Source organism: Pseudomonas sp. BNK-30 (assembly GCF_047456185.1).
In the GTDB taxonomy this organism is placed as follows: Bacteria; Pseudomonadota; Gammaproteobacteria; order Pseudomonadales; family Pseudomonadaceae; genus Aquipseudomonas; species Aquipseudomonas putida_E.
This window is the reverse complement of the sequence record NZ_CP179904.1, coordinates 5276033-5333472: the sequence shown is the minus strand read 5'-3', so window position 1 is coordinate 5333472 and position 57440 is coordinate 5276033. Positions and strand designations below refer to the sequence as shown.

General features: G+C 61.6%; 51 protein-coding genes, 1 tRNA gene, 2 pseudogenes and 1 riboswitch (1 of these 55 cut by a window edge). Of the genes and pseudogenes, 13 read left to right on the top strand and 41 right to left on the bottom strand.

Annotated elements, in window-relative coordinates; all coding sequences use genetic code 11:
- Positions 1–37: 37 nt before the first annotated feature.
- From ACMGGN_RS24750 to ACMGGN_RS24740, 3 genes are all read left to right on the top strand, one after another.
- Positions 38–124 (top strand) — tRNA-Leu (locus ACMGGN_RS24750).
- 184 nt (positions 125–308) lie between these two features.
- On the top strand, positions 309–1322 hold the full coding sequence (locus ACMGGN_RS24745; protein WP_012316468.1) for an extracellular solute-binding protein: 1014 nt from the start codon (positions 309–311) through the stop codon (positions 1320–1322).
- The gene (locus ACMGGN_RS24740) at positions 1322–2887 is read left to right on the top strand and encodes an ABC transporter permease (protein WP_414156343.1); all 1566 of its coding nucleotides are present in this window, start codon (positions 1322–1324) and stop codon (positions 2885–2887) included. Before ACMGGN_RS24745 ends, ACMGGN_RS24740 begins: the two co-directional genes overlap by 1 nt.
- 50 nt (positions 2888–2937) lie before the next feature.
- On the opposite strand, the gene ACMGGN_RS24735 is transcribed toward ACMGGN_RS24740, so the two are convergent.
- From ACMGGN_RS24735 to ACMGGN_RS24660, 16 genes and pseudogenes are all read right to left on the bottom strand, one after another.
- On the bottom strand, positions 2938–3303 hold the full coding sequence (locus ACMGGN_RS24735; protein ID WP_125924570.1) for a hypothetical protein: 366 nt from the start codon (positions 3301–3303) through the stop codon (positions 2938–2940).
- Between the two features lie 14 nt (positions 3304–3317).
- Positions 3318–4277, bottom strand: coding sequence for a hypothetical protein (locus tag ACMGGN_RS24730; RefSeq protein WP_414156342.1), 960 nt, complete (start codon positions 4275–4277; stop codon positions 3318–3320).
- 9 nt (positions 4278–4286) lie between these two features.
- Positions 4287–4777: pseudogene (locus ACMGGN_RS24725) on the bottom strand (Hcp family type VI secretion system effector).
- Positions 4778–5151: 374 nt separating this feature from the next.
- Positions 5152–5856, bottom strand: a complete 705-nt coding sequence (locus tag ACMGGN_RS24720) for a methyl-accepting chemotaxis protein (protein WP_371316840.1) — start codon at positions 5854–5856, stop codon at positions 5152–5154.
- Between the two features lie 201 nt (positions 5857–6057).
- Positions 6058–6270: pseudogene (locus tag ACMGGN_RS24715) on the bottom strand (methyl-accepting chemotaxis protein); the annotation flags it as partial.
- A gap of 1005 nt (positions 6271–7275) precedes the next feature.
- Positions 7276–8568, bottom strand: coding sequence for an adenylosuccinate synthase (locus ACMGGN_RS24710; protein ID WP_012316474.1), 1293 nt, complete (start codon positions 8566–8568; stop codon positions 7276–7278).
- 56 nt (positions 8569–8624) lie between these two features.
- A complete protein-coding gene (locus ACMGGN_RS24705; protein ID WP_012316475.1) occupies positions 8625–9812 on the bottom strand; it encodes an ATP phosphoribosyltransferase regulatory subunit in 1188 nt (395 codons plus the stop codon).
- 290 nt (positions 9813–10102) lie between these two features.
- Positions 10103–10972, bottom strand: a complete 870-nt coding sequence (gene hflC / locus ACMGGN_RS24700; protein WP_046788095.1) for a protease modulator HflC — start codon at positions 10970–10972, stop codon at positions 10103–10105.
- Positions 10972–12153, bottom strand: coding sequence for an FtsH protease activity modulator HflK (gene hflK / locus ACMGGN_RS24695; RefSeq protein WP_046788096.1), 1182 nt, complete (start codon positions 12151–12153; stop codon positions 10972–10974). The genes hflC and hflK overlap by 1 nt, the downstream gene beginning before the upstream one ends.
- A 96-nt stretch (positions 12154–12249) precedes the next feature.
- On the bottom strand, positions 12250–13551 hold the full coding sequence (gene hflX, locus ACMGGN_RS24690) for a ribosome rescue GTPase HflX (RefSeq protein WP_012316478.1): 1302 nt from the start codon (positions 13549–13551) through the stop codon (positions 12250–12252).
- 12 nt (positions 13552–13563) lie between these two features.
- Positions 13564–13824, bottom strand: coding sequence for an RNA chaperone Hfq (gene hfq / locus ACMGGN_RS24685; protein WP_003258160.1), 261 nt, complete (start codon positions 13822–13824; stop codon positions 13564–13566).
- A 94-nt stretch (positions 13825–13918) separates the two neighbouring features.
- Entirely contained in the window at positions 13919–14890 is a 972-nt protein-coding gene (gene miaA / locus ACMGGN_RS24680; protein ID WP_414156341.1) for a tRNA (adenosine(37)-N6)-dimethylallyltransferase MiaA, read from the bottom strand.
- 1 nt (position 14891) lies between these two features.
- The gene (mutL, locus tag ACMGGN_RS24675; protein ID WP_125924567.1) at positions 14892–16793 is read right to left on the bottom strand and encodes a DNA mismatch repair endonuclease MutL; all 1902 of its coding nucleotides are present in this window, start codon (positions 16791–16793) and stop codon (positions 14892–14894) included.
- Positions 16790–18223 carry an N-acetylmuramoyl-L-alanine amidase gene (locus tag ACMGGN_RS24670; protein WP_046788099.1) on the bottom strand — a complete coding sequence of 478 codons (1434 nt, stop codon included), beginning with the start codon at positions 18221–18223 and terminating at the stop codon, positions 16790–16792. Before ACMGGN_RS24670 ends, mutL begins: the two co-directional genes overlap by 4 nt.
- Before the next feature lie 11 nt (positions 18224–18234).
- Positions 18235–18699, bottom strand: a complete 465-nt coding sequence (tsaE, locus tag ACMGGN_RS24665; protein ID WP_371316839.1) for a tRNA (adenosine(37)-N6)-threonylcarbamoyltransferase complex ATPase subunit type 1 TsaE — start codon at positions 18697–18699, stop codon at positions 18235–18237.
- Positions 18696–19556, bottom strand: a complete 861-nt coding sequence (locus tag ACMGGN_RS24660; RefSeq protein WP_046788101.1) for an NAD(P)H-hydrate dehydratase — start codon at positions 19554–19556, stop codon at positions 18696–18698. Before ACMGGN_RS24660 ends, tsaE begins: the two co-directional genes overlap by 4 nt.
- A 65-nt stretch (positions 19557–19621) precedes the next feature.
- Between ACMGGN_RS24660 and queG the strand changes: the two genes are divergently transcribed.
- Positions 19622–20686, top strand: a complete 1065-nt coding sequence (gene queG, locus ACMGGN_RS24655; RefSeq protein WP_115273761.1) for a tRNA epoxyqueuosine(34) reductase QueG — start codon at positions 19622–19624, stop codon at positions 20684–20686.
- 28 nt (positions 20687–20714) lie between these two features.
- Here queG and ACMGGN_RS24650 read toward each other — a convergent pair whose 3' ends face one another.
- Both ACMGGN_RS24650 and orn read right to left on the bottom strand, forming a co-directional pair.
- Positions 20715–21326 (bottom strand): trimeric intracellular cation channel family protein, encoded by a 612-nt coding sequence (locus ACMGGN_RS24650; protein ID WP_003249516.1) that lies wholly within the window; start codon positions 21324–21326, stop codon positions 20715–20717.
- Between the two features lie 93 nt (positions 21327–21419).
- The gene (gene orn / locus ACMGGN_RS24645) at positions 21420–21962 is read right to left on the bottom strand and encodes an oligoribonuclease (RefSeq protein ID WP_046788103.1); all 543 of its coding nucleotides are present in this window, start codon (positions 21960–21962) and stop codon (positions 21420–21422) included.
- A 160-nt stretch (positions 21963–22122) separates the two neighbouring features.
- On the opposite strand from orn, the gene rsgA reads away from it, so the two are divergent.
- Positions 22123–23154, top strand: a complete 1032-nt coding sequence (gene rsgA / locus ACMGGN_RS24640; protein ID WP_046788104.1) for a small ribosomal subunit biogenesis GTPase RsgA — start codon at positions 22123–22125, stop codon at positions 23152–23154.
- 114 nt (positions 23155–23268) lie between these two features.
- Positions 23269–23748, top strand: coding sequence for a molecular chaperone Tir (locus ACMGGN_RS24635; RefSeq protein ID WP_115273760.1), 480 nt, complete (start codon positions 23269–23271; stop codon positions 23746–23748).
- Between the two features lie 29 nt (positions 23749–23777).
- Here the strand turns inward: ACMGGN_RS24635 and motB are convergent, their stop codons facing one another.
- Positions 23778–24797, bottom strand: a complete 1020-nt coding sequence (gene motB, locus ACMGGN_RS24630; protein WP_115273759.1) for a flagellar motor protein MotB — start codon at positions 24795–24797, stop codon at positions 23778–23780.
- A 3-nt stretch (positions 24798–24800) separates the two neighbouring features.
- Entirely contained in the window at positions 24801–25652 is an 852-nt protein-coding gene (motA, locus tag ACMGGN_RS24625) for a flagellar motor stator protein MotA (RefSeq protein WP_046788106.1), read from the bottom strand.
- A 130-nt stretch (positions 25653–25782) separates the two neighbouring features.
- Between motA and ACMGGN_RS24620 the strand changes: the two genes are divergently transcribed.
- Genes ACMGGN_RS24620 through asd form a run of 3 tightly spaced genes read left to right on the top strand, consistent with a single transcriptional unit; the run spans position 25783 to position 29045 of the window.
- Entirely contained in the window at positions 25783–27318 is a 1536-nt protein-coding gene (locus tag ACMGGN_RS24620; protein ID WP_323613990.1) for an HDOD domain-containing protein, read from the top strand.
- A 44-nt stretch (positions 27319–27362) separates the two neighbouring features.
- On the top strand, positions 27363–28172 hold the full coding sequence (locus ACMGGN_RS24615) for a rhodanese-like domain-containing protein (protein ID WP_046788108.1): 810 nt from the start codon (positions 27363–27365) through the stop codon (positions 28170–28172).
- Between the two features lie 9 nt (positions 28173–28181).
- Positions 28182–29045, top strand: a complete 864-nt coding sequence (asd, locus tag ACMGGN_RS24610) for an archaetidylserine decarboxylase (protein WP_046788109.1) — start codon at positions 28182–28184, stop codon at positions 29043–29045.
- Positions 29046–29115: 70 nt separating this feature from the next.
- On the opposite strand, the gene serB is transcribed toward asd, so the two are convergent.
- Complete coding sequence (gene serB / locus ACMGGN_RS24605; RefSeq protein WP_046788110.1) at positions 29116–30330, bottom strand: phosphoserine phosphatase SerB; 1215 nt, start codon at positions 30328–30330, stop codon at positions 29116–29118.
- Between the two features lie 134 nt (positions 30331–30464).
- On the opposite strand from serB, the gene ACMGGN_RS24600 reads away from it, so the two are divergent.
- Complete coding sequence (locus ACMGGN_RS24600) at positions 30465–31931, top strand: AhpA/YtjB family protein (protein WP_115273757.1); 1467 nt, start codon at positions 30465–30467, stop codon at positions 31929–31931.
- A gap of 73 nt (positions 31932–32004) precedes the next feature.
- Here the strand turns inward: ACMGGN_RS24600 and ACMGGN_RS24595 are convergent, their stop codons facing one another.
- The 9 genes from ACMGGN_RS24595 to ACMGGN_RS24555 form a co-directional block, all read right to left on the bottom strand.
- Positions 32005–32715 (bottom strand): membrane integrity-associated transporter subunit PqiC, encoded by a 711-nt coding sequence (locus ACMGGN_RS24595; RefSeq protein WP_046788112.1) that lies wholly within the window; start codon positions 32713–32715, stop codon positions 32005–32007.
- A gap of 175 nt (positions 32716–32890) precedes the next feature.
- Positions 32891–35149, bottom strand: coding sequence for a DNA topoisomerase IV subunit A (gene parC, locus ACMGGN_RS24590; RefSeq protein ID WP_046788113.1), 2259 nt, complete (start codon positions 35147–35149; stop codon positions 32891–32893).
- Between the two features lie 10 nt (positions 35150–35159).
- On the bottom strand, positions 35160–35678 hold the full coding sequence (locus tag ACMGGN_RS24585; RefSeq protein WP_046788114.1) for a TIGR02281 family clan AA aspartic protease: 519 nt from the start codon (positions 35676–35678) through the stop codon (positions 35160–35162).
- Positions 35675–36661 carry an esterase-like activity of phytase family protein gene (locus ACMGGN_RS24580; protein WP_414156340.1) on the bottom strand — a complete coding sequence of 329 codons (987 nt, stop codon included), beginning with the start codon at positions 36659–36661 and terminating at the stop codon, positions 35675–35677. Before ACMGGN_RS24580 ends, ACMGGN_RS24585 begins: the two co-directional genes overlap by 4 nt.
- Positions 36658–38562 carry a DNA topoisomerase IV subunit B gene (gene parE / locus ACMGGN_RS24575; protein ID WP_012316499.1) on the bottom strand — a complete coding sequence of 635 codons (1905 nt, stop codon included), beginning with the start codon at positions 38560–38562 and terminating at the stop codon, positions 36658–36660. Before parE ends, ACMGGN_RS24580 begins: the two co-directional genes overlap by 4 nt.
- A gap of 35 nt (positions 38563–38597) precedes the next feature.
- Positions 38598–39206 carry a YqiA/YcfP family alpha/beta fold hydrolase gene (locus ACMGGN_RS24570; RefSeq protein ID WP_046788117.1) on the bottom strand — a complete coding sequence of 203 codons (609 nt, stop codon included), beginning with the start codon at positions 39204–39206 and terminating at the stop codon, positions 38598–38600.
- Positions 39207–39339: 133 nt separating this feature from the next.
- Positions 39340–40143, bottom strand: a complete 804-nt coding sequence (gene cpdA / locus ACMGGN_RS24565) for a 3',5'-cyclic-AMP phosphodiesterase (RefSeq protein WP_196997109.1) — start codon at positions 40141–40143, stop codon at positions 39340–39342.
- An 84-nt stretch (positions 40144–40227) separates the two neighbouring features.
- Complete coding sequence (locus ACMGGN_RS24560) at positions 40228–40680, bottom strand: DUF1249 domain-containing protein (RefSeq protein ID WP_042111790.1); 453 nt, start codon at positions 40678–40680, stop codon at positions 40228–40230.
- The gene (locus ACMGGN_RS24555; RefSeq protein ID WP_012316503.1) at positions 40671–41288 is read right to left on the bottom strand and encodes an NUDIX domain-containing protein; all 618 of its coding nucleotides are present in this window, start codon (positions 41286–41288) and stop codon (positions 40671–40673) included. The genes ACMGGN_RS24560 and ACMGGN_RS24555 overlap by 10 nt, the downstream gene beginning before the upstream one ends.
- Before the next feature lie 185 nt (positions 41289–41473).
- Here ACMGGN_RS24555 and ACMGGN_RS24550 point away from each other — a divergent pair, with 185 nt between their 5' ends.
- Positions 41474–42220 (top strand): RsiV family protein, encoded by a 747-nt coding sequence (locus tag ACMGGN_RS24550; RefSeq protein WP_115273752.1) that lies wholly within the window; start codon positions 41474–41476, stop codon positions 42218–42220.
- On the opposite strand, the gene cytX is transcribed toward ACMGGN_RS24550, so the two are convergent.
- Both cytX and thiC read right to left on the bottom strand, forming a co-directional pair.
- Complete coding sequence (gene cytX, locus ACMGGN_RS24545; RefSeq protein ID WP_414156339.1) at positions 42189–43472, bottom strand: putative hydroxymethylpyrimidine transporter CytX; 1284 nt, start codon at positions 43470–43472, stop codon at positions 42189–42191. The two genes, ACMGGN_RS24550 and cytX, sit on opposite strands and share 32 nt — an antisense overlap.
- Before the next feature lie 93 nt (positions 43473–43565).
- Complete coding sequence (gene thiC / locus ACMGGN_RS24540) at positions 43566–45452, bottom strand: phosphomethylpyrimidine synthase ThiC (RefSeq protein ID WP_046788121.1); 1887 nt, start codon at positions 45450–45452, stop codon at positions 43566–43568.
- Between the two features lie 156 nt (positions 45453–45608).
- A riboswitch (TPP riboswitch) is annotated at positions 45609–45715 on the bottom strand.
- A 161-nt stretch (positions 45716–45876) separates the two neighbouring features.
- Between thiC and ACMGGN_RS24535 the strand changes: the two genes are divergently transcribed.
- Positions 45877–47310 (top strand): TolC family outer membrane protein, encoded by a 1434-nt coding sequence (locus ACMGGN_RS24535; protein ID WP_115273751.1) that lies wholly within the window; start codon positions 45877–45879, stop codon positions 47308–47310.
- Positions 47311–47653: 343 nt separating this feature from the next.
- Here ACMGGN_RS24535 and ACMGGN_RS24530 read toward each other — a convergent pair whose 3' ends face one another.
- Positions 47654–48205 (bottom strand): single-stranded DNA-binding protein, encoded by a 552-nt coding sequence (locus ACMGGN_RS24530; RefSeq protein ID WP_012316509.1) that lies wholly within the window; start codon positions 48203–48205, stop codon positions 47654–47656.
- A gap of 9 nt (positions 48206–48214) precedes the next feature.
- Positions 48215–49609, bottom strand: coding sequence for an MFS transporter (locus tag ACMGGN_RS24525; protein ID WP_414156338.1), 1395 nt, complete (start codon positions 49607–49609; stop codon positions 48215–48217).
- 129 nt (positions 49610–49738) lie between these two features.
- Between ACMGGN_RS24525 and uvrA the strand changes: the two genes are divergently transcribed.
- Positions 49739–52573, top strand: coding sequence for an excinuclease ABC subunit UvrA (uvrA, locus tag ACMGGN_RS24520; RefSeq protein WP_251962409.1), 2835 nt, complete (start codon positions 49739–49741; stop codon positions 52571–52573).
- A gap of 69 nt (positions 52574–52642) precedes the next feature.
- Here uvrA and bfr read toward each other — a convergent pair whose 3' ends face one another.
- The 7 genes from bfr to rpsM all read right to left on the bottom strand — a co-directional run.
- A complete protein-coding gene (gene bfr, locus ACMGGN_RS24515; RefSeq protein WP_012316512.1) occupies positions 52643–53107 on the bottom strand; it encodes a bacterioferritin in 465 nt (154 codons plus the stop codon).
- A gap of 164 nt (positions 53108–53271) precedes the next feature.
- A complete protein-coding gene (locus ACMGGN_RS24510) occupies positions 53272–54711 on the bottom strand; it encodes a catalase (RefSeq protein WP_204919008.1) in 1440 nt (479 codons plus the stop codon).
- A gap of 172 nt (positions 54712–54883) precedes the next feature.
- Positions 54884–55270, bottom strand: coding sequence for a 50S ribosomal protein L17 (rplQ, locus tag ACMGGN_RS24505; RefSeq protein WP_003255451.1), 387 nt, complete (start codon positions 55268–55270; stop codon positions 54884–54886).
- Positions 55271–55312: 42 nt separating this feature from the next.
- A complete protein-coding gene (locus ACMGGN_RS24500) occupies positions 55313–56314 on the bottom strand; it encodes a DNA-directed RNA polymerase subunit alpha (RefSeq protein ID WP_003255452.1) in 1002 nt (333 codons plus the stop codon).
- Between the two features lie 22 nt (positions 56315–56336).
- Positions 56337–56957: a 30S ribosomal protein S4 gene (gene rpsD / locus ACMGGN_RS24495; protein ID WP_012316514.1), complete on the bottom strand. Its 621-nt coding sequence runs from the start codon at positions 56955–56957 to the stop codon at positions 56337–56339.
- Positions 56958–56972: 15 nt separating this feature from the next.
- The gene (gene rpsK / locus ACMGGN_RS24490; RefSeq protein ID WP_003255454.1) at positions 56973–57362 is read right to left on the bottom strand and encodes a 30S ribosomal protein S11; all 390 of its coding nucleotides are present in this window, start codon (positions 57360–57362) and stop codon (positions 56973–56975) included.
- 18 nt (positions 57363–57380) lie between these two features.
- A protein-coding gene (rpsM, locus tag ACMGGN_RS24485) for a 30S ribosomal protein S13 (protein WP_012316515.1) crosses the window boundary here: on the bottom strand, positions 57381–57440 show its final stretch. 297 nt of this gene lie beyond the right edge of the window; 60 of the gene's 357 nt are visible here — the last part of the coding sequence; the start codon falls outside the window, past its right edge — the gene reads right to left on this strand; it ends in the stop codon at positions 57381–57383.

Here is a 57440-nt window from a genome sequence, read left to right as displayed (position 1 = left end):
GAACGATAGTCGCCTTCATCAGACGATGTAAAGCTTTGCCCAGGTGGCGGAATTGGTAGACGCGCTGGTTTCAGGTATCAGTGACTTAACGGTCGTGGAAGTTCGAGTCTTCTCCTGGGCACCATTCAAAAAACCCACTAGCTTGCTAGTGGGTTTTTTCTTGCCTGCGATTTTTGTGTCACCCTTCCCTGCAGGGCCAGCCATCCGACGATGGGCTAACCATGAATTTCTCGTCACACGGCCACTTGAGAAACGATTTCGTTTACCATTGTTTCCAAATATGTAGCCGTAAGCGAGGAAGTACCCGCATGACGATCCGTCCGCAACCGCTGATGCGCACCCTGGCCGCCGCTGTCCTTAGCCTGGTGATGGGCGCTCCGGCCGCCATGGCAGACGACCCGGTCACTCTGACCATGTACAACGGTCAACACAAGGAAATCGGCGAAGCCATCGCCAAGGCCTACGAGGCCAAGACCGGCATCCATATCAATATCCGCAAAGGCAGCAGCAATCAGCTGGCCAGCCAGATCATCGAGGAAGGCGACCGCTCGCCGGCCGACATCATCTACACCGAAGAATCGCCACCACTGAACAACCTGGGCGAACTGGGCTTGCTGGCGAAGATCGACGACGCCACGCTGAACATGCTGCCCAAGGAATACGTTGCCGCCAACGGTTCCTGGATGGGCGTGACCGCCCGCACCCGCGTGGTGGTGTTCAACCCGAAGAAGATCGATGAGAAAGACTTGCCGCAATCGGTAATGGATTTCGCCAACCCCGAGTGGGACGGCAAGGTCGGTTTCGTACCGACCAGCGGTGCATTCCAGGAACAGGCCGTGGCCATCCTCAAGATGCACGGGCGTGACGCTGCCGAAGAGTGGCTGACCGGCCTGAAAGCCTTCGGCAAGACCTACACCAACAACATGGTCGCACTCAAGGCCGTGGAAAAAGGCGAAGTCGCCGCCGTGCTGGTGAACAACTACTACTGGTACGCCCTGGAGCGCGAGCGCGGCAAGCTCGATTCGAAGCTGTATTACCTGGCCGACGGCGATGCCGGCGGCCTGGTGACCATCTCCGGCGCCGCAGCGGTCAAGGCCAGCAAGCACCCGAAAGAAGCGCAGGCCCTGCTCAACTGGATGGCCAGCGAAGAAGGTCAGCGTGTGATCACCCAGACCACCGCTGAATACCCGCTGCACAAAGGCATGGTCTCCGACCGTGGCCTGAAGCCGTTCGAAGACCTGCGCCCGCCGAAAATCTCGCCGGCCGACCTGGGCAATGCCGAGGAAGCGCTGGAGCTTGAACGCGAGGTCGGCCTGCTCTGATGACCGCCGCCCTGTCCGAGCCGGTGCCGGTACGCTTCGTACCGCGCCGCAAGCGCCCCTCCATCTGGGTGGTGCTGCCTGTACTGTTTCTGGTGGCGATGAGCTTGCTGCCATTGCTGTACGTCGCGATGAAAGCCTGGGAAGCCGGCTGGCGAGAAGCCTTGCACCTGCTCTGGCGCCCGTTCGTCTGGGGCCTGATGCGCAACACCCTGATGCTGATGGTCGGGGTGACGCTGACGTGCATGGTGGTTGGCCTGGCGCTGGCGTGGCTGCTCGAACGCAGCAACCTGCCGGGCCGTCGGCTGTGGGGCGTAGTGCTATGCCTGCCATTCGCCGTACCTTCGTTCGTCAGCAGCTTTACCTGGGTGTCGCTGAGCTCGGACTTCGAGGGGCTGGGCGGAGCTATCCTGGTCATGGCCCTGTCCAAGTACCCGCTGATATTCCTGCCGGTGGCCGCCACCCTGCGCAACCTCGACACTTCGCTTGAGGAGTCGGCGCGTACGCTGGGCTGCAGCCGCTGGGGCGTTTTCACCAAGGTCACCCTGCCGCTGCTGTGGCCGTCGATGCTCGGCGGCGCATTGCTGATCGCCCTGCACATGCTGGTGGAGTTTGGCGCGTTGTCGATCCTGGGCCTGCAGACCTTCACCACGGCGATCTACCAACAGTTCGAGCTGGAGTTCAGCAACGCCAACGCCGCCATGCTCTCGGCGGTACTGCTGGCACTGTGCCTGGTGATGCTCTGGCTGGAACTGAAGGTGCGCGGCAAGGCCCGCCACGTACGCATCGGTCAGGGCGTGGCACGCCGCGCGCAGCCGGTACGCCTGGGTAGCTGGGCGCCGCTGGCGCAGCTGTTCTGCCTGGGCCTGGCGATACTGGGCAGCGGTATTCCGCTGGCCATGCTCGGTTACTGGCTGAGCGTGGGGTCTTCGGCCGCTTTCCCGGTGGCGGAGATTTCTAAGGCGCTGCTGACCTCCCTGTCGGTGTCACTGGGCGGCGCCGGTTTCTGCGTGCTGCTGGCGTTGCCGGTGAGCTTCCTGGTGGTGCGCTACAAAGGCCGCCTGGCGCTCTGGGCCGAGCGCCTGCCCTACCTGCTGCATGCCCTTCCCGGCCTGGTGATCGCCCTGACGCTGGTAGTGTTTTCCCTGCACTACGTGCCGGCGCTGTACCAGACCACTGCATTGCTGCTGCTGGCCTATGCGCTGTTGTTCCTGCCTTTGGCGCAGGCCCCTGTGCGCACCGCGTTGAACAAGGCATCGCCAACCCTGGAAGAAGCGGCCCGCACCCTGGGTGCCAGCAGTTTCGCGGCGTTCTGCCGGGTGACCTTGCCGATCATCTTCCCGGCATTGGCGGCCGCCTTCGCACTGGTGTTCCTCGATGCCATGAAGGAGCTGACTGCCACCCTGCTGCTCAGCCCGACGGGCATGACCACCTTGGCCACCGAGGTCTGGGCGCATACCGCCAACGTCGAGTTCGCAGCGGCGGCGCCTTATGCGGCGTTGTTGATTGTGGTTTCGGGGTTGCCGGTGTATCTGCTGACTACGCGGATGTATTTGAACAAGGCCTAAGAATTTGCCCAGGCTGCCATGCGGCCTGGGCTAGCGTTACACGAATCGATCTAAAGTAATAAAAAACGGAACCCCACAAGAGCGCTTAATAGCACAAATAGTAATAAGTGCAATCCAACCAGCACACGCTTTAGTCGACGAGGAAAGCCTCTTACTTCATCCAAGTCAACGAGCCCTCTGCGCGCATACATCTTTGGCATCATCAGTATCATGGAAATCGAACCTGTACGCATGAGCTTTCCAACTAAACCGGCACTGGAAAAAACCCTTCTATAATCACGAACAATACGACTATTTGGCATCATTGCCTCGAACGATTCGACGTAATAATGCGCCACATAAACAATAGCCAGCATGCTAAATATCATAGGCCCCATGATCAACAGCCCAATCAACCCAGGATGAATAGAAGTCACCTTAGAGCCCCTTCCTAAATCATCTCCCCAATAACTTCACCTGTTTTGCCACCTACTTCACCACCTAACATACCGCCTGTAACTCCCCCAGCAACTGCACAAGCAAGGGCACCTGCGCCCCCTGTCGGCACCCCTAGAATAACGCTGCAAATCATGCCACCCATAAAACCTCCGGCATAACTACCAGCGCTAGCTCCACTTACCGCCCCTATTAGAGTTGAAGATTCAACATATTTTGCTTTCCTGCAGTCTTCTTCACGCCCCAATGTGCACGCTTTATGAATTGACAAGCTCGTGGCGGCCACATCCAATGCAATACCAATATACGTACCTTTCTTGATAAAACTCGCCGCCTTGCTCACCCCTGTAATTTTATCAGCGTATTTAGAGATTTCGCCGGAACTCAAATAGCTCTTGGTAGAAATCTCCAGCATCCGCTTAATAGACCCTTGCTTGCGCAGCCCTGAACCAAAAGCAGCCAATTTATTAAGCTGATCTTCCAGCCTCATGAAAAGCACTGTGCGCTTGGCATAAAATTCATCACGAGCCCTAATCGTTCCAGCACCCAAATACTCACGATGCAAAAGTTCTATTTGCCCCAAAGTACCTTTGATCCCCTCCAGATGCTTGGCCCAGCCATCACTGATTGCACCAGCCCCCATGGAAGCATGCGCCAGCAAACTCTGAAGCATTTCGAAGTTTTCCAAGAGGTACCCATCGACACCTCCACCGTTGAACTCAATATCGCGGTGAATACTGGCCGCCTTGCCCATCAGAAATGCTTCATGGCTCGTACAGGAAGGCGTACCAGGATCGCCGACAATCACAAGCTCGCCGGCGAAAACCACGCTATTCACAATATGCGCATTCAACACATCAAATTTGGCCCGCTGATTGGCCGACATCGGCGTATCGGCCTTCAGCGACTCATATGACTGCGCATGCGAATTGATGAAGCTGCGTGCCTCGGACATGGTCGCCCCTCACGCATACTTTTTGTTGTTGATACGGTCCCATCCACCCGTCACGTTTCCACCGGCACTGCCGTCGAGGCGCTTCTGCCGCGTGTAGGTGGTTTTGATCCGCCCGTAGTTGAGCTGTACGACCTCCATCGGCACACCGGAACTGGCGCTCTGGGCGTAGTCAGCGATGATCACTTCTTCGAGCACGACTTCGTAGTACTTGAGCTTGTCGGTACCGGCGCGACACACCACCAGCTTCACTTCCTTCAGGTGCTGGCCCGCACAACTGGCTTCAAGAAGCTTGCAGCTGGCACTGTCCAGAGGTATTTGGTGAAGGTGAAATTGGTGAGGGTGGTGCGCCCTGAAGATGCGCCACCCGCAGAACTTGCGGTGGCAGACGTGCTTTGGCTGGCACCGAATTTGTAGCCGACGATTTCGATCCAGTTGGCGTATTGCTGGTCCAGCGCTTCGCCAGTGATTTCCGCGATGTGGATATAGGCGTCGAAAGCCATGTGTACCTCTCCCTGGTAACGATTGGTCTGAAAACGACGGTGCTCGGACAGCGTCGATCTGACGTTGTTCCTCAAGAGGCGAAGCAGGGCATGCCGCCAGGCTTGAGGCCCAGTTGACACTAGCCGTACCTAACTGCAGACGCAATAGAACGCAGACGTTGGAGGTCAAATTAGGAAATAGCCTACAAATTTGACGATAAAGGCGCTTGATCGGGCTGAACGATGTTCAGTGGTTGATGAGAGGAACGTATCAGGGGGCGCAGGTGCTCGCCTCGACATCTCCAGCGTTTATGAAACCTAGCGCCGCGCGGGCGGCGCTCGGTCCCAAAGGCGCACAAAAAAACCAAAGGCGAACAACCCGAGCCCACCTCGACTCAAGCCCTGAACTGCCCCAGGCTCGCCCGCAGCTGCGCCGCCAAGTCATCCAGCACCTTGCTGCTTGCTGTGGTCTGCATCACCACTTCTGCCGAACGCTCTGCCTGGGCATGAATATTCTCAACCCGTCCACGCACCGCCTGGGCGCCATGTGCCTGCTGTTCTGCCGCCCGAGTCGCCAGGCCGATCGCCGCATGCACCTGCTCCACCGCCGCCTGCACCGACTGCTGCCGGCGCTCGTTGTCGCGCAGCACTCGCAGGCCTTCGCTGGCCTTGAGGCCGGCCTGGCCGATGGTTGTCACGGCCTCCTTGGCGCCCTTCTGCAGCGCCGCGATATGCGCCTGGATGTCGCCGGTAGAGCTTTGCGTCTTGCTCGCCAATGCCCTCACCTCATCGGCCACCACCGCAAACCCGCGCCCGGTCTCACCGGCTCTTGCGGCTTCAATGGCTGCGTTGAGCGCCAGCAGGTTGGTCTGCTCGGCGATACCGTGGATCACGGTCAGCACCACTTCGATCTGCTCGCTCTGCTTGGCCAGCCGCTCGATTACCTGCGAGCCGGTTTCGACCTGACCTGCCAGGTTCTCGATCATGCCGGCAAGTTGCGTCGAAGCGCGGCTGTTCTCATCGGTCGCCTGGCGGATATCAACCACCTGCTGCAGCGCCGCCTGCATGGCCTGGCTTTCAGCCTGAGCCTCATCAGCCATGCTCGACAGATCGCGCAAGCTGGCGGCCACTTCGTCGCGTTGCAGCGCTGCGGCAGCATCGGCGCCTGCGTTGCGCTGCGTCATGCTGCCGATCTCGATCCCTGTACGCTGTGCCACCTCGCCCGCCTCGCGGACAATGGGCTGCAACTTGTCGACGAAGCGATTGACCGCCGAGGCCATGTCGCCTATCTCGTCGCGACTGTCGAGGTTGACGCGCTTGGTCAGGTCACCTTCGCCTGCAGCCAAATCGTTGAGCGCAGTAATCAGCAGGCGCAGCTTGCTGAGCACGCGGCGACCTAGCACCAGGGCCACTACCAGCAACACGCCAACCCCCACCACCACAAGGCCCAGCCCGATGCGCCAACGCAGCTCTGCCGCAGCGTCGCGCACGGTTTGTGCGGTATTGGCCTGCATCGCTGTAGCACTGCCCTGTGCGGTTTCCAGGCGCTCGCGCAAGGCCTTGCCACTGTCAGCTGCGGCAGCACCGAGGCTGTCGCCCACCAGTTGTTCACCGCTGGTGATCAAGGCAGCGAAGCGCTGGTCCAGGGCTTTGAGTTCCTGATCGACACCGGCAGTCGATACCCCCATCAGCACCTTGCCGATTTCCGCGCCGTTGGGGCTGATCGAGGCCTCGACGAAGTACACCGAAGGGTCGCGGCGAGCGGCATCCAGTACCTTGTCCAATGCCCGTTCACCCTGGCCCTTTTCCATCAAGGCCTGGTTGATCGGGTTCTGCCGGTTCAGGTAGCGGGTCAGGTGCTGACCCTGGGCGTCGTCATAGATCACGAACAGTACGTTGGGGTTGCGCTGGGCCCGACGTGCGAAATCGGACAGCACTGGCACATCGTTGTCCCAGATAGCCCGCGGCGCGACCGATGCCAGCAGTTGGGCCATGTCGTTGGCCGAGTCCTTGAGGTTCTTTTCCAGCGTGGTGCGCAGTTGCTGCTGCTCGCTTTGCAGGCGCTCGGACAGCCCGGCGCTAAGGCGCTGTCGTGTACTGCTGGAGAGGCTGTCCAGACCGGCGCGTACGTCCTGCCCAGCTTGTTCAAGTTCGCTGGCGAGCTTACGGCTATCGCTGCCCAGGCGCTCGCCCAGGTCGGCTTCAAGGGCGGTGACAGTGCTTCGGGTCAGCGCAACGGCAACCACTACCTGCACCAAAAGAGCGATACCAAGGGCAACAAACACAGGCCGCAAGAGGCGGCTTCGTAACAGTGAGAGGATGGCAGACACGGTGAAACCCTCGTGCTTTCTGGCGCCACTATTTTGATGGCATCTACAGAAACTTCTTACAGCAAGGGTTGTGCCGAACACAGCAGGGATAAACGCCAAGGTTAAGCAGTGCCATTGTCAGCACCGAGCAGATGCAAAAACGCCGCGCTCCCTTTCAAGAGCGCGGCGTCAGATCAGCCAGGTGGCAGATCAGGCGAACGGATGACGCAGCACGATGGTCTCGTTGCGGTCCGGGCCGGTGGAGATGATATCGATCGGTGCGCCGGTCAGCTCCTCGATGCGCTTGATGTAAGCGCGGGCAGCCGCTGGCAGCTCTTCCAGGGTCTTGGCACCCAGGGTCGACTCGCTCCAGCCTGGCATCTCTTCATACACCGGCTCCAGGCCGATGTAGCTGTCAGCGTCGGACGGTGCGTCGATGACCGCGCCGTTCTCGTTCTTGTAGCCGACACAGATGTTGATGGTTTCCAGGCCGTCCAGTACGTCCAGCTTGGTCAGGCAGATGCCCGAGATGCTGTTCACGTCGATGGCGCGACGCAGAATGACGGCATCGAACCAACCGCAACGACGGGCACGGCCGGTGGTCGAACCGAACTCGTGGCCACGCTTGGCCAGGGTGGCGCCCGTCTCGTCGAACAGTTCGGTCGGGAACGGACCGGAACCGACGCGAGTGGTGTAGGCCTTGGTGATGCCGAGGATGTAGTCCAGGTACATCGGGCCAACGCCAGAACCGGTGGAGATACCGCCAGCAGTGGTGTTGGAGCTGGTGACGTACGGGTAGGTACCGTGGTCGATGTCCAGCAGCGAGCCCTGGGCACCTTCGAACATGATGTCCTTGCCAGCGCGACGCAGGTTGTGCAGTTCGGCGGTGACATCGAGCATCATCGGCTTGAGCTGCTCGGCGTAAGCCATGCACTCGTCCAGGGTCTGCTGGAAGTCGATGGCCGGCTCTTTGTAGTAGTTCACCAGCTGGAAGTTGTGATAATCCAGCAGCTCACCCAGCTTGGCGGCGAAACGCTCACGGTGGAACAGGTCGCCAACGCGCAGGCCGCGACGGGCAACCTTGTCTTCGTAGGCTGGGCCGATACCACGGCCGGTGGTGCCGATCTTGGCTTCGCCACGGGCTTTCTCGCGGGCCTGGTCCAGGGCCACGTGGTACGACAGGATCAGCGGAGCAGCCGGGCTGATGCGCAGGCGCTCGCGCACTGGTACGCCCTTCTCTTCCAGCTTGGTGATTTCACGCATCAGGGCATCGGGCGCAACGACCACGCCGTTGCCGATCAGGCACTGCACGCCTTCGCGCAGGATGCCGGACGGGATCAGGTGCAAAACGGTTTTTTCACCGTTGATCACCAGCGTGTGGCCCGCGTTGTGGCCACCCTGGTAGCGCACTACGGCGGCAGCATGTTCGGTCAGCAGATCGACGATCTTGCCTTTGCCCTCATCACCCCACTGGGTGCCCAGGACGACGACATTCTTACCCATTACATTGGTCCTCATTCACGCAAACTTGGTTGCCGGCCTACTGCCGACGCAGAAACTCAATGGGTCAGCGGCAGAACCTGCCAGCGCCCGTCTTGCTGAATCAATTGCCGATCACAATCCGCCTCGAGAGCAGCACTCAACGGCTGGCCAGGCAGAGCCTGGACCACACGCTGGCCCTCGTTGCGCAACTGGCAGACCTGCTGCCAGAGGGCCGCGTCACCGCTGTCGGGCATCCAGATGCCGCCAGCTGGCAATACGACCTCCGCTCGCCCCAGTGTGACCAGGGTCTTCAAATCCGTGGAGAAACCGGTGGCCGGGCGTGCCCGACCGAAATCTGCGCCGATGTCGTCGTAGCGCCCGCCCTGGGCGATCGATTGGCCTTCACCAGGCACGAACACGGCGAACACCACACCTGTGTGGTAGTTGTAACCACGCAACTCGCCAAGGTCGAAGTACAGCGGCAGCTCCGGATAGCGCGACGCCAGGCGATCAGCGATCGCCAACAGGTCGTCAAGCGCCGCCAGCACGCTGGCCGGGGCACGACCCAGGCGCACACGCGCTTCGGCCAGCACTTCGCGGCCACCGCACAGCTCGACCAGAGCGCGCAGCATGTTGCCCAGGTCCTTCGGCAAGTCGGCAGTCAGTGCCTGCACTTCATCGACCGACTTGCGCTGCAGGGCATCGAACAGCTGCTGTTCGACTGCGCCGGACAAACCGGCGGCGCGCGCCAGGCCACGGTAGATACCGACATGACCGAGGTCCATGTGCACATCCGCGACGTCGGTCAGCTGCAGCGTGGCGAGCATCAGGCTGATGACTTCGACATCACTGGTAGGGCTGGCATCGCCGTACAGCTCGGCACCGAGCTGGATCGGACTGCGCGAGGTGGACAGCGCACGCGGCTGGGCGTGCAGCACACTGCCGGCATAGCACAGACGGCTCGGGCCTTCGCGGCGCAAGGTGTGGGCGTCGATGCGCGCCACCTGCGGGGTAAAGTCGGCACGGAAGCCCATCAGGCGACCGGACTGCGGGTCCACCACCTTGAAGGTACGCTGATCCAGGTCCTGGCCGGCGCCGGTTAGCAGCGACTCCAGGTACTCGATATGCGGGGTGACGACCAGTTCGTAGCCCCAACTCTGGAACAGGTCCAACACCTGACGACGCGCGATCTCGATACGCGCAGCCTCAGGTGGCAGTACTTCCTCGATGCCATCTGGCAGTAGCCAGCGGTCTACCGTTGCCATTACGCCATTTCCCCTCTGGTCCGGGCGGCTTGCCTGCAGGCGAGCCGTCAGTGAAGCAGGCATTGGCGCACAGCAGCAGGCAGCACTGATCCCAGCGCCGCCACCGTACCCAATACCCTCGAATTGCCTTGCGAACTGACCAAACCGTCAACTGGCGCTTTGCCAATCAACCTTGCAGACGCAAAAAAGCCGGGAAATTTCCCGGCTGCCTCATCATACACCCCTTTTTAATCAGGATGCACCCCGCCTGGTGTTTTAGCTGCCAGGCGGGGCATTTCCCGATCAGAGCATCAGGGCCTGCTCTTGTCCAGGAAGCGGAAGAACTCGTTCTTCGGATCCAGGACCAGGACATCGCTCTTGCTGGAGAAGCTCTCGCGGTATGCCTGAAGGCTACGGTAGAACGCATAGAACTCAGCGTCCTGGGTGTAAGCCTTGGCATAGATGGCGGCCGACTGGGCATCACCATCACCGCGGGTTTCTTCCGCTTCACGATAGGCTTCGGCCAGCAGTACGCGGCGCTGACGGTCGGCATCCGCACGGATACCCTCTGCCAGCTCGTTACCCTTGGCACGATGCTCGCGGGCTTCGCGCTCACGCTCGGTGCTCATACGGTCGAACACACTGCGGTTGACTTCCTTCGGCAGGTCGATGGCCTTGACGCGCACATCCACCACCTCGATACCCAGCTCCTTACTGGCCATGCGATTCAGTGATGCCGTGATGTCAGCCATCAGCGCGTCACGTTCACCGGAAACCACTTCGTGCAGGGTACGCTTACCGAACTGGTCACGCAGGCCGCTTTCCAGGCGACGAGACAGACGTTCATCGGCGATCTGCTTGAGGCCGGAAGTCGCGGTATAGAAACGCTCGGCATCCTGAACGCGCCACTTGGCGTAGGCGTCGACCATCACCGCTTTTTTCTCCAGGGTCAGGAACCGCTGGGTCGGGGCGTCGAGGGTCATCAGGCGGGCGTCGAACCTGCGCACCTGGTTCACATAAGGAATCTTCACATGCAGGCCAGGCTGGACATCCGCCTGGACCACACGGCCGAATTGCAGCAGTACCGCACGTTCGGTCTGGGCCACGATGTAGAAGCTGTTCCAGGCCACGACGGCCAGCACCACAGCTGCGATCAGGGCGATCAGCGATTTATTGCTCATCAGCGGCTCTCCCTAGTGCGCATCTGCTGCTGTTGCTGTTGCAGGTCCTGCGCCGCACGTGCGGCAGCATCATTGGCCGACGGCGACACACTGGCAGCCGGCGCGGACGTGTTGCGGCCGCCTTCGACCATCTTGTCCAGCGGCAGGTAGAGCAGGTTGTTCTGCCCGTCCTTGGTTGCCACCATGACCTTGCTGGTATTGCTGTAAACCTTTTGCATGGTCTCCAGATACAGACGCTGACGGGTCACGTCCGGTGCCTTACGGTACTCGGCGAGCAGCTTGGTGAAGCGGTCCGCCTCACCCTTGGCGCGGGCGATGACTTCGTCGCGGTAACCGTTGGCGTCCTCGATGATGCGCTGGGCCTGACCACGGGCTTCCGGCACCACGCCATTGGCGTAGGATTCGGCCTGGTTACGGGCACGCTGCTCGTCTTCGCGGGCACGGATCACGTCGTCGAAGGCTTCCTGCACTTCACGCGGGGCTGCCGCGCTCTGTACGTTGACCTGGGTAACCGTGATACCGGTACGGTAGTTGTCGAGGAAGCGCTGCAGGCGTTCGCGGATATCCACGGCCATCTGTTCACGACCCTCGGTCAACACCTGGTCCATCGAGGTGGAACCCACCACGTGGCGCAGGGCGCTTTCGGTGGCATGCTGCAGGCTGACCTCGGGCTGGTCGACGTTGAGCACGAAGTCCTGCAGGTTGGTGATCTTGTACTGGACGGTCAGTGGCACCTCGACGATGTTCTCGTCTTCGGTGAGCATCTGGCCCTGCTTGGTATAGGCACGCTCGCGCGTGACGTTTTCCATGTACTTGCGATCGATCGGCGGGAAGTAGATGTTCAGGCCGGGACCGACCGTTTCATAGTACTTGCCGAAGCGCAGCACAACGGCCTGCTCCTGCTCGTCGACCACGTACACGGCGCTGTACAGCCAGATGGCAGCCAGTACCGCCAGGCCGATGCCCAGCAGGCCGTAGCCACCGCCCTTGCCGACATTGCGGTCACCGCCGCCACGTTTCTTGCCGCTGCCGAACATGCCGTTAAGGCTGTCCTGCAGTTTGCGGAAGGCCTCGTCCAGATCCGGCGGGCCTTTTTTATCGCCACCACCGCCACCACCACCGCGGCGGCCGCCCCAGGGATCCTGATTGTTCGAGTTGCCACCCGGCTCGTTCCAAGCCATAGCGCTCTCCATCTGATAAAGCAAAGACGCGCCCACGGCGCGCCGTCCAATGCTACAGAATGCCTGCCACTGCTGCCCGACGACCTCGGCGGGCATTTATTGCAAAGTGTGTTGCTCGACAAACACTTGCGGCTCCATGCCTTCGCGGCTGACCAGGCGATTCAACTCGACCCTGGGCAATCGCACACTCAGCAGGCTGCGCCCTTCTTCGTCATGCTCTTCACTCTGCACCGCACCCAAGTCAAAGAATTGCGCGCGCAAGCGGGCAAAACGCTGCTCCAGGCACAGGGTACCGACAAAAAGATCATCCCCCAGCAACTCGGCAATGGCCTGACCAACCAACTCCAAGCCACGGCCATCTCGAGCCGATACCCAGACCCGCTCCGGCTTGCCATCGGCATTGCGCTGGATCTGCGGCTCGACATCTTCAAGCAGGTCGAGTTTGTTATAGACCTCGAGGATCGGCAAGCCTTCGGCACCGATCTCGCCCAATACTGCCAGCACCTGCTCGATCTGCTCCATGCGCTCAGGCTCATGGGCGTCGATCACATGCAGCAGCAGGTCGGAGTTGCTCGACTCTTCGAGCGTAGCCCGAAATGCCTCGACCAGCTTGTGCGGAAGGTGGCGAATGAAGCCCACGGTGTCAGCCAGCACGATAGGCCCAAGGTCGTCGAGCTGGAGCCGGCGCAGGGTCGGGTCGAGGGTGGCGAACAATTGGTCGGCGGCGTACACGTCGGATTCGGTCAGCGCGTTGAACAACGTGGACTTGCCAGCGTTGGTGTAACCCACCAGCGATACCGACGGGATATCCGCGCGGCGACGACCTCGGCGAGCCTGCTCACGCTGGCTGCGAACCTTTTCCAGGCGCGACTTGATCTGCCGCAGGCGCACCCGCAACAGGCGCCGGTCGGTTTCCAGCTGGGTTTCACCCGGGCCGCGCATACCGATACCACCCTTCTGACGCTCGAGGTGGGTCCAGCCGCGCACCAGCCGCGTGCTCATGTGCTCGAGCTGGGCCAGTTCGACCTGCAGCTTGCCTTCATGGGTACGCGCCCGTTGGGCGAAGATGTCGAGAATCAGCCCGGTACGGTCAAGCACGCGACACTCGAAGACTCGTTCGAGGTTGCGCTCCTGACTGGGCGTGAGGGTGTGATTGAAAATCACCAGGTCAACCTGTTCGGCTTTGACCAGGTCGCGCAATTCCTCGACCTTGCCGCTGCCAATCAGGTATTTGGCGGTAGGCTGATGCCTTGCCACTGTGACCAGCGAGACGATGTCGGCTCCGGCCGACAATGCCAGTTCCTGAAACTCCTGCGGGTCTTCGCGCGCCTCAGGGTTCTGACCTTCCAAGTGAACGAGCAGCGCCCGCTCACCACCACCGTGGCGCTCAAAGAACAATGCAGGCTCCTATCAGGCGTTGCCTGGTTCGCTGTCGCCGTGTTCGGAATCGGACGGGCTTGGCAGGCGAACCGGACGGGCTGGAACCACGGTCGAAATCGCGTGTTTGTAGACCATCTGGCTGACGGTGTTCTTCAGCAGCACCACGAACTGGTCGAACGATTCGATCGAGCCCTGCAGCTTGATCCCGTTGACCAGATAGATCGAAACCGGGACCTTTTCTTTTCTCAAGGTGTTCAAGTAAGGGTCTTGTAGCGAATGCCCTTTTGACATATGCCGCACTCCTGTAAGGATAAATAGTAGAAAATCAAAAAAATCGATAAGTTAGGCCGCCCCTTCGGAAGAATAGACGGCAATCAGCAGGGACTCAGCTCAATATGGAGATGGCCCCAAGGTATTTCAAGGTGCGGGACAGATTGTCGCAGGCCAGGCTGTCGAGCCAGTGCACGTCGGACCAACCGCGCAACCAGGTGAACTGACGCTTGGCCAGCTGGCGAGTAGCAATGATACCGCGTTCGCGCATCTCATTCTCAGTCAGCTTGCCGTCGAGGTAGTCCCAGACCTGCCGATATCCCACTGCCCGTATAGACGGCAGCCCGGCGTGCAAGTCACTTCTGGCTCGCAGCGATCGGACCTCGTCGACGAAGCCCTGTTCCAGCATCTGCGAAAATCGTAACGCAATTCGCTGATGCAGAATGTGACGATCTGTAGGAGCAATCGCCAAACTCGCGACAGTATAGGGCAAATGCCCGCCAGCGCCTGCGTCTGCGCCGCTACTTTCCGCGAATTGACGCTGGCGATGGGCTGTCATGCTCTCGCCACTCACCTGATAGACCTCCAACGCACGGATCAGGCGCTGCGGGTCGTTGGGGTGGATGCGTGCGGCCGACTCCGGGTCCACTTCGGCAAGCTGGCGGTGCAACTCGGTCAAGCCCAGCGCCTGCGCCTGGGCCTCGAGCGCGGCACGCACCGCAGCGTCGGCCGGCGGCATGTCCGCCAGGCCATCGATCAATGCCTTGTAGTAGAGCATGGTGCCACCGACCAGCAGCGGGACTTTGCCGCGCGCGGTGATTTCGGCCATGGCCTGAAGGGCATCGGTGCGAAACTGCGCAGCCGAGTAGCTCTCGGCAGGGTCGCGAATATCGATAAGACGATGTGGATGGGCAGCCAATACCTCCTTGGAGGGTTTGGCGCTGCCGATGTCCATGCCGCGGTAGACGAGGGCCGAGTCGACGCTGATCAGCTCGCAGGGCAGGACCTTGGTCAGCTCGATGGCAAGGTCGGTCTTGCCGGCCGCCGTCGGGCCCATGAGGAATATTGCTGGGGGCTTGCCGCTCATGTCATCGACCGCGCAGGAAAAGTTTGTCCAGGTCGTCCAGGCCCATCTGGGTCCAGGTCGGTCGGCCATGGTTGCACTGGCCGCTACGCTCGGTGTTTTCCATGTCGCGCAACAGGGCGTTCATTTCAGGAATCGCCAGGCGCCGGTTGGCACGCACGGCGCCGTGACAGGCCATGGTACCGAGCAGTTCGTTGAGGTGCGCCTGAATGCGATCGCTGGTGCCGTACTCCATAAGGTCGGCAAGCACGTCCTGGACCAGGCGGTTGGCCTCGGCCTGCTTGAGCAGGGCAGGAATCTGGCGGATCGCCAGCGTCTCGGGGCCCAGGCGCTGCAACTCAAAGCCCAGGCGCTGGAACCACTGGGCATGCTCCTCGGCGCAATCGGCCTCGCGCTGGCTCAGCGCCAGTGACTCGGGCACCAGCAGCGGCTGGCCACTCAGGCCCTCGCTGGCCATCGCCACCTTGAGCCGTTCATACATGATCCGCTCGTGGGCTGCATGCATGTCGACCAGCACCAGGCCGGCAGCATTCTCGGCGAGAATGTAGATGCCTTTGAGCTGGGCCAGAGCGTACCCCAAGGGCGGGATGTCGCCCTGGCTCTGCGGCAACGTCGCAGGCCCGGCAGCGTCATCGTTCAGCGGCTTGTAGAACTCGCGGTAGACCGCCTGGGCCTCGGCAGCGGGCAACGGCTGTGATGGCCGGGGGGTGTACTGGTACTGGTAACCTGCGCCACTGCCGCCGTTGGAAATCGAATGCTGGGGCACCTGGGGCTGTTCGAGCACCGGCGAGGCCAGGCGCATCTCGCCTTGCGGGCCGAATTCGCCCGCCTGTTGCCCCGTCGGGCGGACGACCTCGGCAGCGGCGGCAGGCGCCGACGCCAGATGGTCTTCCGGGCGCACGTCGGCCAAGGCACGGTGCAGCGTGCCGTAGAGAAAATCGTGAACCGAACGCCCCTCACGGAAACGCACTTCGTGCTTGGTCGGGTGCACGTTGACGTCGACGCCGTTGGGCTCAAGCTCAAGGAACAGCACGAACGTCGGGTGACGGCCATTGAACAGCACATCACGGTAAGCCTGGCGCACCGCATGGGCTACCAGCTTGTCGCGCACCGCACGGCCGTTGACGAAGAAGTACTGAAGGTCTGCTTGGCTACGCGAGAAAGTCGGCAGGCCGACCCAGCCCCACAGACGCAGGCCGTTACGCTCGACATCGATCGGCAGCGCCTGCTCCATGAACCCTCCGCCACAAATGGCGCCGACCCGCCGCGCACGGGCCGTTTCGTCATGAGCCTCGTGCAGGCTGAGGATGCTCTTGCCGTTGTGCCGCAGGTGGAAGGCCACATCGAAGCGGGCCAGGGCCAGGCGCCGGATGACTTCCTGCAGGTGATCGAATTCGGTCTTCTCGGCCTTGAGAAACTTGCGACGGGCCGGGGTATTGAAGAACAGGTCACGCACTTCCACCGAGGTGCCGACAGGGTGTGCGGCAGGCTGCACACGCGGAGTCATGTCGCGACCTTCGGTCTCGACCTGCCAGGCTTCGCTTGCACTGGCGGTGCGCGACGTCAGGGTCAGGCGCGCCACCGAGCTGATGGAGGCCAGGGCCTCGCCACGAAAGCCCAGGCTCAGCACACCTTCGAGGTCTTCCAGCTCACGGATCTTGCTGGTGGCGTGCCGGGCCAGAGCCAATGGCAGGTCGTCAGCGGAAATACCGCTGCCGTCGTCACGTACCCGCAACAACTTGACGCCGCCCTGCTCCACTTCGACATCGATGCGTCGGGCACCGGAATCCAGACTGTTCTCCAGCAACTCCTTGGCCACCGAAGCCGGGCGTTCGACCACCTCACCGGCGGCAATCTGGTTGGCCAGCCGCGGGCTGAGCAGCTGGATGCGCGAACCCCCACTCATTGCTGCGAGGCCAGGGTCGTAGAGGGAATATTGAGGTGCTGGCCGACCTTCAGCTCATCGCTCTTGAGGCTGTTGGTGTTGCGCAGGCTAGCCACGCTGACCTGGTAGCGCACGGCAAGCATCGCCAGGGTCTCGCCCGGACGTACCGTGTGCTCACGTGGCCCCTGCGCGATCTTGCCGCTGTCGCGCATCCAGGCGATGTAGGTACCAGGCGGCGGGTTCTGCTGGAAGTACTGGCGCACACCGGTATGGATCGAGCGGGCCAGTGCCTGCTGATGGCTGCGCGTGGCCAGCTTGGCGGCTTCGTTGTTGTTGGAGATGAACCCGGTTTCGACCAGGATCGACGGAATGTCCGGCGACTTCAGCACCATGAAACCTGCTTGCTCGACACGCTGCTTGTGCAGCGAGGTGATGCGCCCCATGTTGCCCAGCACTTTTTGCCCGACGTTGAGGCTGGAACTGAGCGTCGCGGTCATCGACAGGTCGAGCAGCACGCCTGCAAGCATGCGGTCTTTGTCGTCGAGGCTGACGTTACCAGCGCCACCGATCAGGTCGGAGCGGTTTTCCGCATCGGCGAGCCAGCGGGCGGTCTCGGACGTGGCGCCACGGTCCGACAGGGCGAACACCGAGGCGCCAAAAGCGGCCCGCGACGGTGCAGCGTCGGCGTGGATCGAGATGAACAGGTCGGCGCCTTTCTTACGGGCGATCTCGGTACGTTTGCGCAGCGGAATGAAGTAGTCACCGGTGCGAGTCAGTTCGGCACGGTAGCCCTTCTCGGTATTGATCTGGCGCTGCAGTTCCTTGGCGATCTGCAGCACGATGTCTTTCTCATGCTGGCCACGCGATCCCGAAGCACCCGGGTCCTCACCGCCATGACCGGCGTCGATGGCGACCACGATGTCGCGCTTGCCGCTGGGCACAGGCGGCAGCTTGATCGCCGGCTGGGCCGGGCTTACCGGCACCGCCGGCGTGGTCGCCGGGGTTCGCACAGGCGTTGGCGGTGCAGCAGGCGCCGTGGCGGCGATGGCATCGGCTTCCTGGTCATAGAGGTCGACCACCAGGCGGTTGCCGTATTGAGCATTGGGCGCCAGGGTGAAACTCTTGGGCGTGACCGACTTTTTCAGGTCGACCACCACCCGCAGGTCAGTCGCCGTACGCTGCGCCGAGCGCACGTTGCTGATGGGTGTATTCGAGGTGGACACGTTCAGTGGCGCGGCCAGGGTCGCCCCGTTGATATCGATTACCAGGCGATCCGGTGCGCTGAGGGTGAAGACGCTATGCTGCACGGGGCCAGACAGGTCGAAGACCAGCCGCGTGTTGTCCGGCGCGCGCCACAGGCGCATGCTCTTGACTTGAGTGACGGCCAGAGCGTCAACAGTCACCGCTGTCAGCAGCAGACCAACGACAGCGACCAGTGCGCGTATGCGCATACCTACCCCACTTACTGTTTATAGTGTTTGGCCAGCGCAATGCACCAGGCCTCGCCGCGAGCCCCCTGCGGCGCAAGGATCAGCGAGCGTCCGCCCGCTTGGGGGCTTATGGTAATGGTCAGGTCAGGCTTTGGCAAAACGCCCGCACCCTTTTCTGGCCACTCGAACAGACACAGCGGATCTCCCTCGAAATAGTCGCGAATGCCCATGAACTCCAGTTCCTCCGGATCGACCAGGCGATACAGGTCGAAATGGTAGGCGCGCACCTCACCGATCTCGTAGGGTTCAACCACGGTGAAGGTCGGGCTTTTCACTGCACCAGTATGGCCCAAGCCGCGAATAAGGCCACGGGACAGCGTAGTCTTGCCCGCGCCCAGGTCGCCCTCGAGAAAGATGATGCCGCGACCGCCGGTCACCTCGGCCAGTGATGCACCGAATTTGACCGTAGCCTCTTCATCGGCCAGAAACAGGGTTATGCCAGACACGCAGAATGCTCCTCCAACAACTCACGAATGACCGGCGCCAGATCACTGGCCGCCAGGCCTCTACCTTTCACACCCAACCGCTCGCCGGCACACGCGTGCAACCACACTCCAAGACTCGCGGCCTGCCAGGCGTCCAGCCCTTGAGCCAATAACGCCGCCAGTACACCGGTGAGCACGTCACCCAAGCCTGCCCCTGCCATTGCCGGATGCCCGCGCTGGCACAGCGCCAACTGCCCCGACGGGTCCGCCACCAACGTACCGGCGCCCTTGAGCACGCAGACACTGGCATAGCGGCGCGCCAGCTTGCGAGCAGCGCCCGGCCGGTCGGCCTGTACCGCCTCGGTGGAAATGCCCAGCAGCCGCGCGGCCTCCCCCGGGTGCGGAGTGAGGATACTGCCACTGGGTAATGCCAGGGGCGTGCGCGCCAGCAGGTTGAGTGCATCGGCATCCCACACTTGCGGCCGCTCGGCATTGGCAACAGCCGACAGCAGGCTGCGCCCCCAGGCGGCCTGGCCCAGGCCCGGGCCGACCACCAGCACCGAAGCGCGCTCCAATACCCCCATCAGCTGGTTGGCCGAATCGACCCCCAGGCACATGGTTTCGGGCAAGCGGGCAAGGCTTGCGGCCACGTGATCGGGGCGAGTCGCCACGCTGACCAGCCCGGCGCCGCAGCGTAGCGCGGCTTCGGCGCTCAGCAGCACTGCGCCACCGGTACCGAGGTCGCCACCCACCACCAGCACGTGGCCGAAGTCACCTTTATGGGCGTGCGGATGCCTGGCGGGCAGGCGCGTGACGGTCACGCTGCTTAGCAGGAGCGGGGCATGGCTTGGGTGTTTGGTCTGCGGCATGGGGTCAAAGGCTCCAATGTCTGGCAGAATTATACGCACCTGAGCCCGTATTGCCTTGCCCATCCATGTCCGCTTGCACACTTGACCTCGCCGCCCTGGCCCAATCGATCAAAAATTGGGGCCGAGAACTCGGTTTTGCCCACGTCGGCATCGCCGGTGTGGACCTTGGCGAGCACGAACAGCACCTGCAGCGCTGGCTCGACGCCGGCTACCAGGGCGAAATGGAATACCTGGCCGCCCACGATGGCAAACGCGCCCACCCCGACCAGTTGATCCCTGGCACCGTGAGGGTGGTTTCGCTGCGTATGGACTACTTGCCCGGCGATACACAGATGGCTCAACGCCTGGCCCAGGCGGAAAAAGCCTACGTATCGCGCTATGCCCTTGGCCGCGATTACCACAAGCTGGTGCGCAAACGCGTGCAGCACCTGGCCGATCGCATCCAGGAAGACATCGGTCCGTTCGGTTACCGGGCGTTCGTCGACAGTGCCCCGGTGCTGGAAAAGGCCATTGCCGAACAGGCGGGGCTAGGCTGGATCGGCAAGAACACGCTGCTGCTCAATCGCAAGGCCGGCAGCTATTTCTTCCTGGCCGAACTGTTCGTCGATCTGCCACTGCCGGTAGACGAGGCGCATGCCAGCGAGCATTGCGGACGCTGCCAGGCGTGCCTGGACATCTGCCCGACCAAGGCCTTTGTCGGGCCCTATGTGCTGGATGCCAGGCGCTGCATTTCTTACCTGACCATCGAGTTGAAGGGCGCCATCCCCGTGGAATTGCGCTCGATGATGGGCAATCGGGTGTTCGGTTGCGATGACTGCCAGATCGTCTGCCCGTGGAATCGTTTTGCACGTCCAACCCAGGAAAACGACTTCAAGCCCAGGCATGGCCTGGAGAATGCCGAGCTGGCCGAGATGTTCCTGTGGGATGAAAAGACTTTTCTACGCAAGACCGAGGGCGGGCCTTTGCGGCGCGCCGGGTATGAGCGCTGGCTACGCAACCTGGCGGTGGGCCTGGGCAATGCGCCGTCGACGATTCCGGTGCTGGAAGCCTTGAAGGCGCGCCGGGAAGACCCGTCGGAGCTGGTGCGTGAGCATGTGGAGTGGGCGCTGGCGCGGCATGGCATTACATAGCCGGGGCCGCCAAGCAGCCCCTGAGGTTTCACTGCTGGTCGTTGTAGTGAAACTTCGGCATTTCCCAATGGAAGCGGATCGCCAATAGCCGAACCAGGAACCCACCAAACAAGGTCAGCAGCATGGCCTGCTCTGCCGGCACCTTGAAATACACACAGCCCAGGTAAAACCACGCCGCGGCAAAAGACACGCTGGCATACAGTTCACGCCGGAACACCAGTGGGATGTCGTTACAGAAAATATCCCGAAGGATCCCACCGAACACCCCTGTAATGACCCCGCTGATCGACGCCACCAGCATGCCCTGCCCCATCTCCAGCGCAGTCATGCAGCCAATCAGGGTAAAGGCCACCAGCCCCAAGGCATCCAGCACCAGGAACAGTGACCGCAGGCGGCGCATCATCGGTGCGATGAAAATCGTCAGCAGCGCGGCAAAGCTGGTCAGCACCAGGTATTCCGGATGCTTCACCCAAGTCAGTGGGTAGTGCCCGAGCAGCACATCACGCACCGAGCCACCACCCAGGGCAGTCACACAGGCGATCAGTACCACGCCAAACCAGTCCATGCCACGCCGCCCGGCAGACAGGGCGCCGGTCATGGCTTCGGCGGTGATGGCAATAAGGTAGAGCATCAACAACATGGCGCGGGTCCGTGCGGGAAAGGCGCGCAGTCTAACCAGTTGCCCAAGGCACCAAAAGAGGGCGCGCGCACATTCTATGCGCCCTTTTTCGACTCACACCTTGATGAAGTGCGTGCGGTAGTGGCGCAGTTCGGCAATCGACTCGCGGATATCGTCCAGCGCCAGGTGGGTGCTGCCCTTCTTGAAGCTGTCCCGCACGTCCGGTGCCCAGCGCGCAGCCAGCTCCTTCACGGTGGAGACATCGAGGTTGCGGTAGTGGAAGTAGTTTTCCAGGCTGCGCATATGGCGATAGAGAAAGCGGCGGTCCTGGCAGATGCTGTTGCCACAGATCGGCGACTTGCCTTTGGGAACCCATTGTTCCAGGAAGGCGATGGTCTGCGCTTCGGCCTCGGCCATGCCGACCTTGCTTTCGCGTACACGCTGGGTCAGCCCCGAGCCGCCATGGGTGCGGGTATTCCACTCGTCCATGCGCGCCAGCACTTCGTCACTGTGGTGGATGGCGATCACCGGCCCTTCGGCCAGCGTGTTCAGCTCGCTGTCGGTGACGATGGTGGCCATCTCGATGATGACGTCGTTGTCCGGATCCAGGCCGGTCATTTCCAGATCGATCCAGATCAGGTTCTGTGGGTTCTGCATGAAGGGCTCCTCGTATAGGCCGTCATATTAGCCTAGCGGCATAGCCCCGCGCATTCCCGGCGCAAAGGTAACCAGAATGGTCCGCCGCCCGTCGTGCTAAACTGCCTGCCGTTTTCAATGCCCCACCACGGCTCTCTCACGCAACTCGCACGGAACACTAATGGCCAAACGCCAGCTCAATCGCCGCCAAAACTGGCGTATCGAAAAGATCCAGAACGAACGCGCCGCTCGCGCTGCCAAACGCGAGCAGCATGCGCTGCAGGAGCTTGAAGGGGGCGACCTGGGGCCGGAGCAACTGGGCCTGGTGATCGCTCACTTTGGCGTGCAGGTCGAGGTGGAGGCCAAGGACGGCGAGTCTGCAGGCCAGGTATTCCGCTGCCACCTGCGCGCAAACCTGCCGGCGCTGGTCACCGGTGACCGCGTGGTCTGGCGTGCCGGCAACCAGGGCATTGGCGTAATCGTCGCGCAGATGCCGCGCAGCACCGAGCTGTGCCGGCCGAACAACCACGGTCAGCTCAAGCCGGTTGCCGCCAACGTCGACCTCATCGTGATCGTCTTCGCGCCAGCGCCCGAACCGCACCCGAACCTGATCGACCGTTACCTGGTCGCTGCCGAGCACGCGGGTATCCGCCCACTGCTGCTGCTGAACAAAGCCGACCTGATCAACGACGAGAACGGCCCGGCCCTGCATGCCTTGCTCGAGGTGTACCGCGACCTCGGCTACCCGCTGCTGGAGGTTTCCGCCCACCATGGCGACGGCATGCAGCGCCTGCAGCAAATGCTGGACGGCCATATCAGCGTGTTCGTCGGCCAGTCGGGTGTGGGCAAGTCTTCTCTGGTCAACAGCCTGCTGCCGGCTGCCGACACCCGGGTCGGTGACCTGTCCGAATGGTCGGGCCAAGGCACCCACACCACCACCACCGCGCGCCTTTACCACTTCCCCAATGGCGGCGACCTGATCGACTCGCCAGGCATCCGGGAGTTCGGCCTTGGCCATGTCAGCCGCGACGATGTGGAAGATGGCTTCATCGAGTTCCGCGACCTGTTCGGCACCTGCCGCTTTCGCGACTGCAAGCATGATCGCGAGCCAGGCTGCGCGCTGCTCACGGCACTGGAAGACGGCCGTATCAAGCAGCAGCGCATGAACAGCTACCGCTCGATCATTGCCAGCCTGCCGGAAGACAGCTACTGATTCGTAGGAAATATTACCGGGGCGCGTAGGGCTATTCCGGTTTTGCCGTCATCTATTGCCCCGCCTGCAGCTTTCCCTGATGGTCATGACTTCCTATCAGGGAGGGCAACCGCGATGCCGGTTTTAATCACTTACCGCCACGAAGAGCGGCTTGACGCCTTTATCCTCAATGAACGCTTGCTGCTCGAAAGCATTCCCGCGCAGCTGGTCCTGTTCGACTGCCAAGGGCAGACCCGCGAAGATCTGTATTGCAGCTTCTGTCGATACATGAGCGATGCAACCCACTGGATTGGGCTTTTGTCCGAATGGGCCGCCGCAGACTGGTGGACACCCTGGCTGCTGGGGGCTGCAGTCATGAGCAGCCGGCGTGTCAGCTTTTATCAAAGAAACGGCGGCGCTCTGCCTGAGTGCTTTGGCAAATGGCCGGTAATGCGCGAGCGCAGGCACATCGACCTGTTTGTGCGGGCCTATCACGATGAGTGCACGTTCACCCGCGCCATGACGTTGCCGCCGGGGCGCGGAAGCTGCGCCGACAGGGACAATGCTGACTTCTTTCATGCGGATCTGAAGGCCAAGATCCGGCGGGGGTTTTGATGAATCGGGGCCGCTGGGCGGCCCCTGCGTCACTGGTCGTTGGGCTCGTCCATCCTCAAGGTGCCTTCCTCGAAGATGTTCAGCTTCTGGCGCAGTTCACGCGGCTGCATCGGTGCATCCTGCGCAGCAGGTGCCGCCGAAGCATCAGGCGCAGCGCCGGCAGGCGGCGCTGGCTGGCTTGGCTGTGCAGGCGACGTACCCTGCTCACCCTCAATGTTGCGCTGGGCCTTCTTGGTCAGGACGATGATGTCGATACGGCGGTTTACCGGGTTGAACGGGTCTTTGCGGTCGAACAGCGAAGACGACGCATAACCCACCACCCGCGCGACCTGGTCATCCGGATAGCCACCGGCAACCAGCGCACGCCGTGCGGCATTGGCGCGATTGGCCGACAGCTCCCAGTTGCCGAACTCGCCGCTGTCCGAATAAGGCTTGGCATCGGTGTGACCACTGACGCTGATCTTGTTCGGCACCGCCTTGATGGTGTCGGCCATGGCCAGCAGAATGTCCTCGAAATACGGCTGCAGGCGGGCGCTGCCGATGTCGAACATCGGCCGGTTCTCGGCATCCATGATCTGGATGCGCAGGCCGTCCTGAGTGATCTCGAAGAGAATCTGGTCCTTGAACTTCTGCAGCTGGGGGTTTTCCTCGACCTTGTTCTGCAGCTCCTGCAACAGCAGTTCGAGGCGTTCTCGCTCAACCTGTTCAGCCAAGGTCTCGACCTGGTCCTTGTCCAGCTGAATGCTGGTATCGGGCGTAGGCTCGGACTTCTCCTCCGGGTTGATGGTCTTTTCCGGCGCCAGCTGGGGCGAGCCGCCAAGGTCGATCACGTAGGGTGTACCGCTTTCGGAGAAACCGATCGGGTCCTTGAAGTAGCCGGCAATGGCGATCTTCTGCTCGGGCGTTGCGGTGGACAGCAGCCACAGCACCAGAAAGAACGCCATCATCGCCGTGGCGAAGTCAGCGAAAGCGATCTTCCAGGCGCCGCCATGGTGGCCACCACCGTAGCGCTTGACGCGCTTGATGATTATCGGCTGATTGTTTTCCATGGCTCAGCGACCGCGAACTGCTTGTTCCAGCTCGACAAAGCTCGGGCGATGCTTCGGATACAGCACCTTGCGCCCGAATTCAACGGCCAGCGAAGGTGGCATGCCAGAGGCCGAAGCGACCAGCGAAGCCTTGATCGACTCATAGAGGTTGAGCTCTTCCTTGGCATCGTGCTCCAGGCACTTGGCCAGCGGGCCGAAGAAACCATAGGCTGCAAGGATACCGAAGAAGGTACCGACCAGCGCGGCGCCGACGTGCAGGCCGATGGAGGCCTGGTCGCCTTCGCCCAGAGACGCCATGGTCACCACGATACCCAGTACTGCCGCGACGATACCGAAACCGGGCATGCCGTCGGCAATGCCGTTGACCGCATGCGACGGGTGCTCGAGCTCTTCCTTCATGCTCAACAGTTCCATGTCGAACAAGCCTTCGAGCTCGTGGGGGGCCATGTTGCCGGTGGACATGATGCGCAGGTAGTCGCAGATGAAGGCAGTCATGCGCTCATCACCCAGCACCGCTGGGTATTTGGCAAAGATCGGGCTGGCCGCGGCGTCCTCGATATCGCCCTCGATCGCCATCATGCCTTCGCGACGGCTCTTGTTGAGGATTTCGTAAACCAGGCCCAGCACTTCCAGGTAGAAAGTATGGGTGAAGCGCGTGCCGAACATCTTCAGCGACTTCTTGATTACATGCATGGTCATGTAACCGGGGTTGGCCTGCATGAAGGCGCCAAAGGCTGCACCGCCGATGATCAGCACTTCGAACGGCTGGATCAGTGCCGCGATCTTGCCGTGGGAGAGCACATATCCGCCGAGCACGCTCGCGAATACGACGATGATGCCGATAATTTTAGCCATAGGTTCAAAGCACTTGCTGTCGTGGTCAGGATGAGGGACGGGAGCTTTAAAACTCTTCTTCTACTTATCGGCAGAACTGCGCCAGACTATAGCCACTCAAAGCGAAAAGCCAGTTCGGACTGATGTCAAAATGCCAATGGAATCCAAGGTGCCCACTCAGAATCCGCGTACGCTAGAGGCCTGGGTAAAGCTGCTCGACGGTATTCGTGTTCCGGTACCGAAGCAGAGTTACGACCGGGTCATGGGCGCTATCAACGATAGCCGCCGTTCGCTTCGCGATATCGCCGAACTGATGCAGGACAGCCCGGCCCTGGTGCTGTCGGTGATGCGCGAGGCCAATCATCCCGCCAACGCCAGCCAGGCAGAACCCGCCGAAAGCCTGGAAATCGCCCTTAACAGGCTGGGCCTGGCGCGCAGCAGGGAATTGCTTACCCGCCTGCCAGCGCTGCCGGACGACGACATACCGCCGGTACTGCGGCAGTTCCTGCTGATCAGCCAGCATGCTTCGCAGCAAGCCAGCGGCCTGTTCGCCAGCCGCCTGGCGCGGCTGTGGCAGGAAATTCACTGGGGTAGCCTGCTGTTCCTCTCGCCCCTATGGCCGATGGCCCTGGCCTACCCCAAGCTGCTCGATGCCTGGGAACTGCGGGTTATCCACAAGGGCGAAGAGGCGCAAGAGGTCGAGCTCGAGCTGTTTGGCGTGCGCATCCTGGCACTGTGCCAAGCCATGGCTGAACACTGGCGCCTGTCGCAATGGGTAACCCAGGGTTACCGCATGCTGCTCGAAGAGCGTGAGCAGCTGGGGCAGATACTGAGCATCGCCCGCGACGAAGACCTGCTCAGCCAACAGCACCGCCTGGACGAGGCGCCGGCACTGAGCCGCTGGTTCAACCAGCCGGCCAATACCGTGCTGCTGGCCAACAACTTGGCCCTGGCGGCACAGGTAGGCTGGGACAACCCGCACCTGCTGCGCTGGCAATTGCTCACCGCGCTGTACCTGCAGACCACACTGGAGGACGTGCAACAGCAAGTTCACCAACAGGCCGCCGCCAGTGCCCGCCGGCACGCCAGGCATGCCTTGTTCCACCCTGCCGAGGCCTTGATCTGGCCCTGGGAACAGCGTCGCCCGCATCCGGACATGCTGACGCCACCACCGCCTTCCAGCGAGGCGCTCGGCCATTGGCGCAAGCTGTGCCAGGAGCTGCTGGCACAACCCAGCCCGTTCACCAATACCGTGCATCTGGCCACCCAGGCCCGTGAAGCACTGTTGGCCTGCGGCATGCAGCGCATCATGCTGCTGACCCTGGACAAGGCCAGTGATTACCTGCGCGTGCAGCAAACTGCCGGCTTGCCCAAGGAGGCTGCAGCCATCGCCTTGCCTGTCACGCAGAGCAAGCTTTTGCAGAAACTGGTCGGGCAGGCCGCACAGCTGCGCCTGTCACCAGACAACCATGCCCAGTTCGCGGCCCTGCTGCCGGCCCCATTGCGTGCGTTCTTCCGTAGCGAACACCTGTTGCTGCGCTCGCTGGCAGTCAACAACCAGGTACTGATGCTGGCGGTGGCCGACCAAGGCGGCAAACCGCTGGCCGATGTCAGTGTCCAGGCGTTCGGCAAAACCGCGCAATGTATCGAGCGCGCCCTTGCGGTGTTTGCCAACCGCAATGCCTGACCCTTGCGCTACAATCGCCCCTCTTTCCACACTGGAGACCGTGGATGACTGATTTTGCCGGACTACCGCTGGTGATCGAGCCCGCGGATCTGCTTGCGCGCCTGGCTTCCCCCCAGCTGATCCTGGTCGACCTGAGCAGCGCCAACCGCTATGTCAGCGGTCATATCCCGGGCGCCCGCTTCGTCGAAGGCAAACGCACCCAGCTGGGCATGCCGCCCGCGCCGGGGCTTTTGCCGGCCATTGGCGACCTGGAAAAACTGTTCAGCGAACTCGGCCACCGGGATGATGCGGTCTACGTGGTGTACGACGATGAGGGCGGCGGCTGGGCCGGGCGCTTCATCTGGCTGCTCGACGTCATCGGCCACAAGGCCTGCCATTACCTCAATGGCGGCATCCAGGCCTGGCCGGCGGACAAGCTCTCGACGGAGGCACCCGCGCCCGCCACCGCACCGGTACGCCTGCAATTGCACAGCGAACCGACTGCCACTCGCGAATACCTGCAAAGCCGCCTGGGCGCCGATGACCTGGTGATCTGGGATGCCCGCGCCCCGCAAGAATTCTCTGGTGAAAAGGTCCTGGCAGCCAGGGGTGGCCATATACCCGGCGCGGTCAACTTTGAATGGACGGCCGGCATGGACCTCAACGACCATCTGCGCATCCGCAAGGACATCGCCGAAGTCCTCCAGCAACTGGGCATCACCCCCGACAAGGAGGTGATCACCCATTGCCAGTCCCACCGCCGCTCCGGTTTTACCTACCTGGTGGCCAAAGCCCTCGGCTATCCACGCGTCAAGGCCTATGCCGGCTCGTGGAGCGAATGGGGCAACCACCCGGACACGCCTGTAGAAGTTTAAGGAACCTGCATGAAATCCCGTCTGTTCATCATCAGCCAGTACCTGCTGCCGCACCATCTTCTGTCGCGGCTTGCCGGCTGCGTCGCCGAGTGCCGCTCACGCTGGTTCAAGAATGCCTTCACCGCCTGGTTCGCCAAGCGCTACCAGGTGAACATGAACGAGGCACTGGTCGAAGACCTCACCGCCTACGAGCACTTCAATGCCTTCTTCACCCGCGCCCTCAAGCCGGGTGCACGCCCGCTGGATGAAACCCCGGGGGCAATCCTGTGCCCGGCCGATGGCGCTGTGAGCCAGCTGGGCCCGATCGAGCACGGTCGCATCTTCCAGGCCAAGGGCCACAGCTTCAGCGCTCTGGAGCTGCTCGGCGGCGACCCGGCGCTGGCCGCCCCGTTCATGGGTGGTGAATTCGCTACCATCTACCTGTCACCGAAGGACTACCACCGCGTGCACATGCCGCTGGCCGGTACCCTGCGCGAAATGGTCTATGTGCCGGGTCGCCTGTTCTCGGTTAACCAGACCACCGCAGAAAACGTCCCCGAGCTGTTTGCCCGCAACGAGCGTGTGGTGTGCCTGTTCGACACTGAGCGCGGGCCGATGGCCGTCGTGCTGGTGGGGGCGATGATCGTTGCCTCGATCGAGACCGTGTGGGCCGGCCTGGTCACTCCACCCAAGCGCGAACTTAAAACCTTCCGCTATGACGAAGGCAGCCGTGCGCCGATCCATCTGGAGAAGGGTGCGGAACTGGGCCGCTTCAAGCTGGGCTCTACGGCTATCGTGCTGTTTGGGCCGGAGCAGGTGAAGTGGGCTGAAACCCTGGGTGCCGGTTCGGCAACGCGCATGGGTGAGCTGTTGGCGGTTCCCGCGCAGGCTTGATTCTGGCAAAAAATGAAAAGGCCCTGCATGACTGAAGTCATGCAGGGCCTTTTTGTCAGCGAGGCTTGTGTCAGCCCCGCGCGTCGCGGTCGCGCAGCCCCAGCAGATACAGCACGCCGTCCAGCCCCAGAGTCGAGATGGCCTGCTTGGCCGATTGACGTACCAGTGGCTTGGCGCGGAAGGCGACGCCCAGGCCGGCCAGCGACAGCATCGGCAGGTCGTTGGCACCGTCACCTACGGCAATGGTCTGCTCCAGTTGCAGGCCCTCTTCGCTCGCCAAATGCTGCAGCAGTTCTGCCTTGCGCTGGGCATCGACGATGGGCTCGACGGCCACGCCGGTCACCTTGCCATCGACCACTTCCAGCTCGTTGGCGAACACGTAATCGATGCCCAGGCGTGCCTGCACCTGCTTGGCAAAGTAGGTGAAGCCACCCGAAAGGATTGCAGTCTTGTAGCCCATGCGCTTGAGCTCGGCGAACAGGTTCTCGGCACCTTCGGTGAGGCGCAGCGAAGCACCGATCTGGTCCAGCACACCAACATCCAGGCCTTTGAGCAGCGCCATGCGCTCCTTGAAGCTGGCGCGAAAGTCCAGTTCGCCGCGCATTGCACGTTCGGTAATCGCCGCCACCTGCTCGCCGACACCTGCAGCCTTGGCCAGTTCGTCGATGACTTCGGCTTCGATCAGGGTCGAATCCATGTCAAACACGGCCAGGCGGCGGTTGCGACGGAACAGGTCGTCCTTCTGGAAGGCGATGTCGATGTTCAGCGCTTCGGACAATGCAAAGAAGTCGGCGCGCAGCGCCTGGGCATCGCTTGGCTCACCGCGGACGGAAATTTCCAGGGCAGCCTTGCCTTTCTCGCGCTGCGCGCCCAGGGCAACACGTGCAGACAGGCGCTCGATCCGCTCGATGGTCAGGCCATATTGGCTGATGACCGCGCTGACACTCTGCAGTTGCTCCGGGGTGATCTTGCGGCTGAGGACGGTAGCGATATAGCGAGCCTCGCCCTGACCATCGGCCCAGTGCTGGTAATCGGACTCGGAAATCGGCGTGTAGCGGGCCTGCAGATTCAGCTCATGGGCCTTGGACTGCACGCTTTGCAACAGGCTGGTGGCCACTTCGTTGTCCGGTATATCGACCAGAATGCCGAACGACAGGGTGCCGTGCATGACAGCCAGGCCGATGTCGAGAATGTTCACACCGCCCTGGAGCAGGACGCCGGTGATGGCGGCAGTGAGACCCGGACGGTCCTCACCGGTGATGTTGATCAGAACGATTTCGCGCACAACCTGGCTCCGACTTCGATGAAAAATGCGCATTCTACCGATTTTCCGTGACCATCGGGCGCCAACGATACTTTGCCGACAAAACTCGGGTCGCTATACTGCGCGCACTTTCATGCCATTAAGAGCCGCGCTCTGTGAACCGGCCCACGCCCGTCAAACCAGACAACTTCTTCCTCATGATCTTCCGTGCCCTGCGCCAACGTCGCGTTCCCCTGGCACTGCGCATCGCCAGCACCAACATTTTCTTGGTGGCGCTGGCGCTGGTGATCTATGCCTGCGTGATGGGTCTGCAGTTCAAGCAGGCCATGCACGAGCAGGCTGACGCCCTTGGCCAGAGCCTGACCACCCAGACAGCCACATCGGCGACCGAGCTGCTGGTGTCCAACGACATCCTCAGCCTCAACGTGCTGTTGGGCAACCTGGTGAAGAACCCGCTGGTGGCCCATGCGGCTATATATAGCGTGGATAGCCGCATCCTGGCCGAGGCCGGGCAGCGCCCACGCAACAGCCTGCTGGGTGAGGCCGAAGGCCTGTACCAGACCAAGATCACCTTCCAGGACGTGACCGCCGGGCAACTGCGCATCAGCCTGGACATGAGCCAGTTCCAGCAGCCGATGCTGATCAGCCTGCAGAGCATGGGCATCCTGGCCGCGATCCTGCTGGCCCTGGCGCTGAGCCTGAGCCTGCGCCAAGGCCGCCACATCACCCTGCCGCTGCTGCAACTGCGCGTATGGTTGCGCGACCCGCACCCCTACACCCCGGCAATCGATCGTCAGGATGAGATCGGCGATATTGCCCGCCAGTTGCATGCCCGCCTGGCCCCGCCGCCACCTCCGGAACCTGAGCCGGAGGAGTACGAAGACGAAGACGACTTCGACGACCTGCACGATACCCCTGCGCCGGTCAAAGCCGCGCCACGGGCCAAGGTTGCCGCCCAGGTAGACGACGAAGACGACGATGAAGCCTTTGCCGGCCTGCTGGACCACGAAGAAAGCGCGCCGAAGGCCGCCGTAGTCGACTCCGACGAGCCGCAGAGCACTGCGGTGCTGGCCGTTCAGCTAGGCTCGCAGGAGCAACTGCGCCGGCTGCCACGCACCCGCCTGACCGAGCTGCTGGAACGCTACCGCGACTGCCTGGAGCAGGCCGCGTCGCTGTACGATGGCGAGACCCACACGCTCAACGACGGCAGCACTCTGGTGCTGTTCCACAGCCGCGACTGCGGCGAGGATTACCTGACCAACGCAATCTGCTGCGGCGAGCTGCTGCGCGCCCTCGGCCACGCCCTGCAGATCGAGGTAGCCGACAGCGGCATCACCTTGCAACTGCAACTGGGCCTGGCCTTGGGCGATGACCTGCATGGGCTGGAACAGGTAGACCTGCTGATGACCGAAAAAGCCCAGGACGCCCTGGCTCTTTCCCAGCACAGCCGCAACCTACTGCTGGTGGAGCGGCAGATCAGTGATGACTCGCTGATTCGCCAGCGTGCGCGGATTCGGCCGATTGCCAGCCCTGAAGGCGCCTGCTGTGTCGAGCGCTTGATGGAGCCTTACCCCTCGATGCTGGAGCGACAGTTGGCGCGGATGCACGAGCGCAGGGTCTGATATCGAGCCCCCTGCTCTGACACCCACAAAAAAGCCCGCACATGTGCGGGCTTTTCTGTATCTGGGGCAAACATCAGAACCGATAAACTTCCATATCGGTCCGGATAGGGGAAGCCATGGGGATCTTCGACTTCTCCGGTGTTTTCTTGACCTGAACCGGTGCTGCAGGTTTTTTGCGCGACTCTTCGGCAATCGCTGGCTGGTTGGCCAAGGGTTTGACTGCAGCGCTCAACTGCTCTGCCAGCTTCTGCAACAACTGCCCCTGAGCCTGCACCTGCGACGACTCGCTGCCTTCGTGCGGCTGCTCGAGGTGAACGATACGGTTGTCGCGCACATTGCCGCGACGGTCCAGCAAACGCCATTGCGCGTCGAGGATGGCCGGCTGGTTCTTGCCCGAGTCCAGGCGGGTGATCGACAGCAATACCTGCACGTCAGGCGAGAAGCCACTGCTGGCCGGCGCCAGAACCACCCGTTGGCTGTCCAGGCGCCAGGCCAGCTGACGCACCAACAGTTGATCGATGTCTGCCGACAGGCTACCGGCCCAACGACCGTCCGTCGCCGAACTCAGGCTGCCATCAGCCTGGCGCTGCAAAAAGGTTTCACGCTGCAGGTAATCGGCAACCGATACCGGGCCGAGCACCACGGCCATGCCCGCACTCTGCGAGGGCTGGCCAGGATCACCGCTGTCGAGCTGATACAGGGCAACCGGCTGATGCATGCTGCATCCGCTCAGCCCCAGCAGGCCCGTCATCAATAGCGCAAATGGAAGGCGCAGAAATTTCATTCATCCCATCCAGGCGGTCGCCACCAGGCTAACCGCATTGATACTGATATAGATTCAATCGGGCACACGGCCACGCCGGCACCACAAGGGCACTATCATCCGCGAAATGTCGGTCCGACTCCAGCATTTCTGCCTGGAACGGCGCTGAAATTGCCGCCCCAGACATTTCTACCGGTTACGCCGGAACTTCCACCTGCAAACCGTCAACGCGCTGGAACCCGCGCGGCAGCTTGCTACCCCGCCGTCCACGCTCGCCCTTGTAATGCTCAAGGTCGTCCGGCTTCAAAGACAGGGTACGCTTGCCAGCTTGCAATACAAGGGTCGCGCCCTCGGGGATCACCGCCAGATCTGTAACATATTCTTCACGGCTGGCGACCCGATCACCGGGCACACCGATGATCTTGTTGCCCTTGCCTTTGCCCAGTTGTGGCAGGTCAGCGACCTTGAACACCAGCAAGCGGCCTTCGGTGGTCACTGCCGCCAGCCAGTCCTGCTCACGGTTGGCCACCGGGCGCGGACCGATGACCTTGGCACCGTTAGGCAGGCTGAGCAGCCCCTTGCCGGCCTTGTTCTTGGCCTGCAGGTCCTCACCTTTGACCACAAAGCCGTAACCGGCATCCGATGCCACCACGTACAGCGCATCATCGTCCGGCAACAGCACGCACTCGAAGGTAGCCCCCGGCGGCGGCGTCAGGCGACCGGTCAGCGGCTCGCCCTGGCCACGCGCCGATGGCAAGGTATGCGCCGCCACAGAGTAGCTGCGCCCGGTGGAATCGATGAGCACGGCAAACTGGTTGGAACGCCCCGCCGCTGCAGCCTTGAAGCCATCCCCGGCCTTGTACGACAGGCCGGTTGCATCGATATCGTGGCCTTTGGCGCAACGCACCCAGCCTTTTTCCGACAGCACGACCGTGACTGGCTCCGTCGGCATCAGCTCGTTTTCCGACAGCGCCTTGGCTTCGGCGCGCGCGACGATCGGCGACCGGCGGTCGTCGCCGTAAGTTTCCGCATCCTTGATCAGTTCGCTGCGCACCAGCTTGCGTAGCTTGGCATCGCTGCCGAGCAGGGCCAGCAGCTTGGCCTGTTCCTTGAGCAGTTCGTCCTGCTCACCGCGGATTTTCATCTCCTCCAGACGGGCCAGCTGGCGCAGGCGCGTCTCGAGGATGTAGTCGGCCTGGATTTCGGTGAGGTCGAAACGAGCGATCAATGCCTGCTTGGGATGCTCCTCGGTACGGATGATGTGGATGACTTCATCGAGGTTGAGGAATGCAGTGAGCAAGCCTTCCAACAGGTGCAGGCGCCTCTCGACCTTCTCCAGGCGATGCTGCAGGCGGCGACGAACGGTACCGATACGGTACTGCAGCCACTCCAGGAGCAAGGCACGCAGGTTCTTGAGCTGCGGCCGGCCATCCAGGCCGATGATGTTGACGTTGACCCGATAGCTGCTTTCCAGCTCGGTAGTGGCGAACAGGTGCTGCATCAGTTCATCGGCATCCACCCGATTGGAGCGTGGGATGATCACGATACGGCAGGGGTTTTCATGGTCCGACTCGTCACGCAGGTCAGCGACCATCGGCAGCTTCTTCGCCTGCATCTGCGCGGCGATCTGCTCCAGCACCTTGGCCCCGGAGACCTGGTGCGGCAACGCAGTGACGACAATGTCGCCGTCCTCGACCCGGTATACGGCGCGCATACGGATCGAACCGCGGCCGCTTTCGTAGATCTTGAGGATCTCGGCACGCGGCGTGATGATTTCGGCTTCGGTCGGGTAGTCCGGCCCCTGGATGTGTTCACACAGTTGCTCAAGGGTGGCCTTGGGCTCGTCGAGCAGGCGCACACAGGCACTGGCCACTTCGCGCAGGTTATGTGGCGGCACGTCGGTGGCCATGCCGACGGCAATACCGGTGGTGCCGTTTAGCAGGATGTTCGGCAGCCGTGCCGGCAATACTGCAGGCTCCTGCAGGGTACCGTCGAAGTTGGGCACCCAGTCCACGGTACCCTGGCCCAGCTCACCGAGCAGCACCTCGGAGTAGCGCGACAGGCGCGCTTCGGTGTAACGCATCGCCGCGAACGACTTCGGATCGTCCGGCGCACCCCAGTTACCCTGGCCATCGACCAGCGTGTAGCGGTAGCTGAACGGCTGCGCCATCAGCACCATGGCTTCGTAGCAGGCCGAATCGCCGTGGGGGTGGAATTTACCGAGCACGTCGCCGACGGTACGCGCCGACTTCTTGTGCTTGGCATCGGCATCGAGCCCCAACTCGCTCATGGCATAGACGATGCGTCGTTGCACAGGCTTGAGGCCGTCGCCGATGTGCGGCAAGGCCCGATCCATGATCACGTACATGGAATAGTTGAGGTAGGCCTGTTCGGTGAAGTCAGCCAGCGAACGGCGTTCGACGCCGTCGAGGCTGAGTTCCAGTGAGTCGCTCATGCGGGCCTCGTCATTTCAGGTTCTGGCGCAGCAGCATGGTGCCGCCGCGCTGGGTAAATTCAAGTTGTTTCAGAGCGCTCATGCCGAGCAGCACCGTCTGCCCATCCAGCCCCGGCACCACCAGGGCGCGCACGCCCTGCAGGCGGATGTCCCCCAGTTGCAGGCTGTCCAGACGCGTGCGGTACCCTTCGGTGCGACCGTTAGCGGTGCTGAGGATGACCGGGCTGCCACGTTGCAGGCTCAGGTCACGGGCCAGCGCCTCGGGGATCGCCACGTCGGTGGCCCCGGTATCGAGCATGAAATGCACAGCCTTGCCGTTGATCGCGCCATCTGCCACGAAATGGCCCTGGCCATTACCCAGCAGGCGCACTTCGATGAAGCCTTCGCCGTGCTCGGACTGCACCTGGGTATTGGGGTTGCGCTCGCGCGCCTCCCACTCACCGAAAAAGCGCGTAGCCAGGAACATCGCCGCCGCCCAGGCGACGATCATCAGTACCCTGCCCGCACGCTTGCCCGGTGGCTGGCTCATGGTGTGGTGCTCCAACCGTCCTGCGGTGCGGCGAAGCGCCAGACGACCGGCCGGCTTTCACCATCGGCGCGGTCAGCGTTGTTGTTGTCAAGACCGATCCATGCGCCCTTGGTATCGATGACCAGCGCTTCGGCCAGGCCGAACGGCTGATCATAGCGTCGCTCGGGTACCAGAGCATCGGCTGCGAACGACCAGCAGCGCTCGACCTCACCGCTGTCGGCATGGCGTCGGCACACACGGTATGCATTACGTTCGAGGGTGAACAGCTTGCCCTCGAACCAGGCCAGGTCAGCAAAGTCCCGCGAAAGCGCACGGGCATTGGGCATTTGAGGCGGTTGCATCTCGACCCCGGCTTCACTGAGCAGTACGCAAGTGCGTCCGCACGTCCATACCGACTGCTGGCGCTCTATCTTTACCAAGCCGCGGCGCTCACGCTCGGCCGCAAGCCACAGGCGGTCACCGGCAGGGTTGATCGCCAGGCCTTCGAACAGGGCATTGAAGTTCAGCAGCATGCCAGTGGCCCTGGCCTGGCGCATCATCGCCGGGTCAACCCTGAGCCAGGCAGGCGCGCCTACGACCGGCAGTTGCAGCACGGCCACATGCGCTTCGCTGACCAGGTAGATATTACCGGCCTGATCGCAAGTGATACCTTCGTAATCAAACTGGCCACCACGAATGTACGACACCGCCCAGTTGCGCGACTTCAGCCCCCAGGGCAACCCGCTCTCCGGTACCGGGGGCGGGGAAAAAGTCAAAGGCTGGGCGCGCCACACCTCATTGTGCTGGTCGAAGCGGTAGATACGGTCATCATCACGGTCTGAAACACCCCACAGCGCACCCCGGCAAAAAGCCAGCCCGGACAGATTGCCGCCGCGCATGCCGTCAATCGGATGCTCGGATGCCAGCTTCAGCTCCGGCCAGTCGGCTGCCAGGCTCGGCAGAGTAACCAGCGTCAATAAAACCGCGACAAACAGACGAATCAAACCAGAACCTCGGCCAGATTGCCTTTGGTCTCCAGCCAGTTCTTGCGATCGCCCGCGCGTTTCTTGGCCAGCAGCATATCCATGATTTCGGTAGTACCCTGCAGGTCATCCAGTGTCAGCTGGACCAGGCGCCGGGTGTTCGGGTCCATGGTGGTTTCGCGCAATTGCGGCGGGTTCATCTCGCCCAGCCCCTTGAAGCGGGTGACCTGTGGCTTGCCACGCTTTTTCTCAGCCACCAGGCGGTCGAGAATGCCGTCGCGTTCAGCCTCGTCGAGGGCGTAGTAGATTTCCTTGCCAAGGTCGATACGGTACAGCGGCGGCATGGCGACATAGACGTGGCCTGCTTCGACCAACGGACGGAAGTGCTGAACGAACAGCGCGCACAGCAGGGTCGCGATGTGCAGGCCGTCGGAGTCGGCGTCGGCGAGGATGCAGATCTTGCCGTAGCGCAGCTGCGACAGGTCGGCAGCGCCCGGGTCGACACCGATGGCCACGGCGATGTTGTGCACTTCCTGGCTGGCCAGTACCTCGCCACCGTCCACTTCCCAGGTATTGAGGATTTTGCCGCGCAGCGGCAGGATCGCCTGGAATTCCTTGTCACGTGCCTGCTTGGCAGAGCCACCGGCCGAATCACCCTCGACCAGGAACAGCTCGGCCCGCATTGGGTCCTGGCCTGCGCAGTCGGCCAGCTTGCCCGGCAGCGCAGGGCCCTGAGTGACGCGCTTGCGCTCGACTTTCTTGCTGGCCTTGAGGCGGCGGCCGGCGTTGCTGATGGCCAGTTCCGCCAGTTGCATGCCCAGCTCGGGGTGTGCATTGAGCCACAGGCTGAAGGCATCCTTGACCACGCCCGAAACGAATGCCGCAGCCTCGCGGGACGACAGGCGCTCTTTGGTCTGCCCAGAGAACTGTGGCTCCTGCATTTTCATCGAGAGCACGAAAGTGATGCGTTCCCAGACGTCTTCGGGCGCCAGCTTGACCCCACGCGGCAGCAGGTTGCGGAACTCGCAGAACTCGCGCATGGCATCGAGCAGCCCCTGACGCAGGCCATTGACGTGGGTACCGCCCTGGGCGGTGGGGATCAGGTTGACGTAGCTTTCCTGAACACTGTCACCACCTTCTGGCAGCCACAGCAAGGCCCAGTCCACGGCTTCCTTGTTACCGGCCAGGCTGCCGCAGAAGGGCTCGTCCGGCAGGCGCTGGAACTCGCTGACCGAGTCGACCAGGTAGGAACGCAGGCCATCCTCGTAGTGCCATTCGACCTTCTCGCCGCTGGCCTTGTCCTCGAAGCTGACCAACAGGCCCGGGCACAATACGGCCTTGGCCTTGAGCACGTGCTTGAGGCGGCTGATGGAAAACTTGGGAGAATCGAAATACTTCGGGTCGGGGCTGAAGTACACACTGGTGCCGGTGTTGCGTTTGCCGACCGTACCGACCACCTCCAGCTCGCTGGCCTTGAAGCCATCGGCGAAGGTCATCTGGTATTCATTGCCGTCCCGCTTGACGCGCACGCGCACCTGGGTCGACAGGGCATTGACCACCGAGATGCCGACGCCGTGCAGGCCCCCGGAGAACTGGTAGTTCTTGTTGGAGAACTTGCCGCCGGCGTGCAGCTTGGTGAGGATCAGCTCGACCCCCGATACACCCTCTTCCGGATGGATATCCACCGGCATGCCGCGGCCATCGTCGCTGACCTCCAGCGAGTGGTCGGCATGCAGGATGACCTGCACCGAACGGGCGTGGCCAGCCAGGGCTTCGTCGACACTGTTGTCGATGACTTCCTGGGCCAGGTGGTTCGGCCGGCTGGTATCGGTGTACATGCCCGGCCGTTTACGGACCGGGTCAAGGCCCGAGAGGACTTCGATGGCGTCTGCGTTATAGGCGCTAGCGCTGGGATTGGCCATGGGTTCTCGTCGTCAGTCTGGTGAATGCAAAAAAATCAAAATACAGAAAAATCGAGCGCCGCATACTGCCCCCGGGCAACTCCGGCGAAGGCAAGCAGGGCTGGTATCTGCTCGGCAAAACCCTGGTAGCCATGGTCGCCACCGGCCTGGATACGCAACGCGCACGCCCGGTAATAACGCTCGGCGTGTCGATAGTCCAGGGTTTCATCGGCGGTCTGCAACCACACTTGATAGCGGCTGGCGTCCGCTGGGGCCGGCACTTCCAGTTCAGCGAGGGCCTGGACATGATCGTGGGTCAGTTCCCAGGTTTCGCCGCTGTAGTGGTTGCGCTGGGTGCCCAGGTAGCCGTCGAACAGTTTGTGCGGGGTGACCGCCGGGTTGATCAGCAGGGCGTTGAGGCCATGGCGCTCGGCCAGATGGGTGGCATAGTAGCCGCCGAGCGAACTGCCGACCAGCAGGGGCGCCCCCAGTTCGGCGATGGCGGCTTCGAGCTGTGCAATGGCCTGGCGCGGGTGATGGTGCAAGGCGGGTACGCGCAACTGGCCTGACAGGCCTAGCTGCTGCATCACAGCCTGGAGCTGACGCGCCTTGGTGGAGAGCGGTGAGCTGTTCAAGCCATGGATATAGAGGATGGAACCCGACATGCTGCCCCCGGAATCTTTGGCTTCGCGCCCGATGGTGGAGGCGCAGGGATGCGCAGTGTAGCGTGTTCGCCGTGTTTTGGCGCTGCGGCGGGTTTTTCGCAACAATTTTTGGGCCGCACGGCGGCCCCTGGTTTCAATAGCCCGGGCTATCAAAATCGAGCTTCACCTCAAAGTCCGTGGCCCGCTGCACCCCGGTCTCCAGCCGCCCGTCGGCATGCAGGCGCAACCACCGGTAACCCGGCTGCTCCTCGCTCACCTTGAAGTCTTCGCTACGAGCGGCGAACTGTATGCAGGTCGATGGCGTGGCCAGCAGGCGCAAACCGCCACGCAGCTCATCCCACTCCTGATGAATATGCCCCCAAAGCAGCGCCTTCACCTGTGGATAACCCTCAAGCCGGCGCAACAATTCGTCAGCATTGCGCAAACCGATCGGTGCTATCCAGGCGCAGCCGATATCCACAGGTTGATGGTGACAGCAGACCAGGCAATGGCGCCCCCCTGCCGACACCAGCGCATCATCGAGCAGCGACAGCTGTGCCGGCTCAAGCAGCCCATGGGTCGCACCTTGCACCGCCGAATTGAGCATGATGATACGCCAGGCGCCGATATCGGTTACCGCCTGCACCAGCTCCGGCGCCACCTCGGCCATGACCCTGGCTTCATCATGATTACCCGGCAACCAGCGCGCCGGTACGGCGAAGTCACCCGTCAGATCACGGAACGCCTGATACGAGGCAGCACTGCCATCCTGCGAAAGATCACCGGTGCACAGCAGCAAATCGATACACGGCTGTTCGCGGCGCACCTGGGCGATCACATGGCGCAGGCTGTCGCGCGTGCGCAGCCCCAGCAGCGTGCCCGCAGGGTCGGCGAACAGGTGAGCGTCAGTCAATTGCACCACGCATACGGGTGCCTGAGAGGGGTCTGGGTGCGGCACCGGCCGTCTCCTCGGGGAATTCAGCACGAATTATGGCGGGGGATTGGTTGCGAGCAAATAGTCGAAACCGACCGGCATCACATTTCAGCGCACACTTGCCAGCTCGTGACCACAGGCCAGGCAGTGGCTCAGCCATTCCCCGAGAAACAGATTGAGCTGGGCCTTTTCATCCGGCTGGTGCATGGACTGGTTGGGATACGGGTAGATGCTGCGCAGGCGCCGGGTATGCTCGGCGCTGACCACTTCGGCCATGCGCGCATCGTGGTACACCTGCACCTCCAGGTGGGGCACCGGCAGCCAAGGCAGGCTGTGCTCCTGGCGCACCCGCAGGGTGGTGGTGTAGGGGCAGGCCAGCACCACATCGAGCACCAGCACGCCGAGCATCTGGTCGCCCTGGGTCATGCCGATGCGGCGCGAACTCTGCGTGGTACGCATGTCGGGAAGCAGGCGCATGAGCCGGGCGTAGTTGGCCTCACAGGCTGCCTGCAGCCCGGCCAGATCGACCCGATAACGCTCACGCAGCAGGTTCACTTCCACATACCTCGTACTTCATCTCTGTTGAGCGCCAGCCATTGCAGGCCAATGATCGTCGCCGCATTGCAGATGCGCCCGTCGCGCACGGCCTGCAAGGCATCTTCGAACGACCAGACCCGCACGCGGATATCCTCGCCCTCTTCTTCCAGGCCGTGCAGCCCCCCGGCGCCTTCGCTGCTGCAGCGGCCAAGGAACAGGTGCACGTATTCATCACTGCCGCCGGGCGATGGGAAATAACGGGTCATCGGCCACAGGGCGCTGAAGGTCAGACCGGCTTCTTCTTCGGCTTCACGATGAGCGACCTCTTCAGGCTGTTCGTCCTTGTCGATCAGGCCGGCGACCATCTCGATCAGCCAGGGATTGTCGACTTTATCCAGCGCGCCGACGCGAAACTGCTCGATCAACACCACTTCATCACGCAGTGGATCGTAAGGCAGCACGCAGACGGCATCATGGCGCACGAACAGTTCGCGGCTGATCTCGCGGCCCATGCCCCCGGCAAACAGCTCATGGCGCAGGCGAAGCTTGTCGAGCTTGTAGAAGCCCTGGAAGCAATTGGCCCGTTCGATGATGTCGAAGCCCTTGGGCACTGAATTCAACGCGTCTGACATGGAAATCCTCATTACCTCAAATACTGCTTCGCGCCATCCTACTCTGCACGCCTGCCTGTTTCACCCCTTTCCGGTAACCGTTCGCGCAGTCGGGACAGCGGCTCTTCTCTCTGTTAGCTTAGTGGCGAACTGAAGGCCGCGCAGGCGGTCAAAGGCCGACTTTTCCCTGTATTGCAAGGATCATCATGACACTTGTCAAACTGACTGCCGTGGCTGTGCTGGCCTTGGCCCTCGGTGCCTGCCAGAGCCTGTTCGCGCCGAATTACCGTGCCCCACTGGAGGTAAAGCGCGACGCCTGGGAGCACGTAAAGCCAGGTTGCAGCGAGAGTGACTGCCCACTGGTGAACATTGACACCATTCACTTCCCGGACCTGCCCAAGCTCGACGGCATCGTCGAAAAACGCCTGCTGCAACTGACCGAAGACAACCAGCATGGCACCGCACCAAGCACTTTGCAGGCGTATGAGCAGCAATACCTGGCCACCGCCGACAAACGCAACAGCAGCTACCTGCAAGCCAAGGTACGTGAACAGCATGACGGGCTGGTGATCATCGAGCTGTCCAGCTACCTCGACAGCGGCGGCGCCCATGGCATGCCAGGCCGGGGCTTCATCAACTATTCGCGCAAGCTGGACAAGGTGCTGACCCTGCAAGACATGCTGGTGCCGGGCCAGGAAGATACCTTCTGGAAAACGGTAGAAGAATCGCACCGCGCCTGGTTGATCAGCGTGGGCATGGACAAGGATGCCGAGTTCGTCAAAACCTGGCCATTCAAGAAGTCGCCGCACATCGCCCTGACGTACGGCGCAGTGGTGGTCAAATATGAGGTCTATACCATCGCGCCCTACTCCATGGGCCACGTGGAGTTGAAAATCCCCTACCCACGCCTGAACGGCGTGCTCAAGCCCGAACTGTTCCCCGGCCGCGGCTGAGACTCAGTAGCGCATGCAGCCCACCCGCCAGCAACAATGCCGGCAGGGTAGCGCCGAACTCTGGCGCTTGCGCAGCGATGCTGTGATAGGCCACCACACCCACCGCCCAGGCCAGCAGCGCCTGCCAGTGCAAACCATCAATTTGTGCTGGAAGGCGGCGGCGGCGGATCACGAAGTGGTCCGTCAGCACCACACCGAACAGCGGCGCGAACACCGAGCCGATCAGCAGCAGGAAGTTTTCGTACTGGGCAAGCGGCGCCAGCAGGGCAATCAGGGTGCATAGCACACCGATGCCCAACGCCAGGTACTCGACCTTCAGGCGTACCAGCAGACTGGTCGATACCGCAGCCGAGTGGATATCGGCAAAGGCCTTCTCCGACTCGTCCAGCAAAATCAGCAGCAACGGAATACCCAGCCCGGCACCGGCCAGGGCCAGCAGCAGCGCATTGGCCTCACCGCTCGGCGCAAAGGCCAGGGTGTAGGCCACGCCAAGGCTCATCAACCAGGTATTGCCAATGAAGTAACCGAGCACGGTCCCGCCGAACACTCGCTTGGCGCTGCGGGCAAAACGTGAGTAGTCGGCGATCAATGGCAACCAGGACAGCGGCATGGCGATGACGATGTCGAAGCCCACAGCCAGCGACATCGACCCATCTGCGCTGCGCCGCCACAGCTCGCCCAGGTCAGCCTTGGCGAACAGGTTCCAGGTCAGCCACAGGCAAGCGCCCAACAACAGCCAGATCCCCCATTTGCGCAGCACCTTGCGCACGAATGCCAGCGGCCCGCTGACCGCGAGCAGCGTAGCCAGGCCACCGAAGCAGAGGGTCCAGAACATCGGGCTGTTCCATAGACTGCCTTCACCGAAGGTGCGCGCGCCGAGCAGGCTGGCGGCGTCACGCATGACAATGATCTCGAACGCGCCCCAACCGACCAGTTGCAGCAGGTTGAGCAGCGTTGGCAGGCGCACGCCTTGGCTGCCCAGGCTCAGGCGCAGGGTGGCCATGGCGCAAAGGCCCGTATCGCTGCCAATCACGCCTGCCGCCCCAAGCAGCAGCACGCCCACGCCGGTGCCCAGGGCGATGGCCAGCACCGCGCCGGCCAGGCCCAGGCCTGGAGCGAGCATCGCGCCGACCTGCAGGACCATCAGGCCGATACCGAGGGAAAACCAGAGCGAGAACAGGTCGCGACCACCGAACGGGCGTTGGCTGGTGGGGACAGGGTGGTCGGGGGAAAAATGGCTGGGAGTTGTCATTGTTGTTACTCGACAAAAGAAAACAAATCGACACGGTCGTTGCAGGAGCGGCGCACCGGCAAGGCCGCTCCTGCAACAGATCAGCGCTGCGGCTTACACCTTGTGGTACAGCTGGCTGCCTTCCTGGCGGAACCGTTCGGCCTGCTCGCGCATCCCCTCCTCAACCGATACATCCACCGCATCGATGCGCAGGTTGGCGGCGTATTCCCGTACTTCCTGGGTGATTTTCATCGAGCAGAACTTCGGCCCGCACATCGAGCAGAAGTGCGCGACCTTAGCCGATTCCTTCGGCAGGGTTTCATCGTGGAAGGCACGTGCGGTGTCAGGGTCCAGGCCCAGGTTGAACTGGTCCTCCCAGCGGAACTCGAAACGCGCCTTGGACAGGGCATTGTCACGGATCTGCGCGCCCGGGTGGCCCTTGGCAAGGTCGGCTGCATGCGCGGCGATCTTGTAAGTGATGATGCCGGTCTTGACGTCATCCTTGTTCGGCAGGCCCAGGTGCTCCTTGGGGGTGACGTAGCACAGCATGGCGCAGCCGAACCAGCCGATCATGGCCGCACCGATGCCCGAGGTGATGTGGTCGTAACCAGGCGCAATGTCGGTGGTCAAAGGGCCGAGGGTGTAGAACGGCGCTTCGTCGCAGCACTCCAGCTGCTTGTCCATATTCTCTTTGATGAGCTGCATCGGCACATGGCCAGGGCCTTCGATCATGCACTGCACGTCGTGCTTCCAGGCGATCTTGGTCAGCTCGCCAAGGGTTTCCAGCTCACCGAATTGCGCAGCGTCGTTGGCATCGGCAATCGAGCCTGGGCGTAGCCCGTCACCGAGCGAGAAGCTCACGTCGTAAGCCTTCATGATTTCGCAGATCTCATCGAAATGCGTGTACAGGAAATTCTCCTGGTGATGCGCCAGGCACCACTTGGCCATGATCGACCCCCCGCGGCTGACGATACCGGTGACCCGCTTGGCGGTCAGTGGCACGTAGCGCAGCAGCACGCCAGCATGGATGGTGAAGTAGTCCACGCCCTGCTCGGCCTGCTCGATCAGCGTGTCACGGAACAGCTCCCAGGTCAGGTCCTCGGCAACCCCGCCGACCTTCTCCAGGGCCTGGTAGATCGGTACGGTACCGATGGGTACCGGCGAGTTGCGGATGATCCACTCGCGGGTTTCATGGATGTGCTTGCCGGTCGAAAGGTCCATGACCGTGTCCGAGCCCCAGCGAATACCCCAGGTCAGCTTGGCCACTTCCTCCTCGATCGAGGAACCCAGGGCGCTGTTGCCGATGTTGCCGTTGATCTTCACCAGGAAGTTGCGGCCGATGATCATCGGCTCCAGTTCCGTGTGGTTGATGTTGGCCGGGATGATCGCGCGGCCGCGGGCGATTTCCTCGCGCACGAATTCGGCGGTGATCTCTTTGGGGATGTTGGCGCCGAAGCTGTGGCCGGCGTGCTGCTGCTTGAGCAAGCCAGCAGCGCGGGCCTCCTGCAGCTTCATGTTCTCGCGGATGGCGACGTATTCCATCTCGGCGGTGATGATGCCCTGGCGGGCGTAGTGCATCTGCGAGACGTTGGCGCCAGCCTTGGCGCGGCGCGGGTTGCGCACATGGTTGAAGCGCAGCTTGGCCAGTTCGGCGTCGTTCAGCCGCTGCTGGCCGAAGTTCGAGCTCAGCCCACCCAGGCGCTCGGTATCGCCACGGGCGTCGATCCAGGCCGAACGCACATCGGCCAGGCCTTTGCGCACATCGATGATGACGTCGGGATCGGTGTAGGGGCCGGAAGTGTCATAGACCATCACCGGCGCGTTGGCTTCGCCGCCAAAGTCGGTGGGGGTGTCGTGCAAGCTGATTTCGCGCATCGGCACGCGGATGTCCGGGCGCGAGCCCTCGACATAGACCTTGCGCGAACGCGGGAAGGGTTGCACGGACTGCTGATCGACTTGCGCCGACTCGCTGAGGTTGATCGTTTTTTCTTGTTTGCTCATCACAGGCTCCAGACAGCTTCCTAGCGGTGGAATGTCGGGGAGAACCTGAAAGACGCGGACGCACCCCTTGGCGGGCATGCAGTGCCGGATACATGGAGTGCCTTGAGCTGCTTGCAGCTGCGACATTCCCGGACCTGGCACAAGAGGCTCCCCGGGAAGGCGAGCAATCTTGTTCCCTACGCAGGCGCTAACCTGATCAGGTTCAACGGGATCCGCACCTATGCGATCTCAGCCTTTGCTTCAAGGCACCCCGACAAGAACGTGCGCAGTCTAGACTGGAGTGGCCGGCAAAGCCAAGCGTGTAAAACGGGGGGATGATGAAAGGCACAGCCAACGATTGTTGCCAGTTGCGCATGGCACTACACTGCCCCAACGCTCGATACTCAACAGTTCAGTAATTAAATTTCGTACAAGGATTGCCTCTATGCTGCGCAAACTTTCACTGGCGATTGCCGTGTCTTGTGCGTCCAACGGAGTGGCCTGGGCAGCGGATGTGCCCATGACGGTCAAGACTGACCTGGTCAGCGTCTACCAGGAAGCGGTCGACAACAACGCCGATCTTGCCGCCGCCCGCGCCGATTATGGCGCGCGCCGCGAAGTGGTGCCCCAGGCCCGCGCCGGCCTGCTGCCCAACCTGTCGGCAGGTGCCGAAATGATGAACACCCGCACCAAGCTCGACGAACCCTCGATCACCTCCAACCGCAGCGGCAACGCCTGGAGTGCAACCCTGGCGCAACCTGTCTTCCGCGCCGACCGCTGGTTCCAGTTGCAGGCCGCCGAAGCTGTCAATGAGCAGGCAGCGCTGGAGTTGTCTGCCACCGAACAGAATCTGATCCTGCAGACCGCGCAAAGCTACTTTGCCGTGCTGCGAGCCCAGGACAACCTTGCAGCCACCAAGGCCGAAGAGTCGGCTTTCAAGCGCCAGCTCGACCAGTCCAACGAACGTTTCGATGTCGGCCTGTCCGACAAGACCGACGTGCTGCAGTCCCAGGCCAGCTATGACACCGCCCGGGCCAACCGGATCATCGCCGAACGCCAGGTGCAGGATGCCTTCGAGGCATTGGTGACCCTCACCAACCGCGAATACACGTCGATCCAAGGCGTTGTCCACACCTTGCCCATACAGGTGCCCACGCCCAACGATGCCAAGGCCTGGGTCGAGACTGCCGGGCGGCAGAACCTCAACCTGCTGGCAACCAACTACGCAGTCGATGCCGCCGAAGAAACCCTGCGCCAGCGCAAGGCCGGCCACGCCCCGACACTGGATGCGGTAGCCAAGTACCAGAAAGGCGACAACGACAGCCTGGGCTTCACCAACCCTTCGCAACTGGGCGTGCGCTATAGCGGTGACGTGGAGCAGACCAGCATCGGCCTGCAACTGAACATTCCGATCTACAGCGGCGGCCTGACCAGCTCGCAGGTACGCGAGGCATACCAGCGCCTGAGCCAGAGCGAGCAACAACGCGAGAGCCTGCGCCGCCAGGTGGTGGAGAACACACGCAACCTGCACCGTGCCGTGAATACCGATGTGGAACAGGTGCAAGCGCGCAAGCAGTCGATCATTTCCAACCAGAGCGCGCTGGAAGCCACCGAGATCGGTTACCAGGTCGGTACCCGCAACATCGTCGACGTGCTCGATGCCCAGCGCCAGCTGTACACCTCGGTTCGCGACTACAACAACAGCCGGTACGACTACATTCTCGACAACCTGAGCCTGAAGCAGGCAGCCGGCACCTTGAGCCCACAGGACCTGGTGGACCTCAAGCGGTACCTGAAGGCGGACTACAACCCGGACAAGGACTTCCTGCCACCGGACCTGGCGGCGGCAGCGGCGAAGAACTTCGAACGCAGGCCTTGAGGTAGGCGCTGGTTTCTTCGCGGGTAAACCTGCACCCACAGGGCTTGCGCCAGTGTTTCGACAATGCGCCTACCCTGTGGCCGGCTTGCCGGCGTGCCCGTCAGGCAGTCACTGCAATCGTCGAATCAAAGCGTTGGATGGGCGCATCCGAAAACCCACTACTCGCAGGCTCGGGGGCAAACGCAGGCCGGCCCTGGGATCAACGATCTCAGGGGCGCAGTGAAAAGCCCTTGGCATATACTTCCCGATCTTCCCGGCCATCCGTGAAGCCTCCCAAAAAAAACCCAGGGCAAATGCCCTGGGTTTTCGATGAAGCGGGACGTCTTACCGGCCTGGAGTTGCTCTAGAACGGAATATCGTCATCAAAGCTGTCAAAGTCAGCAGCCGGCTGCGGCGCGGGCTGTTGCGGCGCTGGGCGCTGCTGGGCCTGTTGCGGGCGCGGGGCCTGCTGACGCGGTGGGGCCTGGTTGTACTGTTGCTGCTGGCCACCCTGGTTGTAGTTGTTACCACCACCCTGGTTGTACTGGTCGCCGCCACCTTGCTGGTTCTGCGGACGGCCACCGAGCAGCTGCATGGTGCCCTGCATGTCGACGATGATTTCGGTGGTGTAACGCTTGATGCCGTCTTTTTCCCACTCGCGGGTCTGCAGCTTGCCTTCGATGTACACCTGCGAACCCTTGCGCAGGTATTCGCCAGCGATTTCAGCAACCTTGCCGAACATCGACACACGGTGCCACTCGGTACGCTCGACCTTTTGGCCCGACTGCTTGTCGGTCCACTGCTCGCTGGTAGCCAGGCTCAGGTTGGTCACGGCGTTACCGTTGGGCAGGTAGCGGACTTCGGGATCCTGGCCACAGGTGCCGACCAGAATGACTTTGTTAACCCCACGGGCCATAACGTTCTCCTAGGCTTCGCACGCCGATGAGGCTGGGTTCACCAGACGCTCGAGGGTCGCACGGTCCAAAATTTTCGTATCCAGTTTGATATAGATGGCAGCTTCTTCTGCCACCACAACGGCGTCGGTCACACCCGGCACGGCCATCAGGCGCTCGGTCAGGCCGGCTTCCCGGACTGCCTCAGGCGTCAGTGGCATGCGCAGGCTGGTCACATAAGGCGGCTCGTTCATGCGCAACGCGACCACCAGCCATACGGCACACAGCACCGCGCAACCGAGGAACACCGTGTTCAGCCCACCGTGCTGGAACAGCCAGCCACCAAGGATTCCACCCAGCGCTGCGCCAAGGAACTGGCTGGTGGAATACACTCCCATCGCCGTCCCCTTGCCGCCAGCAGGCGACACCTTGCTAACCAGCGACGGCAGCGATGCCTCCAGCAGGTTGAATGCAGTAAAGAATACCACGGTGCCAATCACCAGTCCGCGCAAGTTGTCAGCCCACTGCCAGAAGAACACCTCCACCAGCAGCAACACACTGACCGCTCCGGCCAATACGCGTTTCATCTTGCGCTTTTTTTCGCCGTAGATGATGAACGGGACCATTGCAAAAAATGAGATGAACAGCGCGGTCAGGTATACCCACCAATGCTCTTCCTTGGGCAAGCCGCCGCGCTCGACGAAGGCCAGAGGCAGCGCGACGAAGCTCGCCATGAGGATCGCGTGGAGGATGAGGATACCGGTGTCCAGGCGCAGAAGGTCCGGATGGCGCAGGGTTGGGCCGAGTGCCTGGCGCGCCACACCCGACTCGCGGTGCTGCAAAGTGCTGTGGGTGTTGGGCACGACAAAAGCGATCAGCAAAATGCCGACCAGGGCAAGTCCTGCCGTGGCGAGGAACAATCCTGACAGGCCGAAGGCGCTGGTGAGAAGCGGGCCGACGACCATCGCCACGGCGAACGACAGGCCGATGCTCATGCCGATCATGGCCATGGCCTTGGTACGGTGCTGCTCGCGGGTCAGGTCGGACAGCAGCGCCATGACTGCCGCAGAAATTGCCCCGGCGCCTTGCAGAATGCGCCCGGCAATCACGCCCCAGATGGAGTCGGCTTGAGCCGCCAGCACACTGCCCAGGGCGAAGATCACCAGGCCCAGATAGATCACCGGACGTCGCCCGATGCGGTCGGAAATCATCCCGAACGGGATCTGAAAAAACGCCTGGGTCAGGCCATAGGCACCGATGGCCAGGCCGATCAGCGCGGGCGTGGCGCCGGCCATGTCCATGCCGTAAGTGGCCAGCACCGGCAGGACCATGAACATGCCCAGCATACGAAAGGCAAAGACCAGGGCCAGGCCGCCAGCGGCGCGCGTTTCGCTGCCACTCATGCGCTCGTTGTGGGTGTCGTGCATGGATTAACCTCGTGTGAACCGGCGGCGATTCTATCAGTCCGACAGCTTGACGGCATCTACGCGACGCTTTGCCGCGTACTGGCAGCGCGCCGTATACTTCCTTGTTTATGCCCGCCAAGCGAGGCCGCAGTGGACAAGATCCTGATTCGTGGGGCACGTACCCACAACCTGAAGAACATCGACCTGACCCTGCCGCGGGACAAGCTGATCGTGATCACCGGCTTGTCCGGGTCGGGGAAGTCTTCCCTGGCATTCGATACCTTGTACGCCGAGGGTCAGCGCCGCTATGTGGAATCGCTGTCGGCCTACGCCCGGCAATTCCTGTCGATGATGGAAAAGCCTGACGTCGACACCATCGAAGGCCTGTCGCCCGCCATCTCCATCGAGCAGAAGTCGACTTCGCACAACCCGCGTTCGACGGTAGGTACCATCACCGAAATCTACGACTACCTACGCCTGCTTTATGCTCGCGTGGGTACGCCGCGCTGCCCGGACCACGACATTCCGCTGGAGGCGCAGACCATCAGCCAGATGGTCGACCTGGTGCTGGAGCGCCCGGAAGGCAGCAAGCTGATGCTGCTGGCACCGGTGATCCGCGAGCGCAAGGGTGAGCACCTGGCCGTGTTCGACGAATTGCGTGCCCAGGGCTTCGTTCGGGCACGCGTCAACGGCAAGCTCTACGAACTCGACGAACTGCCCAAGCTGGACAAGCAGAAGAAGCACAGCATCGATGTGGTAGTGGACCGCTTCAAGGTCCGCGCCGACCTGCAACAACGCCTTGCCGAGTCATTCGAGACCGCTCTCAAGCTGGCCGACGGCATCGCCCTGGTTGCACCGATGGACGATGAGGAAGGCGAAGAGACGATCTTCTCCGCCCGCTTCGCCTGCCCGGTCTGCGGCCATGCGATCAGCGAGCTGGAGCCCAAGCTGTTCTCCTTCAACAACCCGGCCGGCGCCTGCCCGACCTGCGACGGCCTGGGGGTGAAGCAATTTTTCGATATCAAGCGTCTGGTCAACAGCGAGCTGACATTGGCCGAGGGTGCTATCCGCGGCTGGGATCGGCGCAACGTCTATTACTTCCAGATGCTTGGCTCGCTGGCAGCGCATTACGACTTCAGCCTGGAGGAGCCGTTCGGCGAGCTTTCGGCCGAACACCAGAAAGTGATCCTGCAAGGCAGCGGCAAGCAGAGCGTCGACTTCAAGTACCTGAACGACCGTGGCGATATCGTCAAGCGTTCGCACCCGTTCGAAGGGATCGTGCCCAACCTGGAGCGGCGTTACCGCGAGACCGAGTCGGCCACGGTGCGCGAGGAGCTGGCCAAGTTCCTCGGCACCCAGCCCTGCCCCGACTGCCGCGGCACCCGCCTGCGCCGGGAAGCCCGTCATGTCTGGGTAGGCGAAAAAACCCTGCCGGCGGTGACCAACCTGCCTATCGGTGAAGCCAGCAGCTACTTCGGCGAGCTGACCTTGACCGGGCGTCGCGGTGAAATCGCTGCAAAGATCCTCAAGGAAATCTGCGAACGCCTACAGTTTCTGGTCAACGTCGGCCTGGACTACCTCACTCTGGATCGCAGTGCCGACACCCTGTCCGGCGGCGAAGCGCAGCGGATCCGCCTTGCCAGCCAGATTGGCGCAGGGCTGGTCGGGGTGATGTATATCCTTGATGAGCCGTCCATCGGTCTTCATCAACGCGACAACGACCGCCTGCTCGCCACCCTGAACCACCTGCGCGATCTGGGTAATACCGTGATCGTGGTCGAGCACGACGAAGACGCCATTCGCCTGGCTGACTACGTGGTGGACATCGGCCCGGGTGCCGGCGTACACGGTGGCCAGATCGTTGCCGAAGGCACGCCTCAGGAAGTCATGGCACATCCCGACTCGCTGACCGGGAAGTACCTGTCTGGGCGCAAGAAAATCGCTGTACCGGCCAAACGCACCCCCCGCGACAAAAAGCTATCCCTCAAGCTCAAGGGTGCGCGTGGCAACAACCTACAGAACGTTGATCTGGAAATCCCGATCGGTCTGCTGACCTGCGTGACTGGCGTATCCGGCTCGGGCAAGTCGACGTTGATCAACAACACGCTGTATCCGCTGGCCGCTACAGCCCTCAATGGTGCGAGCAGCCTGGAAGCCGCCCCGCACAGCAACATGGATGGCCTGCAGCACCTGGACAAGGTTGTCGATATCGACCAGAGCCCGATCGGCCGCACACCGCGTTCGAACCCGGCGACCTATACCGGCATCTTTACCCCGATTCGCGAGCTGTTTTCCGGCGTGCCGGAATCGCGCTCGCGCGGCTACGGCCCAGGGCGTTTCTCGTTCAACGTGAAGGGCGGGCGTTGCGAGGCGTGCCAAGGCGATGGGCTGATCAAGGTGGAGATGCACTTCCTGCCAGATATCTACGTGCCGTGCGACGTGTGCAAGAGCAAGCGCTACAACCGCGAAACCCTGGAGATCAAATACAAGGGCAAGAACATCCACGAGGTGCTGGAAATGACCATCGAGGATGCTCGCGAATTCTTCGATGCGGTGCCGGCCCTGGCGCGCAAGCTGCAAACCCTGATGGATGTGGGGCTGTCTTACATCAAACTGGGGCAGTCGGCGACCACGCTGTCGGGCGGTGAAGCGCAAAGGGTCAAGCTCTCACGCGAACTGTCCAAGCGCGATACTGGCAAGACGTTGTACATCCTTGACGAGCCGACCACCGGCCTGCACTTCGCCGATATCCAGCAGTTGCTGGATGTGTTGCATCGCCTGCGCGACCACGGCAACACCGTGGTGGTTATCGAACATAACCTCGATGTGATCAAGACCGCGGACTGGTTGGTTGACCTGGGCCCGGAGGGTGGTTCAAAGGGTGGGCAAATTATTGCCAGCGGTACACCGGAAGAGCTGGCAAAGATGAAGCAGTCGTACACAGGGCACTATCTCAAACCGCTTCTGGAGCGTGACCGGGCCTGATCTGCCTGTGCATGAAAAAGCCCCTGGTTACCGATGGTGCCGGGGGCTCTTTTTTAGTCTGTGGATAACTTACATCTGCGACTGCAGGTAGTTTTCCAGGCCGATGGCCTTGATCAGGCCCTGCTGCTTCTCAAGCCAATAGGTGTGATCTTCTTCGGTATCGGCCAGCTGGGCACGCAGGATATCGCGACTGATGTAGTCCTTGTGCAGCTCGCACAGCTCGATGCCCTTGCACAGGGCGGCACGAACCTTGTACTCAAGCTTGAGGTCCGCTTCGATCATTTCGGGCACGGTACTGCCCACTTCCAGGTCATCCGCGCGCATATCGGGGGTGCCTTCGAGCATGAGGATACGCCGCATCAGCGCATCGGCGTGCTGGGTTTCCTCTTCCATCTCATGGTTGATGCGTTCGTAGAGCTTGGACAGGCCCCAGTCTTCGTACATGCGCGAGTGAATGAAGTACTGATCGCGTGCGGCCAGTTCGCCCTTCAGCAACGTGACGAGATAATTGATTACGTCCGGGTGACCTTGCATCGCCCTGATTCTCCGTGTGGATACGTCTAATGAAACATAGTTTGAACCAGGAATTGCTTGCGGTCACTGAAAACTGCGCAATCAGGGGCAAAAAATCGGGTAAACAGTAGTGATATTCATTGAAAAACCGCCCAAATGAGGGCGGTTCTTCTTATCACTTCGAGTTAGGCGAGACTCACGCCCAATGCCTTGGCGATGCCTTCACCGTAGGCTGGGTCAGCCCTGAAGAAGTACTGCAACTGACGCTGGATGACATCTTCACTGACGCCCGCCATGGTTCCAGCGATATTGCTGATCAGCAGTGCCTTTTGCTCATCGCTCATCAAGCGGAACAGTGCACCGGCGTGGCTGTAATAGTCGTTGTCTTCACGGTGATCGTAGCGATCAGCTGCTCCATTGAGGGCCAATACTGGTTCGCCATGGTCAGGCGACTGCTTAGGCGCGTCGCGATAGCTGTTGGGCTCGTAATTGGGCGCACCGCCATAACTACCAAAAGCCATCGAACCATCACGCTGGTAGCTATTGACCGGGCAGCGTGGCGCGTTGACGGGCAACTGCTGATGGTTGGTGCCCACGCGGTAGCGATGCGCATCGGCATAGGCGAACACGCGGCCCTGCAGCATGCGATCTGGCGAAAGCCCCACGCCCGGCACCATGTTGCTCGGGCCAAACGCTGCCTGCTCGACTTCGGCGAAATAGTTGAGCGGGTTGCGGTTAAGTTCCAGCACACCTACCTCGATCAACGGATAGTCCTTCTGCGACCAGGTCTTGGTCACATCGAACGGATTTTCATCGCGACTGGCCGCCTCCTCTTCAGTCATGACCTGAATGCACACGGTCCAACGCGGGTAGTCTGCGCGTTCGATGGCCTCGAACAGGTCGCGCTGGGCGTAGTCAGGGTCTGTACCGGCCAGGCGCGCAGCATCGGCGGGCGTAAGGTTCTTGATGCCTTGTTGGGTCTTGAAGTGCCATTTGACCCAGGTACGCTCGCCAGCAGCGCTGATCAGGCTATAGGTGTGGCTGCCGAAGCCGTGCATGTGGCGGTAGCCGTCCGGGATGCCACGATCAGAGAACAGGATGGTGACCTGGTGCAACGCCTCCGGCGAATGCGACCAGAAGTCCCACATCATCTGGGCGTTCTTCAGGTTGGTTTGTGGGTGGCGCTTCTGGGTGTGAATAAAGTCCGGGAATTTGAGCGGGTCACGAATGAAGAAAACCGGGGTGTTGTTACCCACGATGTCCCAGTTGCCTTCCTCGGTGTAAAACTTTACTGCAAAGCCACGAGGATCACGCTCGGTATCTGCCGAACCGCGCTCGCCACCGACGGTAGAAAAACGCAGGAAGGTTTCAGTCTGCTTACCAATCGTGTCGAACAGCTTGGCCTTGGTATATCGAGTGATGTCCTGGGTGACTGTAAAGGTGCCATAGGCTCCGGAGCCCTTGGCGTGTACACGCCGTTCAGGGATGTTCTCTCGGTTGAAGTGAGCGAGTTTCTCGATCAGGTGGAAATCGTCGAGCAGCAGCGGGCCGCGCGGGCCAGCAGAGCGGGAATTCTGGTTGTCAGCTACGGGGGCACCGCTGGCGGTGGTGAGAATCTTGCTCATGGGCTCTCCATATCGGTCTTGGACTGCCGGCGAACCGGCTTGGATAGGAGTATCGACGAGCGGTTGTTTCAAAACAAATTCATTACATGCCTTGTATCAATAGAAATAAACAATACCTGCAGAAACAAAAAACCGGGCACTAGGCCCGGTTTTTTGTAGCAGACAGAACGTCTTACTCGGCAGCTTCTACAGCACCACCGACTGGACGATCAACCAGCTCGACGTACGCCATAGGCGCGTTGTCGCCAGCGCGGAAACCGCACTTCAGGATGCGCAGGTAGCCGCCCTGACGGGTGGCGTAGCGCTTGCCCAGATCGTTGAACAGTTTGCCAACAGCCGACTTCGAACGGGTACGGTCGAAGGCCAGACGGCGGTTAGCAACGCTGTCTTCCTTGGCCAGGGTGATCAGCGGCTCGGCAACGCGGCGCAGTTCCTTGGCTTTCGGCAGGGTGGTTTTGATCAGCTCGTGCTCGATCAGCGACACAGCCATGTTCTGGAACATAGCTTTGCGGTGAGAGCTGGTACGGCTCAGGTGACGTCCACTTTTACGATGACGCATGATTCATTCCTTACCAAACACTACGTTCGGTGATTACGACGATCAGGCGGTCGCCTTGTCGTCTTTCTTAAGACTTGCAGGCGGCCAGTTGTCGAGGCGCATGCCGAGAGACAGACCACGAGAGGCCAGCACGTCCTTGATTTCAGTCAGGGACTTCTTGCCCAGGTTAGGAGTCTTCAACAGCTCTACTTCGGTACGCTGAATCAGGTCGCCGATGTAGTAGATGTTCTCCGCCTTGAGGCAGTTGGCCGAACGTACAGTCAGTTCCAGGTCGTCAACCGGACGCAGCAGGATCGGATCGATCTCGTCTTCCTGCTCGACTACGACAGGCTCGCTGTCACCTTTGAGGTCGACGAACGCGGCCAACTGCTGTTGCAGGATGGTCGCAGCGCGGCGGATAGCCTCTTCAGGATCCAGGGTGCCGTTGGTTTCCAGATCAATGACCAGCTTGTCCAGGTTGGTACGCTGTTCAACACGGGCGTTCTCGACCACATAGGCGATACGACGCACCGGGCTGAACGAAGCGTCCAGCTGCAGACGGCCAATGCTACGGCTTTCGTCTTCGTCGGTTTGACGGGAGTCAGCCGGCTCGTAACCGCGACCACGAGCTACAGTGAGCTTCATGTTCAGGGCGCCGTTGGACGCCAGGTTCGCGATTACGTGATCGGGGTTGACGATCTCGACATCGTGATCCAGCTGAATATCGGCAGCGGTAACCACCCCCGAACCCTTTTTCGACAAGGTCAGCGTAACTTCGTCACGACCGTGCAGTTTGATAGCCAGGCCTTTAAGGTTCAACAGGATTTCAATTACGTCTTCCTGTACACCTTCGATCGCGGAGTACTCATGGAGTACGCCATCGATCTCGGCCTCGACTACTGCACAGCCAGGCATGGAGGACAACAGGATGCGGCGCAGCGCGTTGCCCAGGGTATGGCCGAAGCCACGCTCGAGAGGCTCGAGCGTGATCTTGGCGCGGGTCGGACTGACTACCTGCACATCAATATGGCGGGGAGTCAGGAACTCATTTACCGAAATCTGCATGGATGCACCTATTTTCTAGCCCTTACTTGGAGTAGAGCTCGACAATCAGGTTTTCGTTGATGTCGGCAGACAGGTCGCCGCGAGCAGGAACGTTCTTGAAAACGCCCGACTTCTTAGCGGAATCTACGTCTACCCACTCAACGCGGCCACGCTGGGCGCACAGTTCAAGGGCTTGAACAATGCGCAGCTGGTTCGACGACTTCTCGCGAACCGCGACCACGTCACCCGGACGAACTTGGTAGGATGGAATGTTTACAGTCTTACCGTTGACGCTGATCGCTTTGTGCGAAACCAGCTGACGGGACTCGGAACGAGTCGAGCCGAAGCCCATACGGTAGACGACGTTATCCAGACGGCACTCGAGCAGTTGCAGCAGGTTCTCACCGGTTGCGCCTTTTTTCGAGGCAGCAGCCTGGTAGTAACCGCGGAACTGACGCTCCAGAACACCGTAGATACGACGGACTTTTTGTTTCTCGCGCAGCTGGGTACCGTAGTCGGACTGACGGCCACGGCGCTGGCCGTGGATACCTGGGGCTGCTTCGATGTTGCACTTCGATTCCAGAGCGCGAACGCCGCTCTTCAGGAACAGGTCGGTGCCTTCACGACGAGACAGTTTGCATTTTGGACCAATGTAACGTGCCATTCTTCTGTCTCCTGATTACACGCGGCGCTTCTTCGGCGGACGGCACCCGTTGTGCGGGATTGGCGTCACGTCGGTGATGCTGGCGATCTTGTAGCCGCAGCTGTTCAATGCACGAACGGCGGACTCACGACCTGGACCTGGACCCTTGACGTTTACGTCGAGGTTCTTAAGACCGTATTCCAGCGCAGCTTGACCAGCACGCTCAGCAGCGATCTGAGCTGCGAACGGGGTGGATTTGCGCGAACCACGGAAACCCGAACCACCGGAGGTCGCCCAGGACAAAGCATTGCCCTGACGGTCGGTGATGGTCACGATGGTGTTGTTGAAAGACGCATGGATGTGGGCGATGCCATCAACCACTGTCTTTTTTACTTTCTTACGAGGACGAGCAGCAGGTTTTGCCATGTCTATATTCCTGGGCGATTACTTGCGGATCGGCTTACGCGGGCCCTTACGGGTGCGTGCGTTGGTCTTGGTGCGCTG

Bases quoted from the DNA above. Each gene is read 5' to 3' on its own strand.
- ACMGGN_RS24585 (WP_046788114.1), bottom strand. From the start codon at position 35,678: ATGAGCCAGCCACCGGGCAAGCGTGCGGGCAGGGTACTGATGATCGTC.
- ACMGGN_RS24745 (WP_012316468.1), top strand. From the start codon at position 309: ATGACGATCCGTCCGCAACCGCTGATGCGCACCCTGGCCGCCGCTGTC.
- ACMGGN_RS24705 (WP_012316475.1), bottom strand. From the start codon at position 9,812: ATGGCAACGGTAGACCGCTGGCTACTGCCAGATGGCATCGAGGAAGTA.
- ACMGGN_RS24525 (WP_414156338.1), bottom strand. From the start codon at position 49,609: ATGCACGACACCCACAACGAGCGCATGAGTGGCAGCGAAACGCGCGCC.
- bfr (WP_012316512.1), bottom strand. From the start codon at position 53,107: ATGCAAGGTCACCCGGACGTAATCAATTATCTCGTCACGTTGCTGAAG.
- ACMGGN_RS24710 (WP_012316474.1), bottom strand. From the start codon at position 8,568: ATGGGTAAGAATGTCGTCGTCCTGGGCACCCAGTGGGGTGATGAGGGC.
- ACMGGN_RS24535 (WP_115273751.1), top strand. From the start codon at position 45,877: ATGCTGCGCAAACTTTCACTGGCGATTGCCGTGTCTTGTGCGTCCAAC.
- rpsK (WP_003255454.1), bottom strand. From the start codon at position 57,362: ATGGCAAAACCTGCTGCTCGTCCTCGTAAGAAAGTAAAAAAGACAGTG.
- ACMGGN_RS24660 (WP_046788101.1), bottom strand. From the start codon at position 19,556: ATGCCGCAGACCAAACACCCAAGCCATGCCCCGCTCCTGCTAAGCAGC.
- thiC (WP_046788121.1), bottom strand. From the start codon at position 45,452: ATGAGCAAACAAGAAAAAACGATCAACCTCAGCGAGTCGGCGCAAGTC.
- parE (WP_012316499.1), bottom strand. From the start codon at position 38,562: ATGGCCAATCCCAGCGCTAGCGCCTATAACGCAGACGCCATCGAAGTC.
- motB (WP_115273759.1), bottom strand. From the start codon at position 24,797: ATGGAAAACAATCAGCCGATAATCATCAAGCGCGTCAAGCGCTACGGT.
- ACMGGN_RS24595 (WP_046788112.1), bottom strand. From the start codon at position 32,715: ATGAAATTTCTGCGCCTTCCATTTGCGCTATTGATGACGGGCCTGCTG.
- asd (WP_046788109.1), top strand. From the start codon at position 28,182: ATGAAATCCCGTCTGTTCATCATCAGCCAGTACCTGCTGCCGCACCAT.
- mutL (WP_125924567.1), bottom strand. From the start codon at position 16,793: ATGAGTGGGGGTTCGCGCATCCAGCTGCTCAGCCCGCGGCTGGCCAAC.
- ACMGGN_RS24720 (WP_371316840.1), bottom strand. From the start codon at position 5,856: ATGGCTGATGAGGCTCAGGCTGAAAGCCAGGCCATGCAGGCGGCGCTG.
- ACMGGN_RS24555 (WP_012316503.1), bottom strand. From the start codon at position 41,288: ATGTCAGACGCGTTGAATTCAGTGCCCAAGGGCTTCGACATCATCGAA.
- ACMGGN_RS24510 (WP_204919008.1), bottom strand. From the start codon at position 54,711: ATGAGCAAGATTCTCACCACCGCCAGCGGTGCCCCCGTAGCTGACAAC.
- ACMGGN_RS24570 (WP_046788117.1), bottom strand. From the start codon at position 39,206: ATGTCGGGTTCCATCCTCTATATCCATGGCTTGAACAGCTCACCGCTC.
- cytX (WP_414156339.1), bottom strand. From the start codon at position 43,472: ATGACAACTCCCAGCCATTTTTCCCCCGACCACCCTGTCCCCACCAGC.
- miaA (WP_414156341.1), bottom strand. From the start codon at position 14,890: ATGAGCGGCAAGCCCCCAGCAATATTCCTCATGGGCCCGACGGCGGCC.
- ACMGGN_RS24500 (WP_003255452.1), bottom strand. From the start codon at position 56,314: ATGCAGATTTCGGTAAATGAGTTCCTGACTCCCCGCCATATTGATGTG.
- ACMGGN_RS24670 (WP_046788099.1), bottom strand. From the start codon at position 18,223: ATGCGCATACGCGCACTGGTCGCTGTCGTTGGTCTGCTGCTGACAGCG.
- rsgA (WP_046788104.1), top strand. From the start codon at position 22,123: ATGGCCAAACGCCAGCTCAATCGCCGCCAAAACTGGCGTATCGAAAAG.
- hflC (WP_046788095.1), bottom strand. From the start codon at position 10,972: ATGAGCAATAAATCGCTGATCGCCCTGATCGCAGCTGTGGTGCTGGCC.
- ACMGGN_RS24620 (WP_323613990.1), top strand. From the start codon at position 25,783: ATGCCAATGGAATCCAAGGTGCCCACTCAGAATCCGCGTACGCTAGAG.
- motA (WP_046788106.1), bottom strand. From the start codon at position 25,652: ATGGCTAAAATTATCGGCATCATCGTCGTATTCGCGAGCGTGCTCGGC.
- ACMGGN_RS24615 (WP_046788108.1), top strand. From the start codon at position 27,363: ATGACTGATTTTGCCGGACTACCGCTGGTGATCGAGCCCGCGGATCTG.
- orn (WP_046788103.1), bottom strand. From the start codon at position 21,962: ATGCAGAACCCACAGAACCTGATCTGGATCGATCTGGAAATGACCGGC.
- ACMGGN_RS24650 (WP_003249516.1), bottom strand. From the start codon at position 21,326: ATGTTGTTGATGCTCTACCTTATTGCCATCACCGCCGAAGCCATGACC.
- rplQ (WP_003255451.1), bottom strand. From the start codon at position 55,270: ATGCGTCATCGTAAAAGTGGACGTCACCTGAGCCGTACCAGCTCTCAC.
- ACMGGN_RS24530 (WP_012316509.1), bottom strand. From the start codon at position 48,205: ATGGCCCGTGGGGTTAACAAAGTCATTCTGGTCGGCACCTGTGGCCAG.
- hfq (WP_003258160.1), bottom strand. From the start codon at position 13,824: ATGTCAAAAGGGCATTCGCTACAAGACCCTTACTTGAACACCTTGAGA.
- ACMGGN_RS24740 (WP_414156343.1), top strand. From the start codon at position 1,322: ATGACCGCCGCCCTGTCCGAGCCGGTGCCGGTACGCTTCGTACCGCGC.
- hflK (WP_046788096.1), bottom strand. From the start codon at position 12,153: ATGGCTTGGAACGAGCCGGGTGGCAACTCGAACAATCAGGATCCCTGG.
- ACMGGN_RS24635 (WP_115273760.1), top strand. From the start codon at position 23,269: ATGCCGGTTTTAATCACTTACCGCCACGAAGAGCGGCTTGACGCCTTT.
- ACMGGN_RS24730 (WP_414156342.1), bottom strand. From the start codon at position 4,277: ATGTCCGAGGCACGCAGCTTCATCAATTCGCATGCGCAGTCATATGAG.
- queG (WP_115273761.1), top strand. From the start codon at position 19,622: ATGTCCGCTTGCACACTTGACCTCGCCGCCCTGGCCCAATCGATCAAA.
- parC (WP_046788113.1), bottom strand. From the start codon at position 35,149: ATGAGCGACTCACTGGAACTCAGCCTCGACGGCGTCGAACGCCGTTCG.
- ACMGGN_RS24550 (WP_115273752.1), top strand. From the start codon at position 41,474: ATGACACTTGTCAAACTGACTGCCGTGGCTGTGCTGGCCTTGGCCCTC.
- rpsD (WP_012316514.1), bottom strand. From the start codon at position 56,957: ATGGCACGTTACATTGGTCCAAAATGCAAACTGTCTCGTCGTGAAGGC.